Raw genomic sequence first — 52,352 nt, forward strand, 5'->3', positions numbered from 1 at the left:
GGTTTCAGGAAGGAAGACTTTACTACGGTGACCAAAGACACTTTGCTCGCTTTGTTCAAACGCAAGACTTTGCACTATGATGAGCTCATCAGGCTTATAGGTTTTTTGGAGTTAAAGCAAGTGAAGAGTGATTTGCGTGCATTGTCGCAGGAAGGTACGGCGGCTAAAAAGGATCGATGGTCTGCGTTGTTGGCACTTGCACGTATGGACGATGCCTATGCTATTGAAAGTGTCATGACACGTGTAAAGAGATTGCCGGTAAATGATGCGGTAGTATATGAAATATTTCCAGACCTGGTATATACCCGCCAGCGTGCTGTATTTGATCTGTTGATTGATGCATTGAACAATGATGCCAAAAATTGTGAGTCAGCCAATGCAGAGTATGATGCCAAAATTCCTTGTGCTTATCGTGTTATGGAAATGCTTGCGATGGCGGTGGCTAATTATCCACTGACGCGCGATGCAAGTGGTGATATCAACACAAAAGACTACAAGGCAGCATTGGAAACTGTGCGTGAGTGGTTCAAAAGAAATAAAGAATATACAATCGTAAAGAGTAATTATTGAAGGCAGCGTGAGGTTGTAATGTGACTATAGGAAGTTAGGTAAATAGTATCAATATGTACGTAATGGAAGTTAAGCGTTTGAAGAAGTATTTTTTGCTCCTGGCTGTTCTTACTGTGGGCATAGCTGCGTGGGGTCACCCTGCTGACAGTCTGTTGGTGAATAAAAAGGATTCGGTGTTCACCTTCCGTTCTGCTACAGCGGAGGCATACTCGTTTGATGAGCCTGCTGATATACTGGAAGAAGGCATGTCGCCTGCATCTGCTTCGAATGATTCTGTTCAGCGCTATATTGATCTGGCTCGCTCGTTATTCGCCAAGATTCGCGAGACACAGAACTTCATTACCAATATTGATCAGGCCAGTAAAGTAGAATTACCGGTAGGTATATCAAAAAGTATTGGTGGAGTAAATTATGATATAGCGATCAACGCTATACGACTGAAACCTGCTTATGCAGAGCTGGATGTGTTCCTTCAGTTCGAAGTGCCGCAGAACAACCAGGTGCTCACGTTTATGGCACGCGGTATAAAATTCTCAAAGAATGCCGGTATAGTAGGTGATGCCAAACTGGAGTTGCTTGGCGACTACGCTATAAACTTCAATGGCGATAAAGTGCAGCTTATATTGAAAGGTACGTCTTCCGGTCAAGGCACGTATGCGGTGATGGACTGTGATGGCTTCAGAGAATTATCGTTAGATGCAGAAGTAAAGTTCTCACGTGATATGATTCGCCCGGAGAATGCGAATGGGAGTGTCGGAAGCGGAAATGTACAGACAAGTTTCAAAACGGTTCTCAGTGGATGGAACGATCTGGTGGTGCAAATCGATCTTCCTCCCTTTCAGGTAACAGGTTTGAATGGTGTAGGCTTTAGTGTGCGTGATGCTGTTTTTGATTTCAGTGATTTGCGCAATGCACCAGCAGTAGTTTTTCCTGCAGGGTATCAATCAACACAATTTTTACCAGACAATCCCAACCTGTGGCGCGGCTTCTATCTGCGTCAGCTTACCGTTAGTCTTCCTCCGGAATTGCAGAAGAAAGGTGCTACTACCCGCACGAGCTTCTCGGCTGAAAATGTATTGATCGATAACATGGGTATCACCGGTAAATTTACCGGCACCAATCTTATTCCGCTGAATCAAGGTGATATGAATGGCTGGGCATTCTCGCTTGACTCATTATCAATTGATCTTCGTGCCAATCAAATTGTACAGGCAGGTTTTTCCGGTGGGCTTGTTATACCTATCGGTAAAGAAGATCAGCCGTTTGATTACTCCGCGCTCATCAGCACAGGCGGTAATTACCTCTTCAATGTTTCACCTGCCAGCAACATGACGTTCCCGTTGTGGGGCGCTGGCAAAGTACAGATATACGATGCTTCCTATCTCGAAATAAAAATACAGGATGGCAAATTTTTGCCGAAGGCTAACCTGCACGGGCAGATGAGTATTGCTGCCAGGCTTAGTGAAGGCGGACAGGGTGTGGAACTTGCAAACATCACATTCGAGAACCTGGAGATACAATCGGTAAAACCCTATATCAAAGTAGGAAACTTCAGCTTCGGATCAGAAGCCCTGCAACAGAAGATGGCCGGATTCCCGATCAGCATCAATGATATAGGGTTAAGGAGTATATCGGATACCGAAGTAGGTTTGGATTTTAAATTAAAACTGAACCTGGTAGGAGAGAGTGCCGGATCATTTGCAGCAGACGCTGGTCTTACGCTGGTGGGCAATATGGAAACCGGTAAAGGGCTACAGCACTGGAAGTATAAAGAGATACTGGTGAATGAGATTGGCGTAGACATCGATGGTGGTGCCTTCAAGATTAACGGCCGATTGAAGTTTTACCGCAATGACGTTATGTACGGCGATGGCTTCAACGGTTCTGTGAAGGCAGAGTTTACACCCGGCATAAAAGTTACAGCAAATGCTATTTTCGGTAACGTAACAGGTATGCGTTACTGGTATGCTGATGCGATGGTAAACTTCCCATCAGGTATACCCATCTTTACCGGTGTAGGTATATATGGCTTTGGTGGTGGTGCATACTACGCAATGAAGATGGACAACCAGGGCGTGGGTAGTGATCTGGGAAGAACTTCCTCAGGGGTGGTATATGTGCCAGACTCAAAAGCAGGCTTGGGTCTGAAGGCAATTGTGAGCATCGGCTCGTATCCAAAGCCGGAAGCGTTCAATGCCGATGTAACATTTGAAATATCATTCTTCAGGAGTGGTGGAGTACGATATATAGCATTAGGCGGAAACGGATACCTTATTACACCAGGTCTTGATCTTAACCTCGACAAGATGAAGGGTGCTGCCAATAAAATGGTGGGTGCTGTGAAGAAACTGGAAGGCCAGATGTCAGATGCGACTATGGGACTTGTGAAGAGTGGTGGTAGCGACAATTCTATGACTGAGATCTTTGGCGAGATTGGCGATAAAGCCGGACAGAAAGGACAGATCTCTGCGAAAGTGATGATCGACTATGACTTCGAGAACAGTGTATTGCATGGAACCTTCGAGGTATTTGTAAATGTAGCTGGAGGCTTGATCAAAGGTGTTGGTCCGAATGGAAGAGCCGGGTGGTCAGTACTACACTTTGCGCCACACGAATGGTATGTATATGTAGGTACACCATCCGATCGGGTGGGTATAAGTTTGGGTGTTGGTTCGATTCGTGCAAGTGCAACCAGCTACTTCATGGTAGGATCGAAGATATTGGAAAGCCCACCACCACCGGAAGAAGTAACACGCATCTTAGGCGGTGGTGATTATGACTATATGAAAGATCTCAACGCGCTTGGTACGGGCGGTGGCTTTGGTTTCGGAGCAGCGTTGAGTATTAACACCGGCAATCTTTCATTCCTGATGTTTTATGCGAAGTTTGAAGCTGGCCTTGGCTTCGACATTATGCTGAAAGATTATGGCGATGTGAAGTGTAAAGGAAGAAGCGGAACACTCGGTATCAACGGATGGTATGCCAACGGACAGGCATACGCTTACTTTGATGGCGATGTAGGTATACGCGTAAAAGTATTTGGCTTCAAGCGGAATATCAGTATTCTGAGTATAGGAGCAGCGGTGTTGTTACAAGCCCAGCTTCCGAATCCGATATGGTTGCAGGGTACTGTCGGAGGTCATTTCAGCGTGTTGGGTGGTCTTGTAAGCGGCCAGTGTAAATTCCAGGTAACGTTGGGTGATAAGTGTGAAATTGAGCGTGAAGGAAGTGTAGTAGAAGATCTGAAAGTAATCGCCCAGATAACACCTGACAATGGTGTAAAAGATATAGATGTATTCAATGCACCACAGGCGGTATTCAATTTTGCAGTAGGTAAATCATTCAACCTCGTGGATATCGATGAGCAGCCTAAATCATTCCGGGTTAAACTCGAATACTTTGGTATCAAAGATGGTACGCGTGAAATTCCCGGTTCGGTTGAATGGAATGAAAGCCTGGATGTGGCAGCATTCAATTCATTCGAAACACTTCCGCCTCAGAAGGAATTAAAATCATCTGTGCAAGTGAGCTTTGAAGAATTTGCAAGTGGTATATGGAAACCTGTTATCGTGGATGGTAAGAAAGTAGTTCATTCCATGGAGACCAGCTTTACTACGGGAACGGCACCTGATTATATACCACTTAACAACGTAGCCTATAGCTATCCGCAAATAAACCAGGTAAACTTCTATAGTAAGGAGTACGACAAAGCCTATATCAAATTGAAGAAAGACCAACCTTATCTCTTTAACCTTGACAACAAGTGGAAACAGAAAGGTCGCTTCATTGCCAATGGAACAACAACGCTGGTTGATATCCAATATCAGTCGGGGGAAGTAATCTTCGAAGTTCCGAAGTCGCTTGAGAACGGAGCGGTATATTCATTGGAATTGGTAAACATGCCTGCCAATACCAATACATCGGTTGATAAGAACGTTTCGGATAATGTTTCGAAAGTAGGTGGTGACCAAAGTGTGGATATGGAAATGAAAGGTAAGAAAGCAGAAGGAACGCTGGATATATTGCAGGAGAAGACTTTCTTCCAGACGCATTTCAGAACAAGTCAGTATGCAACGTTCGCACAGAAGATAAACGGACTTCAATACTCCCCTGCGTGGAGGCGACAAATTCGTAACTATGTTCATGAGCTCGGTGTAACGGTAAACGCGAACGAACTCTTCAGCCAGTCAGAGATATATGGCGACAATGGAGCTAAAGCGCTGGTACACTTTGAATCTATTCTGTCGAACAATCCATATTACGACAATCAGATCAACCCACTCATCTACGAAGGATATCCATTGGAAGGTATAGGTACGATTTCATGGCGTACTCCCGAAGATGCGGGCGTACCTCCTGTTAAAGATGTGTCGTACATCCGCCAGTATCCATCGAACATCGTGATGACTGATAGCGATGTGCAGGCGAATACATTTAGTTTCAGCACAAATGAAGGAGCTCTTGTCTATAATGCCGCTCATTATATGGAATATGATTTCCGCGATATCCAAAGCCGCATGGTGAATAAGTATATAAATACAGGTGTTGCCAGCGACCGTGTGAAGACGTTGTTGTTGGCTCCTTTCCCCGTTATTGCGGATGGAACGTATTCTGTAAAAGTGAAGTACGTATTGCCGGGTAAGGATATAGTTACTTCCGAGCAGGTGATCCAGATGACAAATACTATTAAACCGTAATGTGTAAAGGAATGACGCTTCGTATATACTATATTTTGTTGTGGATGCTTTTGCTTGCCGGAACTCACTCCGTGCTGGCGCAGCAGCAACGCGGCCGCATCTATGCCATTGCCAAACCTGCGAAGGATAAGATACAGTTGCGCTGGGGACCGGATAACGAGGTAGCCTGGCAATACCTGGTAAAGAATGGAATTACTATTGAACGTATTACTGTAGCCCGAAACGGAGCTGTGTTGCCCGTGCCTGAGCGGAATCAGCTCACTTCGCAGCCACTGAAGCCATGGCCTGCATCGGCATGGCAGCCTCGTGTTGAAAATGATGACTACTTTGCGATAGGAGCTCAATCTTTATATGGCGATGATTTTTCAATCACCAATACCAAAGGAAAAAGCAGTGTTGTAGAAATGATGAATATGTCGAAGCAGCAGGAGCTTCGCTTTTCCTTCCTGTTGTTTGTGGCCGATCAATCTTTTGAAGTTGCAAAAGCAGCAGCGCTGGGATATGAAGACGGAGCGGTGCGACCGGGTGAACGTTACTTATATCGTATATACCCGAGCAAGGCGTTGCCTATAAAAATTGATACAGCCATTGTATATGTGGGCACTGATGATAAATACGAGCTCCCACAACCGTTGGATCTCAAAGCTACCTTTGGCGATAAGGTGGTAAACCTGAGCTGGAACCGAATCAGCCACGAGCGAATTTATAACAGCTATATCGTTGAGAGATCAGAGGACGAAGGCAAGACCTTTAATCCAATAAACAAACTTCCCTTCGTGATGACAGCTCCGGAACGTGCACAAGCCTCTCCATATATGTATCGTGCCGATTCGCTTAAAGAGAATAGCAAGCGCTATACATATAGGGTAAGAGGTATAGATGCATTTGGAGAGAAAGGGCCTCCTTCCGAAATAGTGTCAGGTATGGGTAAAGGTAAAACCAGTTTACAAGTACAGATTAATCGCTCGCAGGTCATTAATAATCAGCAAGTGCATTTGGAATGGGAGGTAGAGCCCCGAGAAAAGATTTCTGAGGTTACCCGGTTCAAGCTCTTCCGCTCCAATTCGGTGACCGGGAAGTATGATGTAGTGAAAGATAACATTGCACCCGGTAGTTTAAATTATACAGACGCTACTCCTCGCCCCACCAATTATTACATGGTATCAGCGTTCACCAACGATGGTCAGGCGGTCAGTTCATTCCCGATACTGGTGCAGTTGGAAGATAGTATACCACCGTCAGCACCGCTGGGACTTGTTGGTGTTGTCGATACAGCGGGTATAGTAAAGCTGCAATGGCGTGCCAATACAGAAGACGATCTCGTGGGATATAGAGTATATCGCTCACTTTACAAATCGTCAGAATATTCACAGGTTACGCATACTTTTTTGAAAGGAGTCGACTATCAGGATACAATCAATATACGATCGCTTGATAAGAATGTATACTACAAGATCACAGCACTCGATACACGATACAATGAATCAAAATTCTCTACGATATTGGAATTAAACAAGCCAGACAGAGTTGCGCCTGTACCACCTGTGTTTACAAATATTATTAACGGTAACGGGAATGTAAAACTGGAATGGAAACGGAGCAGCAGCAATGATGTGAAAGAACAAGTGCTCTACAGAAAAGACGGAGCCGGAAGCTGGCAGACCATCAAAACATTTCCAGTCGATTCAATACTATATATCGATAAGAATGTGCAGCCGTCTACGCAATATCAATATAGAATTATAGCCATAGACGGAGCCGGTAACAAATCGATAGCATCAAAAGAAATTACAATACGTACATCGGCTGAAACAGATCACCTTCCGGTGAGTACATTAACCGCTACGCCCGATCGGGCCGGTAAGAAGATAGCCGTGGGTTGGGAGTATCCTTCATGGAATAACATTCAGAAGTTTTATGTGTATAGAAGTTCGGCCGGTGAGCCGTTGGCACTCTATAAATCATTGCCGGCAACCAGCCGTGGGTTTCATGATGAGCAGGTAAAGATGGCGACATCCTATCAATATCGGGTTAAGGTGATTTTTAAAGACGGGACCGAAACTCCCTTCAGTAAAGAAGTTGGTGTAAGCTTTTAAATTATTCAGGTATGAATATGAAAAAAATACTGGTTGTACTCATTGGTTTGTTGAGTTTGTTTGCTGCGGATGTACAAGGCCAGACAGTTACAAAGTATAGAGTAAGAGTCTGGTTTGCTCGGAATAATTCAACCCTTTGGTGCTATACCCTTACCATGACAGGGATGGTCGTGAAAGTTGGTAATACAACTTTTAATATACCAGACGGTGTTAACTCAAATAATTCTTTTGAAGTAGGCCAGATTTCAGGACCCCTGCCGGATTTTGTGTCGCTTAACTTTTCCGGCAAATATACCTGTTCGGGAAGTTCAAGTGGAACGAAAACATATACTGTTAATCTCGCACTCACCAATTCGGTAGGTTGCGGAGGACATTATAGTTATAACACAGGTGTAAATGCTGGGCATGGTATAGATTTCTATGTTTACCTGGAGCCGGTTGAAGTCGCTCCCATATCTATAGTGTCGGCACCGAGTTGTATGGATGGTACCATGACGGTGAATGTTTCGCCTATGATTGCATACGAAGACTATTATATTCAGGCTGGGATATTGGACCCTTCCACAGGAACGGTATCAAATATTAAGACCATTAAAGATGTTTATGCTACCGGAGGCGCTGCGTATCCTGGAGGTACGGTAACATTTGATATGAAGACCGGATTCGGCGCCAGTTATCCAACATACGAGAATAAGCAGATTGTGTATCGGGCGGAAGTATATTCTACTCCATGTGGAGGCGGGACATTATATACTCCGTGGGCAGGGCCCTACTTCTTATATCCATCATCACCAACATTGAATGGATCAATCTCCTCTACAGCTCCATATTGTGCAGCGAAGCCAGCCACCGGAACATTAACAATTCCAACGGTTACGGGTTCGGCTTCTTCGTATGTATATAGTGTGACTAAACTTGTTCCCAGGGATGTGAGTGGAGGAATAGATTGTCCAGCTTCTGTACGTATAACTTATAATGGAACGGAATATTGTCCAGGTACTGCTACCTATAATCAAACGGCTTCCGGTACAGCTGCAGTTACCTTTGGTAGTCTGACGTCTGGTATATACCAGATTAAAGTAGAAAACCAGGGAGTAACCAATCCCTGTACGCAGGCAGTTGTTTACGAAATTGGTGCACCCGGTTCATTTACGGCAAGTGCTTCTCCGAACGCGCCGAATGCCAGCGGCTATAATATAGTCTGCTATGGTGGAAGCAACGGTCAGATCTCGTTCTCGGTTTCGGGCGGTACTGCTCCGTATACCTATAGCATCAACGGTGTTAGTAAGACGCCCGACATCAGTTCACCTCCTACATTTACCAACCTTACTGCCAATACCTATACCTTAAAAGTTACGGATACAAATGGCTGTGATACAGATGCTGGTATAGCGGATGTTGTGCTCTCGCAAACTCCGGCTGCAGAAGCACTTTCTGCCGATTTTGTAACCTTGAAAGATCCAACCTGCTATACGGGTAACAATGGATATGTTACACTGCAGGTAAATTATGGAGCGCCTCCTTTCAGCTATACATTGAACGGCACCGCCGCAACAGCAACCGGAGCAGATCGTTCTCCATCGATCAGTTCGCTCAGCCCGGATGTAGCCTATACCATTGTTGTTACCGATGCAAACAGCTGTACAAAGCAACTCGCTCCGTTTACGCTCACACGACCAGCCGATCTGTCATTTACCAGCGTAGATAAAGTTGACCTGATCTGCAACGGCCTGCCCACCGGTTCACTAAAGGTTGTGGGGGCCGTCGGCGGAACCGCTCCGCTTGAGTATTCTATTAACGGAGGAACCTCATACCAGGCTGATCCCGAGTTTACCGGCTTATCAGCAAACTCGTATGTGGTGAAGATTCGTGATAAGAACTTGTGCGTGAAAGATGTTTCGACTGAAACCATCAATCAACCTGCCGCTATAACATTTACTACCATCAGCAATTCACCGCAGAGCTGTGTGGAGATATCCGATGGTGTGATTAGTCTTGCGCCTTCTACGGGGGGAACAGGAGCACGAACCTATTCGATAGACGACAATGCCTATAAAGCAGAAGCGAACCCGGTCCAGTTCTCCGGTCTTGCTTCCGGTAACTATACGCTGTATACGAAAGACGCCAATGGCTGTAAAGTAACAAAGTCGTATTTCCTGCCGGCACGTCCTGCTATATCTGCGTCTTTTGCCGTGTCGCATCCGATCAGTTGTAACGGCGATAACGATGGCGCTCTGAACCTCACCCCTGGTGGCGGTACAGGTCCCTATACATTCAAGTGGTCTACGAACGAAACGACAGAGGATATTGCGGGCCTGGTTGATAATTTGTATACCGTGGCAATTAAAGATACCAAGGGTTGCATGAAGAGTTTTGATTATGATCTTCAGCAACCGGCAGTGCTTACGCTGCAACCTGTGGTGATGAGCTATTATGGATTTGGTGTATCGTGTAAGGGTTCAACAGATGGTTCTATTGATCTTACCGTACAGGGAGGAACCGGCCCTTTTACCTATGCATGGTCTACTGCCAGCACACAGGAAGATATAGCCAATCTTGCACCCGGTAATTACGATGTGCATGTTACCGATGCACACGGCTGCCAGGCATCTTCGCTGAAGATAGCGGTAACAGAACCGGCTCAGGTTGTGCAGGCGCTTGGCAACTTTAAAAATATATCGTGCTTTGGTGGCTCTAACGGTGAGTTGCAAAGTGTTGCTGCCGGTGGTGCTGGTTACTATCTATATTCATTGGACGGAAGCACTTGGCAGAACGAAGATCAGTTTACAGGTTTGAAAGCAAAAGCTTATACACTTTATATGCGCGATGGCAACGGCTGCGCAGGCAACACGGTAAATCATACTCTGACAGAGCCTCCATTGCTTGTATTGTCGTTGGATAAGAAGGTGGATACATCGTGCGGGGCAGCCAATGGTAGTGCCGAAGTTGTTGCTACCGGTGGTGCGGGCAGTTATCAGTATAGCTGGTTGGATGCTACGAACACAACGATTGGAACAGGCAGTACGATCGCAGCATTAGCGAGTGGCGACTATAAAGCTATAACACAAGACAGTAACGGCTGTACTACCAACATAACCGTAATCATTAACGACTCAGACGGTCCGAAGATCACGCAACAACTTCTCAAAGGATTAACTTGTTTTGAGAGCAACGATGGTGAAATCAGTATATCGGTAAGCCAGGGGCTTCCTCCGTATACTATAAATTGGGATACACACGCTGCTACCACCGACATTACTAACGTAACGGGTGGCGAGCATTGGGTGGAAGTGTTTGATTCAAAAGGTTGTCGTGGCAAGCAAACCTTCCAGGTAGATTTTCCGCCAGCGCTGGCGTTGGATTATACCAATACCATTCCGTTGTGTACGGGCAATACCGATGGAGGTATAGCGATTATTGCTTCGGGTGGTAATCCAGGGGGGTATACTTATTTGTGGTCAACCGGAAGTACCGGTACATCGTTGAGCAATATAAAAGCAGGTACATATCAGATCACAATAAAAGACACGAAGAACTGTACATTGGTACAGGATATTGTATTGCCCGATCCTCCATTGTTTACGGTAGATGCTGGTGGCGACCGCACGATCTGTGTAGGCCAGAAGTTGAAAGTAAAAGCACAGGAGGATAATGCTGCGTACTTGTGGACATCGGATGCAGGATATTCAAGTACCGACCGTGAGGTTATACTAACAATACCAGCGAAATATACTTTGAAAGTAGTAAGCCACAATGGTTGTGAAGCCGCAGACAGTTTTGTGTTGTCAACTTCGAATGATCTGTTGAAGGCAGACTTCCTGATGGCAGCAGAAGCACATGCGGGAGACACCGTGATACTGATTGATGTAAGCTGGCCTGTTCCGGAGGCAATCGACTGGTCATTGCCACCGGCAGCAAAAATAGTTACACAAGATGATGTGTATGCCGAAGTGATTTTCGAAAGTCCGGGTGACTATCAGGTTATACTGAATACACACCTGGGCGAGTGTATCGATAACTATACGAAGAGCATCACTATCCTGGAAGGAACATCAACCGGCGGACGGCAGGAAGCCCGCCTGGTGCAGCGGTTCGATATATATCCCAATCCCAACGCAGGATCGTTTACCGTGCAGGTAGAATTCTCTGAGTCTGTAAACGGCCGGTTGAGACTGATCAGTACTTCGGGTAAAAGAGTTTTGCAGGAGACATTAACCGATCAATCAACGTATACCCTACAGACGGCCTTGCAATACATTCCGGCAGGTATTTACTTCCTGATATTGGAGGCTGAGAACGAAACGCTCTACAAACGCATTTTGATCGAATAACAAGCTGTATTAATACTTAAAGAACTGCATGCTTCAACCGGAGGATGCAGTTTTTATTTATGTGGGTAGTAGATTTTGTGTGTTACTCCGTTTTCATAAAAAATTTGCAAGATTTGCAGAGAAACAACACTGGGATGCAATCCAATCTATGAAAATAACGACTATCATGAAGAAAATCATTTTGGGCAGCGTGCTTCTGATCAGCATGCTATGTCTGGTAAACGCTGCCGCGGCACAAGGCAACATCCATCAGCAATCTACTACTTATCAATGGCCAACAGACCCCATGGTGAAAGAGAAATTGGAAACCTGGCGTGATCAGAAATTTGGTATGATCATTCACTGGGGGCTTTATGCTGTGCCCGGAATAATCGAGTCGTGGGCATTGTGTTCCGAAGATTGGATTGAGCGCGACAGCACCATGGCTTATGATGATTTTAAAAAATGGTATTGGGGATTAAGCAAGCAATTCAATCCAACGCAATTCAATCCCGAGCAGTGGGCACAGGCCGCGAAAGATGCCGGCATGCGTTACCTGGTGTTCACCACCAAACATCATGATGGGTTCAATATGTTCGATACGAAGCAGACCGACTTCAAGATTACGAACGGACCGTTTGCTTCCAATCCTCGCGCAAACGTGGCGAAGTATATATTCGAAGCATTCCGCAAGCAAAACATGATGATTGGTGCCTACTACTCAAAACCCGATTGGCACACAGAATACTATTGGTGGCCGAAGTATGCCACAGCTGACCGGAATGTAAATTATGATATTCGTAAAAATCCATGGCGATGGAATAAATTCAAGGAGTTCACGTATAATCAGATTAGCGAGCTTACACACGACTATGGCAAGATTGATATACTCTGGCTCGATGGCGGATGGGTGCGTCCGCTGGAAACGGTAACAGACGAAGTGCGTGCGTGGGGAGCCGCTATACCCGCTTGGAGCCAGGACATTGATATGCCACGCATTGCTTCGATGGCACGAAGCGCCCAGCCCGGCCTACTCATCGTAGATCGTACCGTGCACGGGCCCTATGAAAATTATCAGACACCTGAGCAAAGTATACCAAAAGAAAAACTTGATAATCCATGGGAGAGTTGCATTACGCTGGGGGGTGCCTGGGGTTACGTTCCAAACGACAGATTTAAATCCAGTGCGCGTGTAATTCATACGTTGATCGAAGTAGTAGCAAAGGGAGGAAGCCTCTTGCTTGGCGTTGGGCCTACACCGGAAGGAACATTTACACAAGAGCAGATCGATCGTCTCAAGTCAGTAGGACAGTGGCTGCAGCAGAATGGTGCTGCGATCTATAGCACCCGTCCAGCCGATAACTATTACGATCAGGCAAGCGATACGTATTTTACAACCGGTAAGAACAAGGAAATATATGCGCTGGTGCGATTGAAAGAAGGTGCTTCTATACCCGCCACCGTTTCATGGTCGGGCAACGTTCCGGCAAAAGGTACTACCATGAAATTGCTCAGCACCGGCACCACGGTGAAGTGGAAGAAGGAAGGCGATAAGGTTATAGTACAGCTGCCGGCATCGTTCATAAAGAAATACCAGGCATACCCTGCGTTGGCTTTTTCATTTCAGCCATAAGCAAGGCGTCTCCGGACAGGAAATCAATTGAAGCCCTCTTCACCGAGGGCTTTTTTTGTAACTTATCAGTAGGGGAGATGTATGTAACCCGGGAAAAAACCGACACATTCAGCCTCATGGCCGCATAAATTTTTGAGGCGCTGTTTTGTCTTTACCTTGCTGCCGTTTTTATGCAGCATACGTTATCGAGCTGATACGAGGTCACGGCATTTGAACAAAGATCATCACATGACCAAAGGCAGGAACATTGGTATACACATCACCGGGTGGGCGCTCTTTCTTCTACTGCCCCTTCTCTTCAGTCCCGGGCCGGTATTCTCTCCGCAGGGAATTGCTCACTTTATGCAGCGCGAACTGATTGCCTGCATCGTGTTGATCGGCTATTTCTACCTCAATTCAGTGTTGGTTACCGAGCTGTACTTCAAGCGCAGGTATGTGCTATATTTTTCATTGATATTGGTGTGTTTTCTCATTGCTACGCTGGTGCCTTTCCTGGCGATTCCCGGACATCCGCAGGCTCCTGTTGATCCTGATTTTCCGCGCCCGAAAGGAGAGGAGAGTTCTATCCTGATGGAGTTTGGTCATAATTTTTTCAGGTTCGCAGTTGTCACGTTTGTGTCGCTTACTTTGAAAATAAGCAATCGCTGGAAACAGGCGGAGCAGGCAAAGCTCAATGCAGAACTGTCGTATCTCAAAGCACAGATCAATCCTCATTTTCTTTTCAATACCTTGAATAGCATTTACTCACTCGCCATTCAGAAATCTGATCATACACCTTCTGCCGTGGTGAAACTTTCATTGATGATGCGCTATGTGGTAAGTGAATCCAGCCGCGATTTTGTACCACTTGAAAAAGAACTTAGCTATATTCGTAACTATATAGAGTTACAGCAACTGCGATTTGGCGATGACATGCAGCTTTTATTTCTTATGGATGGGCCTACGCAGGCAAAACGAATTGCACCGCTGATCCTGATACCCTTTGTAGAGAATGCATTCAAGCACGGTATAAATGCCGAAGAAATTTCCAGGATAAAAGTCTCGATCGAGATTGATGAACACGAATTGCGGCTCGAAGTATATAATAAAAAAGTAGCGGCACGAAAAGATGAGGAGAGGAGCGGACTCGGCATCGAAAACACCCGTAACCGGCTACTGCTGCTATATCCAGACAGGCATATACTCAGTATTACCGATACCAAAGAGGATTTTACTGTTCTATTGACGATACGACTAAAATGATAAAAGCCATAGCCATTGATGATGAAACGCTAGCTTTGCGGGTGATCGAAAATTTTTGCGAGCAGGTGGATTTTATTACACTTGATAAAACGTTCAACAAGCCGAACGAGGCGTTGAAGTATATCAGTAAATTTCCGGTAGACCTGTTATTCCTGGATATCAACATGCCATCGCTTACCGGTATTGAATTATATAAAGAGATAAAGCAAAATACCCTGGTGATCTTTACCACTGCCTACACCGAATATGCCGTGGAAGGATTTAACCTGAGTGCCATCGACTATCTGCTTAAACCTTTTACATTCGAACGCTTTTTGCAGGCTGTAACCAAAGCAGATGAATATCATACACACATTCACCAGAAAGTAAAACCGGAGCAGCAGTATCTTTTTATTCGTGCTGATTATAGCCTGATCAAGATCAACATGGCTGATATCCTGTTCGTGGAAGGTCTTGACGATTACCTGCGCATTCATTTGCAAAATCAAAAACCTGTTGTAGCACGCATGACGCTGAAAGTGATGCTTGAGAAACTTCCCTCGCAGGCTTTCATTCGCGTGCACCGCTCTTATATCGTTGCTTTCAGTCGCATTGAAAACATTCGTAACAAGATTATTACCGTAGCTGGAGAAGAAATTCCCGTGGGCACCAGTTATGAGGAGGCGTTCTTCAAAGCACTGGAAAGCCGATAAGTGGTTTTAAGCCTGGCCTGTTTATATGCATTTGTCTTTTCAGGATGCTATTGTTCCTGAAAAGACACGTTCATGCTCTGTACAGGTATTTTTATACCGTTCCCGTATTCTCCTCTGTATTCTTATTGCGGCTTGCAGCTTCTTGCGTTGCTTGTAACTCCTCAAGATTCTGCCGTAGCTCTTCTTCAACGGCACGCATCTCTTCGGTTTGTCGCTGAGAAGTGGTGAGCAGTTCGCGCATTTTCTCGGTGGTACGTACACTTTGCAAGGCCGATGCTACAAATTCACCTGCCTTCTCCAGAAACGAAATGTGGTGATCTTCAAATTTTTCGAGGCTGGCCAATTCGATGATTGCTTCTATTTTGCCATTATACTTCATCGGCACGATTGCCAGACAACCCGGAGTTGCTTCTCCCATACCCGATGTTATATAAGTATAGCCTTGCGGCAGCTTTGTAAGCAATGTAGTTTCGCCTTCCAGATACGCCTGGCCGATAAGTCCGACACCAATTTCGATTCTGCGCTCAACGAATTTCTTTCGATCAAAGGCATACGCAGCGGCAAGTTCCAGAAACGAACCTGTTTCCTCTTCCCGCAACACAAATAAGCCACCTTGTTGCGCGCCCAGGTATCGTGTGAGAAACCGGATTACTTCATTAGACAGTGAAGTTAATTCTCCCTGGTGATTGCGCACTGTTTCAGAGAACGTGGTAAGCCCTTCGTTAGTCCATAACCTGCGCTCTTCGTCACGTTTCATCTGCTTCAGCTGTTCACGCATGTAGGTGAGCCGTCCGGCAAGGCTCGTTTCATTTAGTGCTACATTGCTGGCATTCAGTCCTGCCCATTCAGCAGTATATTTGCCGTTCGCAATATTTTCAATGAACTCACTGGCCTGTTGAAGGTTTTCGATAGAGTTTTCGATCACTTCCTCAGGATCATCAATTGCAATCGTTGTTCCGGAATTAAAAATATACTTTCGGTTGTTCTGCATTAATTTTGCAAGCAACGAAAGGCGTTGACGGTCGTCATGTTGTATTTTGTATATTACATAGCCCATTGTGGGCAGACCAATTAGCAGGATAATGGCCTGCAGATATAAATTATTGTTTATGGCCGATTGATACTCTTTATTTGCCTGTACTATTATTTCATTTTCATGACTTATAATCTTGGCACTTACATCCACCCATTGGTTATATAAGGTCAGCCCCCTGTCTTCCTTGAGCATTTTTTTGAATAACTGGGTGCTATCCTGATCAGCCACTTTTTTCATTTGCAGGATAAAGTCTATATATTGATGATACGATTCACGTAAATTTTCAAGCGAGTCGACCTTGTATTGTTGACTGTCCAGCGAGATTTTGATTTCATCAAATCTTTCATCTACTGACTTTATAACACTGGTGGCGGGATTGAATAAATTTTCATCCTTGGTGATACCGTACCCCCGTATACTCATGTCAAGATTATGCAGCAGATCGTTGATTAACTGGCCAACCAGGTAATTGACTTGCTGTGCTTTGAGTTTGATCTGGTTATTCTTTACCATAATATTTTTATTATGGTAAATGAGTGCTGCATTAACGATAAGCAACAACGATACAATCGATATTATAACAATAATGCTTTTCTTTCTGGCAAATGATAACAGTTTCATGAGTATTCAATCAGTTGTACATTTCAAAAAAAATATAAGTTTGTGAAGCTTTCGTATCAGTGATGTCAGACATTACGCTGAATCGGAATATATACCGAAGTTTGAGTATATAAGACACGACCAGTAACGATGCAAAGATATATGCACGGATGTTCTTTTAAATAAGTATAAATGCTGCCACCTGTTTCCGTATTTCTACGGAGTAAAATACCTTAGGTGGGGGTAAAAAGCCCTTTTTAATGCAAATGCAATCGTTCCTGTTCCTGTATGTTTCTGAAAACCAACGGCTACGTTTTTTTTGCTACTGCATTTTTGAAGCCTTATTAAACGCAAAAGTGGTTAAGAATCATTTAAATATGATTCATCAAGCTACCGAAGTTTGCGGCTCGCGCGTTAATTATAGACATCCATTCAAGGGACACTTGCTGTCCACGGATAACCATTGGCGATCAACTGATAACAGATAACCTAATAACGGATATCCGATAATGTGTAGCTCCGGACTACCACTCTACATGCCGTAGAATGCGCTATGGACTAGCTGTTCGCTGTAAGTATATACATGATTAAATATCAGGAAAGTTTAAGATAGTATTTAAGAGCGTTTTAAGCTTTAGCAGGCAACTTTGTGGCAGGTAGTACAGGATTACAGGTGTAATTGTATAGCTATAAATCGCTTAATGTGAAAAAAGTACTGATAGTTGAAGAAAGTGAAAAATTATTTCATAGCCTTTCCACAGTATTGAGAAAAGAAGGGTTGGATTCAGATCATGCTTACGATGGAAATACTGCTTTAAAATGCTTCGAACAAAACCCGTATGATGTTATACTCCTTGATATTAACATTCCGGGAATGAATGGTCTGGATTTCTGCAAGGCCATTCGAAAAGTTAACCATCATATTCCGGTTATAGTCATTACAAATTTCGGTGATATAGATACCAAGATGGAAGCATATTCAATCGGTGTAGATGACTATATAACCAAACCATTTTTTGTGCCGGAGCTGCTCGCCAAAATCAAGGTTTTTATAAAAAGGATAGAGCAACCGGTTAGCCCGTTACCACTGCATCAGACAAAAGATATTATGCTTGATCCCAACCGGAAAATTGCTATTCGCGAGGGACACGCCATTCAACTGATGCCGAAAGAATATAACCTGTTGGAGTACATGGTGAAAAATGTGAATCGCATTATTTCAAAGAATGAATTTGTAAAAAATCTTTGGGCGGAACACAATTCCATTACACCGGAAACGATAGAAGTCTACATTAATCTGTTACGAAACAAGATTGATAAAGGATATGAAAAGAAGCTCATCTTTACAAAGCCAGGATTTGGATACTATATAAACGACTCCCCCAATTAATCAGTAAATAATAAGGTTTATTTAAGCCCTAATTAAGTAGCGTTAAAGATCAGTATGATTTCTTTGCACCTGAATTTGAAACAGATCTTTGGAATATTAATCATGTTACGGAACTACAGCCAATCATGAGCATACTATAGATGCCAGTCAGAGCCGCGGTCGTGCAATATTATTGGGGGACAATAAAAGCGTCTGCGGTTTTGATGGTATCTATAGTATCTATTTTAAATAGTGCTTTTCAAAAGTTAATTCATACAGTATATAAAATCTCCTTATTCAATAAGCTCCTAAAAGCGCTTCTGTAATAATCTTGAAAATACTTTTATTATAACACACGTGATAACGAATTTTAATCTGATCGGCTATTCCTGTCGGAATTTGATTACTACTCCCCTTATTTCTCATTATACAGGCTATAACGGGCACCGTTTGGATTTGCCTGGAATGTTTTGTTAGCCTTTTTCATTATACACGGTTACATACGAGAAAAAATTTTAGAATATGCGGATATCGATAACGCGCACGAAAGCTATTTTAATTTTCCTTGCTTTGACAGGATTTTGCAGTAGTGCAGAGCTGAAGGCGCAAGATACTCTTCGGTTAAATATATCTCAGATTGAGGAGGTATTTCTGAATAAAAATCTTTCGCTGCTGGCACAACGCTACAACGTAGATGCTGCCCGAGCCCATGTTATTCAAAGTAAACTCTATAATAATCCCAATGTTCAGTTTACGGGAAATATATACAATCCCCAGGAGAACAAAAGATTTGATATGAGTAACAAAACGGGAGAATATATTGTAGATGTTCAACAATTGATTCTTCTGGCGGGTAAAAGAAATAAACAAATCAAACTATCTGAAACAGGCGCATTGCTTGAAGAGGATATGTTTTTCGACTTGCTTAGAACGTTGCGATTTTCTCTTCGGAGCGATTTTTACCAATTGTATTTCCTTCAGAATAGTTTCCAGACCTATAAGATTCAAATCGCTCAGCTGGAAACCCTTAATGCAGCGTTTCAGGAGCTTCTCTCCAAAGGGAGAATTTCAATGAAAGACGCTATGCGCGTAAAATCTTTGCTCTACACATTGAAAGCTGAGCAGGCTGCACTTCAAAATAATATGAACGACATTAATGCCGAGCTGCAGTTGATCATTCAGAATAATGGTTCTTATATCATTCCCCAAATTGATAGTTCGCAACTTAACTTTGATCCCGGAAAGTATACATTACCCAATCTGCTGGATACTGCTTATGCAAATCGGTCTGATCTTCGGTTCGCTCAAAATACATTAAAATACAATCAACAAAACTATGCTTTGCAAAAGGCATTGGCTGTTCCTGACCTTACTGCCGGAGCGGAGTTTGATAAGCGAGGTAATTTTGTGGAGAACGCCAGCTTTTTCCGATTGGCGATGGATCTTCCATTCTTTAACCGCAATCAGGGAAATATTAAAGCGGCAAAAATTTCAATGGAACGCGCCAGCATAATGCTGCAGGAGCGAAATGTAATTATCGAAAACGAAGTTCTGAAAGCTTATGTGAAAATTTTAAATACCGATAAGACGCTCAAGTCTTTCGATCCTTCTTTTAAAGACAACCTGCAGAAACTACTTATATCAATAACGGAGAATTTTCAACGGAAGAATATCAGCCTGCTGGAGTTTACTGATTTCTACGAAAGCTATAAGGAAAATATACTCTTGTTTAATCAGCTTCAGAACGACCGGATGCAGGCCCTTGAGGCGCTTCAGTTTTCTATTGGTAAGAGCATATTCTAAAGTCATTTATAAAGATTATGAAACATATATTAATATACAGTTCAATTGCATTCATGGCCATTTTCAGTGCAGCGTGTTCAAAGCATGCACCGGCAGAGGAGCATAAAACAGCGGTGCTATCCGATAGCATTGTCAAAAATGTGCAGACAGTACCTGTGGTATTAGATGAAGAATTTGACTTCGTTAAGCTCAACGGTAAGATTGTGCCCGATGAAACAAGATTGTCGAAAGTGTTTTCACTGGTCAGTGGAAAAACAGAATCTGTTTTTGTGGAGCTCGGTGACTACGTTAGAAAAGGACAGACGCTTACGGTTTTGAAAAGTACTGAAGTAGCTTCCATTTCAAATGACTTGTCTATCGCTAAATCGAGTTTGCTGATAGCAAAGAAAAATATGGAAACGACAAAAGACCTCTATGAAGGGAATCTGTCAACCGAACAGGAATATTTGAATGCCAAGGTTAATTATGAAAAGGCTGTATCCGAATTAAACAAAGTTGAGCAGGTAGCGGCTATTACCGGTGGTCAAAGTTCAAGCTATACGATAACGGCTCCTATAAATGGCTATGTGATAGAGAAGAACATCACGAACAACTCGGAAGTACGCCTCGATAATAGCAATGACCTTTTTGTTATAGCAGACCTGTCTAAAGTCTGGATCATTGCGAATGTGTATGAAGCGGATATGAATAAAATTCATATAGGTGATTCGGCACGCGTGTGTACGCTTGTAAATCCCGATCATGCATATTTAGGACGCATCGATAAAATATACAATGTGCTGGATCCTGAAACGCGAACCATGAAGGTTCGCATAAGTATGGATAACCCCAACAATGAATTAAAGCCGGAGATGTTTGCCACGATTACGATCAATGGTAAATCTGAAGGCAAGGCCCTTGCTATACCATCGCATGCGGTTGTTATGGACAACAGCAAAAACTACGTGGTGGTGAAAAAGAATACAGCGCTTAAAATTCAGGAGATAAATCTAACGAGACGCGTAGGCGATAAAGCCTATATAACTGGCCTTGATCCCGGAGAGCAGGTGGTTGTTGAATCGCAGGTTTTCCTTTATCAGGCTTTAAGAACAAATTAGTAATTCACCATGTCTAAATTCATTAAGCAAGTAATAGCGTTCTCGCTTAAAAATAGATTATTTGTTATACTGGCAACGCTGGTCTTGATTGTTTGGGGAATTATAGCGTTCAAAAATATTCCCATCGAAGCATTCCCCGATGTTACCAATACACAGATCATCATTATAACCCAATGGCCGGGACGGAGCGCAGAAGAGGTTGAAAAGTATATATCTATACCGGTAGAAGTCGCGCTTAATCCCGTGCAGAAGAAAACGTCTGTTCGATCAACAACGGTATTTGGTTTGTCGGTTGTTAAAGTAATTTTTGAAGATGGCGTAGATGATGCTTTTGCCCGGCAGCAAGTGAACAACATGCTGCGTGGCGTTGAGTTGCCGGAGAATGCTGAGCCAGACGTTCAGCCACCGTATGGACCGACCGGCGAGATTTTTCGCTATACCTTATCAAGCCCTTCCAAAACGGTAAAAGAGCTGAAGACCATTCAGGATTGGGTGATTCAGCGGAAGCTGCTCGGTGTACCTGGTGTAGCAGATGTTGTGAGCTTTGGCGGAGAAGTAAAGACGTATGAGATAAAGGTAAATCCGCAGAAGCTGGCTTCATTTGATATTACGCCGCTGGATGTTTATAACGCCGCATCGAAAAGTAATATAAATGTGGGCGGAGATGTTATTGTAGACAACTCGCAGGCATTTGTAGTGCGCGGTATCGGGTTGCTTAATAATGTTGAAGAGATAAAGAATATCATTGTTACCAATATCAATGGTACTCCCATTCTGGTGAAAGATGTTGCGCAGGTTGAAATCTCCAGCCTTGCCCGGTTGGGCCAGGTGGCACGCGACAATGAGAATGATGTAGTGGAAGGTATCATTGTAATGAGGAAGGCTGAAAACCCGAGTGATGTGATCAGCCGTGTTCAGGAGAAAATAGATTATCTCAATGAAAAGGTTTTGCCTCAGGATGTAAAGATCAAAACGTTCTATAACAGAAACGATCTGATCACCTTTGCAACACACACCGTACTCCATAACATGATGGAGGGTATAATATTCGTAACGGTGATTGTATTTCTTTTTATGGCTGATTGGCGAACAACCGTAACAGTAGCCATTGTAATTCCGCTGGCATTGCTTTTTGCTTTTATTTGCCTTACGCTAAAGGGAATGAGCGCCAATTTGCTCTCCATGGGCGCTATCGATTTTGGAATTATCATCGATGGTGCCGTGGTAATGGTGGAAGGTATATTTGTGAGCCTCGATCATGCATCGCATCGTATAGGAATGGATCGGTTTAATAAGCTGTCGAAGCTCGGTATAATAAAGAATACCGGTGGTGAGCTGGGCAAAGCGATTTTCTTTTCGAAGCTTATTATTATAGCGGCACTATTGCCAATATTCGCTTTCCAGAAAGTGGAAGGCAAAATGTTCTCTCCTCTGGCATGGACGCTGGGATTTGCATTGCTTGGCGCATTGATATTGACACTGACACTGGTTCCCTTGCTTACAAGTTTGTTGCTTAAGAAGAATGTAAAGGAGAAGCATAACGTATTTGTAGAGTATCTCACAGCAGGTATAATGCGCATGTTTGCCTGGACTTATCATCATAAGAGGCAGACAATATTATTTGCTGTAGCGATTGTTGCCTGCGGGTTGTTCTCCTTTAAGTTTTTAGGAACGGAGTTTCTTCCCGAGCTTGATGAAGGCGCTATTTATATCCGGGCTACATGTCCTTTAAGTATATCGCTTGAAGAATCGCGTGATCTGGCAAACAAAATGCGAGGCATCATTCGCGGCTTTTCAGAGGTGAGGCAGGTAATGTCGCAAACCGGAAGGCCCAACGATGGTACCGATGCCACCGGGTTCTACAACATAGAATTTCACGTAGATATATATCCCAAGAGTGAGTGGAAGAGCGGAATAACAAAAGAAGAACTCATCGACCAGATTCAACGGAAGCTCTCCATATTTCCAGGTGTTAACCTGAATTTTTCACAACCTATTATGGATAATGTGGAAGAAGCCGTGTCGGGTGTTAAGGGATCGCTTGCCGTAAAAGTATATGGTGATACAATACAGTATATTGAGAAAAAAGCGAATGAGATATATGAAGTGATGAAAGATATAGAGGGTGTAGATGATCTGGGAGTAATCCGGAATTATGGACAACCTGAATTGCGTATTGATCTGGATGCCGGAAAAATGGCATTGTATGGCGTGACTACCGCAGATGCTAACGCAATAATTGAAATGGCGATTGGTGGTAAAGCTATATCGCAGATATACGAGGGGGAGAAGAAATTTCAACTGCGACTGCGATATGAGGAATCGTACAGGAAAAATGCAGAAGACATCAGCAACCTGCTGGTACCAACGCTGAGAGGCTCAAAAGTACCAATCAAAAATATAGCGCGCATAGAAAAGCTTACTGGCCCGAGCCTCATTTTCAGAGACGAGAACAGACGGTATTGCGCTGTTAAGTTTTCGGTAAGAGGCAGAGATATGGGGAGCACCGTAGCGGAAGCCCAGAAGAAAGTTCAGAAGGCTGTAACGTTATCGAAAGGATCGGAACTTCAGTGGGCTGGAGATTTTGAAAATCAGCAAAGGGCAACCCACCGTTTGCAACAAGTGGTACCGATAAGCTTGCTGCTGATTTTTCTGATACTGTTTATTATGTTCGGCAATGTGAAAGATGCAGGAATAGTATTGATCAATGTTCCCTTCGCCATAATAGGAGGCATCGCGGCATTGCTGATTACGGGAACAAATTTCAGTATATCTGCCGGTATAGGTTTTATCGCTTTGTTTGGTATCTGTATTCAAAACGGAGTGATACTGATCTCAGTCTTCAAAAACAATTTGCATCAGATCAAGCGAAGCGAATTTACACATCACTCTCTGGAGAACTCGATAACCGAAGGTGTTAAAACCCGTGTGCGCCCGGTAGTGATGACAGCCCTGATGGCCGCTATCGGATTGCTGCCAGCAGCACTTTCCAACGGTATAGGATCAGAAACATCCAAGCCCCTCGCGATTGTGGTTATCGGTGGTTTAATCACAGCCACAATATTGACCTTACTGGTCTTTCCTCTTTTCTTCTACTTATCGTACAGAAAATTGGCAGCCAATCTCTCGTAGTAGTTAACCGTTTATTGGTGACAGGTTAACCGTTACAAGTTAATCGTCATAGAAAGTGTCAGATGGAAACGTCTGGCACTTTTTTTATGAATCCTCCCTGCGCTTCATCATTCGTTAATCGATATTCCTTGCTCAATATATTTCAGAGTAGTTATCTTCTTAACTTCTTATCCCTTACTTCTGGTTTCTGCTTTTATTAACGAATAAAACGATTAACGACCAGCAGTGTGCGCGTGTGCTTCCTGATCAAATGAAAATTCTCCTACCAGAGATAGTAAAAAATTATAGGCCGAGCGTATAATGCTGCTTATACTTCGTTTCTTTTGCATACAGATTTTGGTTAAGACCGTAAACACTATGAAGAAACTCATCTATGCGCTCGCTGCATTTACCGTATTGTCGTGCGCGAAAAAAGAAGTTACACCACCTCAGGCTGTAATGCCTGTGCCGAGTGAAGCCCAACTGGCGTGGCATGAAATGGAGCAAAATGCTTTCGTGCATTTTACAACCAACACATTTACCGATAAAGAATGGGGTTATGGAGATGAGCAGCCTTCGGTATTCAATCCTACTGAGCTCAATACCGATCAATGGATTTCAACATTAAAGGATGCAGGTTTCAAAGGCGTTATCCTTACCTGTAAGCATCACGATGGTTTCTGCCTGTGGCCGTCACAGTATACGGAGCATTCGGTGAAGAACAGCCCTTATAAAGGTGATATTGTAAAGCAGGTCTCTGAGTCGTGCAAAAAGCACGGACTAAAGTTCGGTATCTATTTGTCTCCGTGGGATAGAAATCGTGCGGACTATGGGTCACCGGCCTATATTGAATATTATCGCAACCAGTTAAAAGAATTATTCCATTCTTACGGACCTGTGTTTGAAATGTGGTTTGATGGCGCCAATGGAGGCGATGGTTACTATGGAGGTGCAAATGAAAAGAGAAAGATAAACGGAGCTACTTACTATGATTGGCCTGCTACCTTGAACATGGTGCGCGAAATGGAGCCAAATGTAATTTTCTTCAGTGATGCCGGACCCGGTGTGCGTTGGGTTGGTAACGAGCGCGGTATAGCAGGGGAGACGAACTGGAACTCTATTACACCCGATACACTCTATGCAGGTAAAGCCGGCATTGAAAATCTGCTCGGTACAGGAAGCGAGAACGGAACACATTGGATTCCGGCGGAAGTAGATGTATCTATTCGCCCGGGATGGTTCTATCATGCTAAGGAAGATTCATTGGTAAAAACGCCACAGCAGTTGTTTGATATATATATGACATCCGTTGGTCGCGGTTCTACGCTGCTGCTCAATGTGCCGCCGGATAAACGTGGCTTGATTCATGAGAATGATGTGCAGGCATTGAAAGGCTGGCGTGACCTTTTGAATGAAACATTCAAAACGAATCTGGCTGCAAAAGCGAAAGCAACGGCTACATCATATCGCGGTGAAGCCGATGCCTATGCTGCTACGAATGTAACCGATGGCAATAAAGATACATATTGGGCAACCGATGACAATGTTACTACCGGAAGCGTAGAGATTACATTCGATAAAGTACACCTGGTAAACTACATGGTGCTGCAAGAGTATATCAAACTTGGGCAACGTGTAAAGACCTTTACAGTGGAAGCATGGAAGGACAACGCCTGGCAAAAAGTAGCCGATGCTACAACCATTGGCCATAAGCGAATTTTAAAAATCGATCCGATTGAGACAGATAAAGTAAGGGTAAACATTACTGCATCGAAAGCTTGTCCTTTAATTTCAGCAATCGAGGTATATTAACTGGTGATTTCGGACAACAAAACGATACCGTTCTGGATTTTAAATTATTTCCCATATCCGATATCTATCGGGAACAGAATTACGCAGAAAAAGACACACGCTAATCTTACTCACACGTCTGGCAGCTAATAGCCAGCAGCTAGAGCCTATTTAAATGTATCGAACCAAGAATGAAAAACTATACACGACAAACATCCATCCTCCTTGCATTAACGATCGCATTCGCTTGTAAACAGCAACCTGCCAAACAGGAAACGGTACAAACAAAGCAGGACAGCATCATTATGGTATCGGATGATTTTGTGTTCGGAGATAATCGGCCATTTCCGCAATGTCATGCATCAACGTTGGTGCGTGCTGATGACGGTACTTTTCTGGTGGCGTGGTTTGGTGGCACACACGAGAAGCATGATGATGTAGGTATATGGTTATCGAAAGGTAAGCCCGGTCGCTGGTCAGTGCCCATAGAAGTGGCAAAGCTTCGCGAGGAGCCGCATTGGAATCCCGTGTTACAAAAGACATCAGCAGGATCCATTATACTATATTTCAAAGTGGGCAAACCCATTGACGTGTGGGAGACCTGGTATATAGTTTCGGGCGATAACGGAGCAACCTGGTCGCAGGCAAAGGAACTTGTTCGGGGCGATAAAGGTGGCCGCGGACCTGTGCGTAATAAAGTGCTGGCACTTTCCAATGGAACATGGCTGGCACCTGCTTCCAACGAATTGAAAGGCGTGTGGAATGCTTTTGTTGATCGCAGTGAAGATGAAGGTAAAACATGGCAGGCAACACCGTATCTCACGTTAAATCGCGATTCTGTTCCGGGTGAAGGTATAATACAGCCAACGTTGTGGGAGTCGGCTCCCGGTAAAGTTCACATGTTGCTGCGCAGTTCGGCCGGTGTGATCTGTCGAAGTGACTCGGAAGATTATGGAAAGACTTGGTCGCCAGTATATAAAACAAATTTACCCAATCCCAACAGTGGCATCGATCTCACCAGGCTGGACGATGGCAAGCTGGTGTTGATCTTCAATCGCGATGGCAAAAACTGGGGTGCAAGGCGACCGGTTTCAATGGCTATATCAGATGATAACGGTAAAACATGGCCGGTAGTGAAAGATATTGAAGTGGGTGAGGAAGGTGATGAGTTTTCGTATCCGGCCATCATTCACTTCCACGATACCGTTGCATTAACCTATACCTGGAAGCGCCAGCGCATTGCTTTCAAAATGGCAAGGATTGAATGATTTATTTCCCACAGAACTCACGGATTTACACAGACAATCCATTTTAAAGTTTCTGTGATATTCTGTGAGTTCCATGAGAGATTTTTATTTTTTAACAGAGAAAGCCCGGTCTTCAGGAGCAATACCCCAGGTAGTACCGGGTTTGCTGCCCATCTCCATAATTAGCTCGCCTCCGTTCATGATATCGCTGTAGGATATATAAGTTTTTGTATATGGCTTTCCGTTCAGCGTAAGTTGCTGAATATATATATTCTGCGGTGTGTTGTTCTTTACCTCGATGGTAAACTTCTTATCATTTGGCAACTGGATTATTGCGCTGTTGATGGACGGGCTACCAAATATATACATCCCGTTAGCCGGATTCACCGGGTAGAATCCCATAGCAGAAAACACATACCAGGCAGACATCTGTCCAACATCTTCATTGCCGCACAAACCATCGGGTTTGTCGGTATATAAACTGTCGAGTATATATCTTACTTTCTCCGCCGTTTTCCAGGGCTGGCCTGCGTATGCATACAGATAGGGTATATGATGGCTTGGCTCGTTGCCGTGTGCATATTGCCCAATCAATCCTGTAATATCATTGGAAGCCTCGTTACCCATATTGCCTTTCACTATAAAAAGTGAATCGAGTTTTTTCAGGAAGGCACCTTCACCGCCCATCAGTTTTATCAGACCTTCTACATCGTGTGGCACCAGCCAGGTATATTGCCACGCGTTACCTTCACTGAAATCATCCTTCATGTGTCGTGCTACAAACGGACTGAACGGTGTTCGCCATTCAGTATCGGAAACACGTCCTCGCATAAAGTGTATCGTGGTGTCGAAGTAATGGCGATAGTTCAATGCACGTTTGCTAAAGAATTCATAATCCTCCCGGTTGCCCAATGCTAACGCCAGTTGAGCAGCGCACCAGTCGTCAATAGAATATTCAAGTCCTTTGGCCACAGTTTCCGTTTCGGCATCAGCGGGTATATATCCTTGTTCGCGTACATACTTCAGTCCTCTTTCATCGCGCATTACCGATGCCTTCATGGCCTGCAGTACTTTGGCACCATCAAATCCACGAAAGCCTTTCAGGTATGCATCTGCCATTACCGGGAAAGCGCTGTTGCCAGGCATGGTGTTCGTTTCATTACCCATCAGGTGCCAGATTGGAAGTTTGCCTTGCTGCTCATGTATCTTCAGCATGGTGTTTATCATATCATTCACGCGCTCCGGTTGAAGAAGGGTAAAGAGCGAATGTGCCGAGCGATAGGTATCCCAAAGTGAAAAGGTTGTAAGATTGGTGAACGTTGTATCGTGATATACTTGTTTGTCAGTTCCACGATAATCGCCATTGTGATCATTAAAGATAGAAGGAGCGATCATGGTATGATAAAGCGCAGTGTAGAACTTTCTCAGCTGTTTTTCATCTGCCGTTTTTATCTGCACTTTGTTCAATGCTTTATTCCACGCAGCATCGGCTTCTTGTGCTGTTTTATCAAAATTCCAGTGTGGTATTTCGGCTGCTATATTTTGAAGTGCATTCGCAGTGCTTACGGGTGAGATGCCTACTTTTACCAACACTATATTTCCGGAAGCTGGTGTAAGATGCGCCACGCCTTTTACTCTTATGCCGGTGGCTTTATTGCCGGCTATTGCTATGGTGTCGTTAAAGAAATTTATCTGGGCAACCGGCTTGTTGAATTGTATAGCAAAGAACAAGCGCTGGTCTGCAGCCCACCCTTTTGAGTATCGGTAACCAATCAGCGTGCTGTCGTTCAATTTCTCCAGCGATGTTTCGGTAGAGAGATCCCATCCTATACCTTCTTTCAGATCAATCACTATACTTTTGTCTTGTGTTTCCGGGAAAGTATAGCGGTGAAACCCAGCACGTTCAGACGTTGTAAGCTCCACGTTAATGTTATAGCGTTTCAGTTTTACACTGTAGTATCCTGGTTTTACTTTTTCATCCTGGTGTGAGAAGAGTGATGCATAGCCACGTTCCAATGATTTAACAGTTCCTTTGGTAATTTTTGCAGGGCCTGTTACCGGCATCATCAGAACATCACCAAGCTCGCCAATGCCTGTGCCACTAAGATGCGTATGTGAAAAGCCGATGATAACAGAGTCGGAGTAGTGATAGCCTGAACACCAGTCCCAACCTTCGGAGAGTTGTGTTGGTCCTAACTGTACGGCACCAAACGGAACATTGGCTCCCACAAACACATGACCATGAAAGCCACTCCCTATATAAGGATCTACGTATTGCGTAAGGTTGGCAGTAACCGGTGTTTGTTGTTCCGTGTCTTTTTCTTTGCACGCTGTTACCAACATGAACAGAGCATATGCGCACACAAACATGAAATTTATATTCTTTTTCATGAGAGCATCAATTTATAATGTGAGCGCAAGTATATCCAATAGTAGGGAATGTGTACGCACACAGAAGATATTTTTTTAAGCTGTGTGCCTGGGATGCCGGCTCTCGGAAAGGGGATGGATACTCTCGGATGCGTACGTTAATATGCAAAGGTCTGCGGGAGAAATACGCTGGTCTCCCGCAGACATTATGAGTTAGATAAATCGTTTACAACTTGAACAGTAACTGCGATGTAAAGTTTGTTCCGAGCTGGTTGAACTGGGAACCATCATATGTTGTAATGCCATACCGGCCATTGAAGGTAAGCGCATTCTTTTGCAGGCGCAGTGCATCGGCATCATTCAACGTAGCCTGACCATTGCTGTTCAATGCTACCAGCTTCCATTTCGGATATACATCGAATATATTTTGTGCGGTTATGGAAAGGCTGATCTTGTCTGTAAAAGCATACGTTACACCGATATCGGTAAGTACATTCGGAGTGAACTGAACGCGGAGTGCATCTTTATCGAACAAGTCGGCATTGCTGAAACGTGTAGGACCGAACAACGTATTGTTGATGTTGACGCTGAACTTGTTTGTTACCAGATCAAGACCTAATATATATTTATACTTCGGGCGGCTGGTGAGCATTAATGCTTCCTCTGTTTTGGTGAAAATCTTTCCACCGGCAGCCGCAATGGGTTGTGGTGTGTTTACATCACCGATCAGCTTGTTTTGAAGGGTGTTGTTTCCGGCAAGGTTGATATTGGCTTTAAGACCCGATGTAATGGCCAGATTCCGGTAGCTTGCCACGATATCTATACCTTTTGTCCGCGTATGTACACCATTAACAAAGAAGCTGATACCAGTAGAATTTGCAGACGCCAGCAGGGCATCCAGCGCATCGTTGGTTCCTTTACTGATGGTAGCACTGTATACAATCCGGTTACGAATATCAATGTCGTAATAATCAACCGACATAGAGAAGTTGCTTACGGGATTTATACCGATACCTACTGTATAGTTTTTGGATGTTTCGGCTTTCAGTTTCGGTACTCCCAGTATGGCAGCTTCACGGCTCAGGTTGTTGGCCAATCCTTTAATAACAATATCGCCACCCTCAAATGAAGCCTGGTTGAGTTGCAGATTGATCTGGTGCAACGTGGGTGCTCTGAAGCCTGTAGAGTAGGAGCCGCGAATCGTCAATTTGTCATCAAACAATTTGTAACGGCTGCTGGCTTTCCATACGAAAGCATTTCCAAAATCGCTGTATCGCTCTGTGCGTGCTGTTCCGCTGATCAGGAACTTGTCGGTTATATCCCAGGTAGCATCGGCATAGAATCCGATGTTCGAGCGGTTGGCCTTGATCGCGTTTCGACTGGAGAAACCGGGGAAGGAGTTAGCACCCTCGCCTGAATAAGAAGCCGTATCACCTGCAATGAGCTGGTAATTCTCTGATCGGAATTCGCTTCCTAATGCAACATAGAACCGCTCGGTTATTTCCTTTGAAAAGTCTGCATTGCCTACGATATGGTTGAATCCGAAACCACCCGGCTTGAAAGATATAGGGCTGTTTGCTCCCAGCGATTGATTTACTGTATTGTTTACCGTAAACAGCATTTTGTTACCACCTACTGTAAGGCTTACATCATGACTCCAGCCAGATTCGGTTTTGCCTTTCACTCCCAGCGTTCCGTTGTAATCGTTCAAGTCGCCTTCAAACGTAGGATGGTACCCTATATATTCAGTACCGGCAGCATGCAACAAACCGAAATCTTGCTTCCAGTAAGGCGTGCGATAGTTAGCGAAGCTCAACGACTTTCGGTATACATATGCCGCGTTGGCGTATAGTTCGATATTATCAGTTATTGGTATACCTGTATTTATGAGAAATTTGGCGGCTGTATTATCTGGCTGACCATTTATATTTTTGGCATCGGGATATCGCGCCAGGAAATTGGCAATGTTTTGTGTAGTGGCTTCGGTGCCATCGCCAAAACCTACTACGGGGCTGGCTTCGCCTGCCAGATCTATTTTGCCCGAGCGGTTGGTACGATTCTGATGGAGAAATGAAATGTTGTAATTAATAAATCCCTTATCGCCAAAGTTAGCACCGCTATTGAAGTTAAGACCGTAATTGGCTCCATCGCCACGTGTGGTTACACCAGAAGTAACACTCAGTTCAGTGGCTTCATAGCGATCTTTCAGAATAACGTTCATAACCCCTGCAATAGCGTCTGATCCATACTGAGCCGATGCACCATCACGTAATATCTCCACACGTTTGATTGCACTGGTAGGAATGGCAGAAAGGTCAGCACCGGTTTCTCCGCGGCCGGGAGAAGTCTGGGTATATACCAGTGAGCTCAGGTTTTTACGTTTACCGTTTATGAGGATCAGCGTGCGGCTTGGCCCCATGTTGCGTATCTCGTATGGATCGAGTAACGATGTAGCATCATTCACCGGTGTGTTCACCGTATTGAAAGAAGGCACCCGGTACTGCAATGCCTTGTCGAAAGAGATTTGACCCGTGGAGTTTAGTTCTTTGATAGACAAATTATCGATGGGCAGTGGTGTATCGGTAATGGTTCGCTGCGAGGTTCGGCTACCTACCGTAATAACGATTTCGTCCAATTGTTTGGCGTCTTCTTCCATTACTACCTGGAGGTCATCAGACGCTGGTATTGGCACCTCTTGGGTTAAAAATCCTATGAAGGAGAATACCAGGTGCGTGGCTTGTGGCGGAACCTCGATGCTGAAGCTGCCTGTTTTATCGCTGAATACGCCAATGGAAGTATTCTTCACAACAATATTCACACCGGGCAGTTTTTCGCCGGTGGCGTCTTTTACAACACCGGATATCTTCCGTTTTGTCTCCTGAGCAAGTGCATCGAAGGAAATGACGAAGGTTAGTAAAAGGATAGTCAGGCATATTTTTCTTACTGAAAAGGCAATAAGAAATCTGTCCGCTGGTTTTGCAGATGCATTCATAACAAATAAAGATTTAAGTGAGAATTATACTAACAGCATGCGCTGGCGGGCGTGGTTGATTTACTGTAGCTTACTTCCTGGAGTAAAGCTTTTAATAAAATGGTGCTTACGTAGAATTTTTCATAGGCTATACATAGGTTTAGTTCTTGGATTAGGTTATGGTCTGTTGTATATATAACGTTTGCAAATAAAAAAGGCATGCTTTATTGAGGCATGCCTTCGTTTCTAAGTTTAAACAGTTTGTGTTTTATCGCTAAAATGTCTGCCGGTAATTTATTGTGAAAAATCATATATAAAACGTTAGCGGTTTTAATTTTTACCTTTCCCTCAAGCTTAAAAAAGCGATCGTGCAACAAATTGATAATTTTATAGCTATAAATATATATGAAAATTAATTACATGATCCATATATACTGTATATATAGGTTAAATTTCAACCCGCAGCGATACGATACAAAAGAAGAAATGTTGTACCGGTTATTTTCAGGTGTAGTAGATGTTGTTGTTTTAATACTATATATTGGGGTATTAATTTTAATACAAAACAAACCATATAGAGGTAATGAACTGGTAGTCCATGAATTTATGGGGTAGTAAAACCCTGTCCATGTTCTGCTTGGTAAATTCCACGCCATGAACACACGCACATAAATTTTCGGGGGAATGTATAAAAAGACGGTGTCTGCTGGTTTTTCGAGAAGTATCCCGGTTATTCCAAAGATTATTTGGTGACGGAAATAAATGTGTCGGTCATATTTTATTTTTAGCTTTAAAATGTCGATTTTGTATAACTGTTTCCGCACACGGAAATATGTATGCCTGAGAATGAAGTGATATCCAGACCTGAACCTCAAACCTCAACGCTATGGAAGCAGCTCACCCTTTGGAAAATTACCGGCCAGCAACGGCTGATGGCCGTTCAATCTCCATGAATGACTATATTCTTTGGAAAGAGTTCAAGTCGGGCAATATCGCTGCCTATGCCACTATTTACCGTAAGTATTTTTTTGCGCTCTATAATTATGGCAGGAAACTTAGCTCGGATCAGGAACTGATCAAAGATTGTATTCAGGAGTTGTTTGTGAAAATCTGGAACAACCGCGAGAATCTGAACGAAACGACATCCATTAAATATTATCTCTTCACTTCACTCAAACGAAAATTACTCGATGTATTGAAGTCGCCGCACATGCGACTGAAAACGGAAGACGATGTTATGAGCTTTGATCAGGAAGATGTTGCCTTGCTTGAAGAAGAGGTGGCACACTGGCAGAAAGAAAAAATAGAAAAAGCGCTTAGTACGTTGTCGGGCCATCAGCAAAAGCTGCTTCACATGAAGTTCTACAAAGAACTATCAAATAAAGAAATATCAGATGAGTTAGGCATTACCATTCAATCTGTTTACAATGCAGTGTTCAAGGCTCTCCGGTCGCTGCGCAGGCAGATGCAATAATCGTGTTGTTTATCGCACCATTTCTCACGCTATAGCAGCAAGAAGCTGTTATAGCATCTAAATAAATATTTAGTTACCGGATTAGAATTATACCCTTCATCCGTTTATGAACAGAGCTACGTCACAGTTATTGGTAACGTCTGTGTTCGTAGTTGGGTTTGGGAGTCCTCTTTGCCCTTCTGTAATGGGAAGGGCTGGAGGATTCAAAAGCTTGAAGCTATGAAGAGAGCTTTACACACCAAGTTGCTGGTAACAATTGTCTCCATCTGTATTTTCCCGGTTGCCGGGGCACAAAATCTGTATGAACTCAATAGCGGCTGGAAATGTAAAAATATTAGCGAGGTAAAAGCCGAAGGAACAGCATTATCCCTTCCATCATACCCAACGACAGACTGGATGCCTGCGCGCGTACCGGGAACAGTACTCACCACATTACTGGATAATAAGCAGGTACCCGATCCTTTTTATGGCCTCAACAACGAAAAGATACCCGATATATATACTACAGGCGCTGCCCGATATACCTATTGGTTTGTAAAAGATTTTAAAGAAAAAGCGTTAACAGATGAGCAGGTCTGGTTGCACTTGCGCGGTGTAAATTATCGTTGTGAAATATACCTGAACGGGAAGAAGCTGAACGCTGCAACCCATGCCGGTATGTTTCTGCGGCAGGTATATAATATTTCGCACTACCTTGCTGCCGATGGTAATAACCGGTTGGCTGTAATTGTATATCCACCCGATCCTGCCGGCAATCCCAATGGTGGACAAGGTGGTGATGGCACTATTGCCCGCAACATTTCGCATCAATATGTAGCAGGATGGGACTGGATACAACCTATACGCGATCGCAACACAGGTATATGGGATAAAGTATATATCGAAAAAACACATGCCATCCGGTTGGCAAACCCGCATATTGTTACCCGGGTTTCGGGCAAGCGATATCCGGAAGGCGAACAGGCTCCTGCAATTATCAAAGCTTCTGTGGAGCTGGTAAATCCAACCTCAACGAGTATAACCGGTGTAGTACAATATATGCTGGATGGGAATAAAGTATCAAAGAAGATTACTATTCCGCCATCGGCCACAATAACCGCAATATTTCCGGATTATACATTTAAGGACCCAAAGCTGTGGTGGCCCAATGGTTATGGCGATCAGTATATATATACTTTGAAGCTCCAGTTTCTGACCGATGGCAAAAGCCTGTCTGATGATGAGAATGTTTTTGTCGGCGTTCGGGAAATACAAACACCGTGGAATGAAAACACCCGGAGCCGGCAGATCATGGTAAATGGCCAGCCGATTTTTATTAAAGGTGGAAACTGGATTATATCTGACGCTATGCTTCGTTTTACTGATGCGCGCTATGATGCAGAAGTACGATTTCACCGCGATATGAATCTAAACCTCATTCGCGTGTGGGGCGGTGCGTTGATCGAACGACCGGAGTTTTACCAGGCTTGCGATAAATATGGACTACTGGTGATGCAGGATTTCTGGATGTCGGGCGATTGCAATGGCCGCTGGGTTGATCCGAAGAAAAAAGAAGACCAGTGGACACGCAGGAGATATCCGGATGATCATGCGCTGTTTCTCATCTCGGCAGAGGATCAGATCAAGATGATCCGTAACCACGCATCCTTGGGAATATGGTGTGGCGGGAACGAGATCACGCCACCGGAAGATATACTTACGCCACTACGCGATGATATACTTCCTGTACTGGATGGCACACGCTGGTTTGTAGAGTATTCGAACTCCGATAGCATGTCGTTCAATGCCTTTGGTGGCAATGGCGATGGGCCGTACGGTATACAACCGATCGAATATTTTTGGGAACATCGAACCTTCCCGTTCAACTCAGAGATCGGTTCTGTCGGCACGGGTGATTATGAATCACTCACGCGATTTATACCGCAAGATCACCTGGTAGCACCAAGCTATCCTGACAAGGTTGATCCGGTGTGGGAGTATCATAAATATATCGGCTATAATCAATATATAGCGCCCTATGGCGAGCCGAAAGATTTGAAAGACTTTGCTGCTAAAGCACAGTTTGTAAACTACGACCAGTACAGGGCACTCATGGAAGGATACAGCGCGCACATGTGGGAATGGTATACCGGGGCGATTATCTGGAAGACGCAAAACCCGTGGACAGCGCTGCGAGGGCAGATGTACGACTATTATCTCGACCCCAACGCATGCCTGTATGGATTAAAACATGGAAGTGAACCACTTCACATAATGTATAACCCAACCGATGGAATGGTGATGGTGGCAAATCATACGGTGCATGCATATCGTGATCTAATGTTAGTTATCAAAACATACGACATGAATGGAAAAGACAGCTTACTATCGCAGGTTTTTGTAGGCGTAGAGCCTACAACCTCCAAGAAATTCCTCGCGCTGAAGAGCATCGTGTCTGCGCTCCGTAAAGAAAAAGGTGTGTTCCTGTCGCTGCAGCTGCTCGACCTGAACAAACAGATACTAAGTGAAAATTTTTACTGGCTGCCCGATGCCAATGGTATTTATACCGGGCTCAACCAGATGAAGACGGCCCAGATACAGGCAGAAGCCAAGTGGCTTAGCGAAGGAAAAATAGAATTGAAATTGTCTAACTTCTCAAGCGGTCCCGTAGCGTTCTTCAACCGCATATCACTGATCGATTCTAAAACACGAAAACGTCTGTTACCTACATTCTACAGCGACAATTATATATCGTTGACACCAGGCGCACAAAAAACGATATACCTGGAATACCGTTCGGAAGGCGAGAAAATTATACCGCTTGTTTCGATCAGCGGGTGGAATGTGGGAGAATTTTTTGAGGAAATTAAATAAAGTGTTTAGGTGTTGAGTATTGAAGTGTTGGAGTATTGAGGTGTTGAAGTTGAATCCATCGGATTACTGGTTTCCGGATGCTTTAGGAATAGAAAAATTTATCAATAGATTCTCTTAACGATACTCATACATTTGGTTGATGCTAATCATGCGTCAGAAGACTTTCTGACAGGATACTATATGCTGATGGGATACTAAAATTCTTTCTTCGTACTCCACACTGCTTCAGCATGCGATAAGTTGTTTTTATAGGCTGGTAGTATAATTTTAAATTCAGTTCCGATGTATAGTGTACTTTCTACAGCAACCAGGCCGTTTAGTTTTTGCAAGGCTTTTTGCACCAGGTGCAGGCCGAGGCCGCTGCCCACAGAGCGATCGCTATAGCGGGTATAGGGATTAAAGATTGATTCCTGGTATTTCGGATCTATGCCAATGCCATTGTCGCGGAAGTATATCTCCACAAAATCCTGCGTGCGATAGGTGCGGATCGCTATCTCCGGGTTCGTGCGGTTGTTAAAGATGCAGGCGTTTTCCAGAATGTTGATAAAGACTATATCCAACAATTTGAGATTGGCACTTACAATCACATTGTTCTCAATCTCGGTGGTAAAGGTTATAAACGGATACAGTCCTTTAAATTGCTCCACAAGTGTTCCAATATACTCCCGGATGTTTACCGACTGAATGCCCTCCAGCTTATCGAGCTCATATGCCATGTGTATCTTCGAGAGCATCTTGTCCATATCGCGTGCCGTGTTGTCTATTTTTTGCTGAATGGCTTTGCGTTCATTTTCGTCATGGGTGAGACCGGCCAGTTGCCCGAGGCCAATAATGCTAAGGATCGGTCTGCGCACATCGTGCGAGGCTCGGTACAGGTATGTGTCGAGTTCGCTGTTAAGCCGCACGAGCTCAGCAGTGCGTGTCTTTACTTTGTTTTCCAGGTCGCTGTTCAGCGCACTGATCTTTCGGTAATTTCTGCGGATAATATATAACAGTATACACAACAGTACGAGCACTACTACAAATGATGTAATAAATATGCGACTGGTGTTGAGCTCGCTTTTCTTTAATTCATTTTCTGTGCGCAATAAGCTAAGTTGTTTTTCAAACTGCATTTGTCGTTGCAAGCGTATGAGTTGCAAGCGTTGCGGACTTTGTACGGAGTCGCGAAGTGATATATATTTTTCGAACGTGATGTGTGCAGAGTCATACTGCTTGGTAAATTTAAACCAGGCATGCAGACTTTTAAAGTAATCGATCCAGATAGCAGGTCTTCTTTCCTGTTGCATTAGCTTCCAGGCACTGTCGTAGTATATCTTGGCCTTAGCATATTCTTTTTTCCTGGTATATATGTCAGCAAGGCCTGTGAGTGATCTTCCGGCAGCTGCTTTTTCGCTGTGCTCCAGGCATACTCTTAGTTCCTGTTCGTACTTGGCCTGGGCGGAATCCAGGTTACCATGCACATAGTCCACGCGTGCCATACTTCCCCGGACCAGTCCTTCCCATATCTTGCTGTGAATATTTCGCGTCAGGGGTAAGGCCTGTGCATAGTTCATGGCGGCACTGTCGGCCTTATTCAAATTCATATACGACATGCCCAGCGTATTAAACGCATTGATCACACACACGCTGTCTTCACGCCGCAGGTTCACAGCTTTTTTATATAGTTCTACAGCGCGTTGGGCATTTTCAATTGCCAATTCATAATTGCCGGTGTTGAATTGCAGGTTGGCAATGGCAAGGCGCTTTGAGGCGTCTTCATCGGGAAGCTTCAGCTCATCAAATATATCGGCTGCCAGATATGCATCATATGCTGCCAGTTGCAGGTTGAAATGATTGGTGTTTATAAAGCTGCGCAAGGTGAGGAGCTCCGCACGCTCATACAGAAAATCGTAGTCTTCTGTTTCCGGCAATATAGCGTTGATGACTTTCATTGCTTCTTCACCCAGCCCACTTTCCGATAACGAGTGTGCTTCACCAAAGTATAGCCATATTTTTTTGGCTCGGTCTGATGCAGATACATTTTTAAGCGCTTGATGGACCTGAATGCGTGTACAAAGCACAATAGAATCCTTAGACGAACCGTAGCAGAATTTGAGAGAGTCGTTCAGAAACGTGAATATAGCTTTCTTCTGATTGATAGAAACCGTGTAATCGGAATCTACACAGGCAGTGAGACTGCAGACGATAATAAGCGTACAAGTGAATCTAAGCCAGTGCATGATGCCGCGGATGGATATTATAATGTACAATAAAATTTAAAAAACAACCAATAAACGAGACGGTTTTACCGGAATAGATTAACACGCCTGTATGATAACTTATCGTATAAATGGAAGAATTGTAACCGCATGTTGGTGTGGAATTAGCTGACTTTGTTCAAATTACATGCAACATTTTGCGACAGCGGGTTAAATAAAGAAGCCAGGGCTGTATAACCCTGGCTTGCCATGTTGTGATAATTATTTTGTGTTATCAGATGCCGTATTTTTCCATTCGCCGGTATAGCGATGCACGGGTAAGTCCGAGTTCATCGGCCGCCTTGGAGATATTTCCGTTGTGCATGTTCAATGCTTTTACAATGGCGCTCTTCTCTACCTCATCCAGGTTCAGGGTGTTGTTGGTTGTATTGGATGATACCGTGCGGCTTAACAGGAAGTCGCTTTCCTGTAATGTAGCAGAGTCGGTCATGATTACTGCGCGTTCAATGCCATGCTGCAGCTCCCGTATGTTGCCGGGCCATGCATAGCGTTTCAGCTTGTCGAGAGCTTCAGGAGTAATAGCAGTTACATGCTTGTGATATTTTTTTGCGTAGTAGTTCAGGTAATGTTGTGCCAGCAATGGAATATCTTCCACGCGGTCGCACAACGGAGGCACGTGCAACTCTACGGTGTTAATGCGGTATAGCAAGTCTTGTCTGAATGTACCTTCCTGCACCATCTTGTGCAGCGGCATGTTGGTGGCGCATATCAGGCGTATATTTACCGGTATAGGTTGGTTAGCACCAACGCGCGTTACCTGTCGCGACTGCAAGGCACTGAGTAATTTACTTTGAAGACTCATGCTCAGATTGCCGATCTCATCGAGGAAGAGTGTTCCGTTGTTGGCAAGTTCAAATCTTCCGGGGCGATCTTCCCGCGCATCGGTAAACGCGCCTTTCTTATGGCCGAAGAGCTCACTCTCAAAAAGCGTTTCTGTAATGGCGCCCATATCTACCGATACAAAGCTGTTGTCTTTGCGCAGTGAGCGCTGGTGTATGGCGCGTGCTATCAGTTCTTTACCGGTTCCGTTCTCGCCCAATATCAATACATTGGCATCCGTCTTGGCGACCTTATCGATCAGCGTAAATACTTCCTGTATCGCTTTGCTTTGCCCGATGATCTCCCCGAAAGGTCTGCTGATCTGTTCTTCGAGCATTTCCTTCGCCTTCTTCAGCTTATCTACTTCGTTGTACGACTGCTTCAGGCGTATGGCTGTAGATATAGTGGCTACAAGCTTTTCGTTTTGCCACGGCTTCAGAATGAAGTCTGTGGCACCTGCTTTCAGCGCACGTACAGCCATCTCTACATCGCCGAATGCGGTGATAAGAATTACCACGGCAGAAGGATCATGACCGAGTATCTGTTCCAGCCAATAGAAGCCTTCTTTGCCACTCGTAATGTCTTTGCTGAAATTCATGTCCAGCAGAATAACATCGTAGGTGTCGTTATGTAAGAGGAAAGGAATTTTCTTGGGATTCTTTTCAATGATTACATGATGACCTTGCTTCTTCAATAACATCTTTGCTGCGAGGAGGACATCCTCATCGTCATCGATCATCAGAATTTTGCCGCCTTCCGGATTCACAATAGGTATAGAATTTAGGTGAAACGCTTTTGAATAGAAATTTTATGCCAAGTGGAAAATATGCCTTTTTACTGTGTTTATGCAACAGCTCATGTTCTTGGATGTACAAAGATGTTCAAAACTGAACAGTTTGAAAAGCCTTTATCAGATTTATGGCCAGGTTCGTTATTCACGCGGTGCATACAGAATATCAATGGATTTGTGTTTAATCAGGAACATTCGCTCATCGGTGAGTAGCCCTATGGTGGCGGCTGATGGCAGTTTCTGTTCGCGTGCTTCAGTTGTGAACAGATCAAAGAACTTCAGGCGGTCGTTGTCGAGGTAATAGAGTTCTTCGCCCAGGAAGTTAAAGTATTGTATATGCTTTACCGGTAATGTTTTTACAAGCTTGCCTACGCTGTTAAAAATCAATATCCCTTCCGTTGTATCCAGCAAAAAGACGAAGCCCTGATAAGAGCGGAGGAAAGTGCAGGCGCTTTTTTTACGATCGGGTTTAGCAGGCAGTAATTCTTCTACCATTACAGAGCCTGCCTGCGTGTTGATCTTTTTAAGACTCCAGTCAGCCGCATCCAGTATCCATACATCGTGGTCACCAGCCATGCAGGCAAGCCATGGATCTACCGCTGCAGCCGAATCGATTGTAAAAGTCTGCATGATTTGCAGCGAGGGACCCATCAGATCATATTGACGTTCGGAGCGGAAGAAGGCAAACAACCGACTACCATCGCGTGGATCAAAAAGTGTAGGTGAAGGTTTGTTACTGTATACACTCAGTAATTTTCCATCCGCATCAAATTTCTGTAACTGTCCTTGCGCGGTAAGTATATAAAGCTCACCGGGCCGGTCTACCCAGGCAGATACAATGGTATCGCTTACTTCCAGTGTCTTTACTTTCTTCTGCGCCAATACCACCGTGTGCAGGCTAATCAGCAGCAGCAACGTAAAGCAAAGGGTATAGCGTTTATGCATAGGTCGGTTCATCACATTTCAAAGGTTTTAAGCGCTACTGTTTTGCCATCGTATACGGCGTAGGTATTGAAATTTACCCACTCACCTGTATTGATATACCGGCTGCTCTCGCCTATAGGAAGATCGAGCGGTAAATGACGATGACCAAATATATAGTAGTCATAATGGTTTTGCTTTTCGAGCTCATTGCAATATACCCACAGAAATTCACCTTCGTTGCCCTGGTAATTTTCTTCCCGCTTCATATTGCTGATGCGACTGTTCTTCGACCAGTAATTGGCAATGCCTATGCCGAGGTTGGGATGGATGCGGGCAAACAACCATTGGCAAAAACGGCTGTTGAAGAACTTCTTTAAAAACTTATAGAAGTGATCACCCGGCCCCAATCCATCGCCGTGGCCGATCAATAATTTTTGCGTACCCACTTCCAATACAAGGGGTTCGCGGTATATTGGAATGTTCAACTCTTTTGGAAAGTAATCGAACATCCACATATCATGGTTTCCGGTAAAGAATGCAATGGGTATACCGGCATCGCGCAGCTCTGCGAGTTTTCCCAACAGGCGTATATATCCTTTCGGAATGGCATGTTTATACTCGAACCAGAAATCAAAAATATCGCCCAGCAGATAAATGGTGTGTGCTTCGTCTTTAACAGAATCCAGCCAGGCAACGATTCGCTTTTCGCGGGCAAGGCTTGTTTCATAATCAGGCACACCCAGGTGAAAATCGGAAGCGAAGAATATCTTTTTGTTGTTCAGAGCTGAGATTTTTTCGAGCATAATGTTGATGGCAAGCCATTCTTCACGCAAAGTTCCTGCCTTGTTTAGCAGAACATTTGAATACAGTTTTACATGAAGCCATGACCGCGAAAATGGTGTAATGATCCTTATTAATCGATATGCAATAAAACGTTATTTCAGGTAAATACCATCTCCTTCGGGAAGTGGGATTTGCCTGGAAATAAAAAACTCAGGCACCTGGGTACCTGAGTTCAAAAATAAGTTTATTCTTCTGGTAATTAAACCGCGCTTCCGGTAAGCTCGTCCGGTTTGTCGCCTTCCAGGGTAGGAGTGGGGTCAACACCGGGTTGCTCACTCTCTTGCTGTTTCTTCTCATATTTACCCTGACCGTTTGTGAATTGCTGGTACGTTGTCAGCTTTTCAAACGGACGTTTACCGATCAGGCGTTCGAGATCGGCCTGGAACAGTATCTCTTTTTCAAGCAGCTCCTTGGCAATTACATCAAGGTATTGACGATGCTGCATCAATAGTGACTTGGTGCGTTCGTATGCTTCGTCGATGATGCGCTTCACTTCCTTATCGATCTTCTCAGAGGTTGCTTCTGAGTATGGTTTCTGGAACGAGTAGTCATTCGCTTTTGAATCGTAGAACGACATGTTACCGATCTCTTTGTTCATACCGTAGATCGTTACGATGCTGTACGCCATCTTGGTGATGCGTTCCAGGTCGCTCAACGCTCCGGTCGATATTTTACCAAACACGATATCTTCAGCAGCGCGTCCTCCGAAAGCCATGCACATCTCATCCAGCATCTGCTCAGTTTGATAGAGGAACTGTTCTTTCGGTAAATATTGTGCGTAACCCAGTGCTGCTACACCACGCGGTACGATGCTAACTTTAACCAATGGATCGGCATGTTCCAGGAACCAGCCTGCTACTGCGTGGCCTGCTTCGTGGAAGGCAACGATCTTTTTCTCTTCCGGAGAAATGATCTTGTTCTTCTTTTCAAGACCACCAATCACGCGGTCTATCGCGTCCTGGAAGTCTTGCATATCCACAGCCTTCTTATCTCTGCGGGCAGCAATCAGGGCAGCTTCGTTACAGACGTTGGCGATCTCAGCACCGGCAAAGCCTGGTGTTTGTGCAGAAAGCTTTTTAGCATCAACACTCGGATCGAGCTTAATAGGCTTCAGGTGTACTTTGAAGATCGCTTCACGACCTACAATATCCGGCTTATCAATGCTGATCTGGCGATCGAAACGGCCTGGACGCAACAGCGCTGAATCCAATACATCCGGGCGGTTTGTAGCGGCCAGAATGATTACACCAGAGTCGGTAGCAAAGCCATCCATCTCCACGAGCAGTGAGTTCAATGTATTTTCACGCTCATCGTTGGCACCGGGTAACTGACCACGGCCGCGTGAACGACCAATCGCATCAATCTCATCGATAAACACGATACAAGGAGCTTTTTCTTTTGCTTGTTTAAAGAGGTCGCGAACACGGGCAGCACCCACACCCACAAACATCTCTACGAAGTCAGAACCTGACAGTGAAAAGAATGGAACACCGGCTTCACCGGCTACTGCTTTTGCAAGCAAGGTTTTACCGGTTCCCGGAGGGCCTACCAGCAACGCACCTTTTGGTATTTTACCACCCAGTTTGGTGAACTTGCCCGGGTTCTTCAGGAAGTCTACAATCTCTTTTACCTCTTCTTTGGCTTCATCCAGTCCGGCTACATTGTCGAAGGTGATCTTTACTTTATTCTCTGCATCGAAGAGTGCAGCTTTCGATTTACCGATATTAAAAATCTGTCCGCCGGGGCCACCGCCACCCGTCATTCTGCGCATCAGCATCCAGAATCCAAACAGCAGCAGGAAGAGAAGTCCCCACTGGAACAACTGGCTTACGTAATCACCGCGATCTTCAGATTTATACTCTGGCTTTTGTCCATCGGGAAGTTTATCCTTGAAGGTGCGAAACTCCTGGTCAAAATTACCGGCATCTACCACGCGTAAAATAAAGTGCGGGCCTGAGTTGTTGTTGCCCAGTGGTCCGGAAGTAATATCCTGCTTGTATTTGGCGTTCTGAAGAGCGCTTTGTGTTAGAGTAACTTCTACAAACTTCTGATTCTGCACCAAAGTAACTTTGCGTACATCACCGCTTTTCACCATCTGCTTGAACTCGTCATAGTCAACTTCTTTCAGACTATTGGCAGAATTGAAGTACATCACACCAAAGATCACGGCTATCGTTGCGATAATTACCCAGATCTGGTAATTACCCTTCGGTGGTTTGGTGGGCAATAGCGGTTTATTATTTTCTTTCTTGTCAGCCATTATCTAATTTATTGAATCAATTTTTTAAAAATATCAAATCATTAACGAGTTAAAAAGCATTTAGTTCAGTCGCCTTCGATTTCGGTGATCTCGGCATCGCCCCAAAGACGTTCGAGGGCATAGAATTCCCGGCGGTCTTTTCTAAAAACATGTGCGACTACATCGGTATAGTCGAGGAGCATCCACTCTTTATTGTTTTTTCCTTCAACGTGCCAGGGATTTTCTTTCAGGGCTTTAAAGACTTCTGCATCGATGGAGTCGGCAATTGCATCCAGTTGTTTATCGGAGTTACCGGAGCAAACTATAAAGAAGTCGGCCACTGCATTTTTAACTTTTCGAAGATCCATTACAACGATGTCCGATGCTTTTTTTTCCTGCATGCCTTTCACAATCACTTCACTCAGCTTTTCTGAATTGGCTCCCTTCCTTTTTTTTGCCATTAAACTATATTCGTTTTTAGATTAACCCTCAAAATTAATCAAAATACCTTGTATAAAATCCCTGCCAATACCCTTTTCATAGGGAAGAACCTTGTTTTTGTGCCGGAATGTCATTCCACCAACACGCTTGCCCTGCAACTATGCCAGCAACCATCCACACCGGAAGGTACTTTAGTAATTACCAATAATCAAACGGCAGGTCGTGGGCAACGTGGAAATTCGTGGGAAGCAGCACCCGGAAGTAATCTTACCTTCTCGCTAATTCTCAAGCCCGGCTTCTTGCTTGTCAAAGATCAGTTCTTCCTTAACATCATAACAGCACTGGCTGTTCACGATTACCTGGTAATAAAAAAAATTACCAATAGTCACATCAAATGGCCAAACGATATTATAGCAGCCGGAAGAAAAGTGTGCGGCATCCTGATCGAGAATCAATTACAGGGAAACAGATTCTCTAATTCCATTGCTGGTATGGGTATAAACGTAAACCAGGAGCAGTTTGGTGTAAGCACCGCTACTTCGCTGCACCAGATTACCGGCAGCCGGTATGTTTTGGAAGATGAACTCCAGGTGTTGCTGCCATGTATAGAAGCGCGCTATATGCAGCTGCGACAAAATCAACTGGAGAAACTTCGCCAAGACTATCTGAAGGTTTTGTATTGGAAAGACGAGCAACATCTTTTTGAAGCACAGGAAAAAAACTTTATAGGCACCATTACCGGGCTGGATGAAAGCGGCAAACTGCAGGTGCAGCGTGACGATGGTGCCGTACAGGTATTTGATCTGAAGGAAATCCGGTACGTGCAATAATGCAGGTGAAAATTATTCAAGCATCTTTGCACCCATGAATATTTTTACCGAAGAAAGCCGCATTATCATTACCTGTAACAAACGACTCGCACCTTACCTGGAACAGGAAGTGGAGGAGCTTGGCTACTCTACAGAGCGCACATTTCAAACAGGTGTGGAGCTGAAAGGAACTGCGGCAGATTGTATTCGCCTGAACCTGAACCTGCGCTGTGCAAGCCAGGTACATTATTCCATCAAAACTTTTCGCGCCAGGCATCCGGAAGAATTATACCGAGTGCTGATCACCATTCCCTGGGAAAAGATACTCGATAGTAACGGGTATATTTCCGTAACCAGCAATGTAGACCAGTTCACAGTAAACAATGACATGTTTGTGAATGTAAAAGTAAAGGATGCTATAGCAGATCGCTTTCGAAGAGAGGTTGGTATACGTCCTGATTCCGGGCCTGATCTTACCGGTGCGGTGATTCATTTGTTCTGGAAAGATGATCATGCCGAAGTATTTATCGATACATCAGGAGAGACACTCGCCAAGCATGGTTATCGGAAAATTCCGGGCAAGGCACCGATGCTTGAAGCGTTGACATCGGCTACGATCATGGCAACAAAGTGGGATCGTCAGTCACCGTTCATTAACCCGATGTGTGGTTCCGGTACGGTAGCGATCGAGGCCGTATTGATTGCCACCAACAGGCGCCCCGGATTATATCGCAGCAACTATGCTTTTATGCACGTAAAAAATTACGATGCTTCCCTATACGAGAAGGAAAAACGTATGTTGGAAGAACAGATAAAAGATATACCGGATTTACTGATAGAGGCTACCGACATTAGTGAAGATGCTGTTAACATTTCAAAGGTCAATGCAGGTGTAGCCGGCGTTGAACGGTTCATCCGGTTTAGTAAGTGCGACTTCGCGCTTACTGCGGTTCCCGAAGGAAAAAGTGGTGTGATATATTTCAACCCTGAGTATGGCGAGCGTTTGGGAGAAGTACAGTCGCTCGAAGAAACGTATTCCCGTATCGGCGATTTTTTAAAGCAGAAATGCAAAGGATATACAGGTTACATTTTTACCGGTAATCTCAATCTGGCCAAGAAGATCGGACTCCGGGCAAGCAGAAGAGTTGAGTTTTATAATGCCAAACTTGATTGCCGCTTGCTGGAATATGAACTCTATGCCGGCAGTAAAGAGAAAGACCGGAAATAAATAACGATTCCATAAAACAGAACCTTCCGCTGATCACAGGAAGGTTTTTTATTTTCAACATCGCGCCTAAATTGGAGCGCAATCTGTATACTATGATTTCGGTTCACAACCTTTCATTTCATTATACTGCCGGCAATGCTATCCGGTTCCCGGATTTTACAGTGGCAAAAGGTGAGCATTGTTTGCTGCTGGGTGAATCTGGCAGTGGTAAAACAACACTGCTGCATTTGCTCGGAGGTTTGCTGCGCCATTACACAGGTTCTGTGCAGGTAGACCATACAGAGCTGTCGCAATTATCGGAAACATCGCTCGATCGTTTTCGCGGGCAACATATAGGTTTTATTTTTCAACGCAATCATCTGATACCGGCATTAACCGTTGAGAAAAATCTGATGATGGCACCGTACCTCGCCGGCATCAGGATTAACGAAGAAAGAATTACCGAAGTACTATCCGGTTTAGGACTTACGGAAAAACGAAAGAGCAGCGTAACACAACTTAGTCACGGCCAGGCACAACGCGTAGCCATTGCGCGTGCCGTGTTGAACAAGCCTTCGATCATCTTTGCCGATGAACCGACCTCTGCGTTAGACGATAAGAACTGCGACCGCGTCATTCATTTGTTAATGGATGTAGCTTCACAAAATCAATCAACGTTACTGGTAGCCACGCACGACCAGCGCCTCAAAGAAAAGATATCCAAACAAATCCGGTTAACATCAGGTAACTAACAATACGATCATCATGTCAATTTTTATACTTGTTTGGAATTACCTGAAAGCAAGGCCGCTCAATACAGCCATCAACATCATGTTGCTGTCGCTGGGCATTGCTGTTATTACCATACTCTTGCTGTTCAATAGACAGCTCGAACAAAAAATTACCGATAATGCACGGGGTATAGATCTTGTGGTAGGAGCCAAAGGCAGTCCGCTGCAGCTTATTCTCTGCAATATCTTTCACATCGATTTTCCTACGGGTAACATCAAGCTGAAAGAAGCCGAGCGTTTTGCCAAACATCGCCTGGTAAAGCGCGCTATACCCCTGGCGCTGGGCGATAGTTATCAATCCTACAGAATCATCGGTACATCGCATGCCTATGCTGAACTTTACAAAGCAGCACTGGCACAAGGCGATTGGTGGAGCAAAACACTGGACGTTACCATTGGTGCCAACGTGGCGGAACTCACGCACTTAAAAATAGGCGATACATTTGCGAGTGCGCACGGTCTTGCCGATGGAGGTCATACACACAACGATCATCAATATATCGTAAAGGGAGTGATGAAGCGTACCAACAGTGTGTTGGATAATTTAATCTTAACAAATGTAGAAAGCGTGTGGGAGATGCACGAAGAACATGGCGAAGAAGAACACGAGGAGCATGAAACATCAGCACCTGCAACAGGTTTTATACCTTCACCGCTGGTGTCTTCTGTAGCGAAAGGAGATTCGGTAAAAGAAATTACCTCCATGCTTATACAATACCGATCGCCTATGGGAGCGATTCAGTTACCGAGACTGGTAAATTCACAAAGCAGTTTGCAGGCTGCTTCGCCTGCATTTGAAACGGCACGATTGTTTTCGATTATGGGCATAGGAGTAGATATACTCATGGGCTTTGCGTATGTGCTGATTGTGATTTCCGGGCTCAGCATTTTTATAGCTCTCTATAATTCACTGAAAGAACGGCGCTATGACCTGGCCATTATGCGCTCGATGGGAGCTTCCCGTACCAAGCTGTTTGTTTCCATTTTACTGGAAGGGAGTGTGCTTACATTATTCGGAAGTATACTTGGGCTTGTAATGGGGCATGGCGTGCTGGTGCTGCTCTCCGGATTGGTGGAAGAAACACGAAAGGCGGGTATAGATGGTTTTGTGTTCTATAACCAGGAGTGGATAATTTTGGGTGGAAGTTTGTTGTTAGGAATGATATCGGCAGTAATACCGGCTATACAAGCGTATCGCACCGACATTTCGAAAGTACTGGCAGGAAATTAGCAGATAACGGATGTTTTTAGATAGTAGCCGTAAAGCATGAAAAAATATAGTATGAAAAAAGGTAGTTTATTAATAGCCATGGTTTTGTGCGCAGCAAGTATACTGGCACAAGGCAAAGTTGATATGTGGGAAAACTTTGCCAAAACCAAGTTTGAACCTAAATACTACGAGAAGCTGGGAGAGTATCTTTTCTATCCAACATTTCCACCCGATATCAAAGCGCTGGAAGGTAAGGAGATTACCATACAGGGTTTCTATGTTCCGTTCGCTCCGGAAGATGGCACCTATATTATCATTTCCAAATACCCGATGAGTCAGTGTTTCTTCTGTGGAGGCGGTGGCCCCGAGTCAATAGCGGAAGTGAATTTTGCGAAAGATCCCCGGAAATTTCAGGTGGATGATCTGATCACTGTTAAAGGAAAACTGAAGTTAAACGCTGAAAATATGGATCACGTTAACTTCATTCTTACCGATGCTGTATTGGTGAGTAAGTAGACTGATGGTCAGCTATATGTAAGATACTATACAACACATGGTTCTTTTTTAGTAGATTTCCCTTATGAAAGAACCACAAGTTGTAGAAAGAGATCATACCATCGTTGTCTCCGAAAGTATAGGAGAAGTATCGGCCAGCATATTGGAACCACCTTCCATGAAAGCAATGATGCTGCTGGCTCATGGTGCAGGGGCTGGCATGACACACGTCTTTATGCTAAAGCTTGCTCATGCACTGGCTAAATTATCCATTGGCACTATCCGGTATAATTTTCCCTATATCGAGCAGGGAAAGAAAAGACCCGATTCACCTGCCGTTGCACACAAAACCATCGAGCAGGTTATTCACTATGCAGGATCGACCTATAAACAATATCCGTTGCTGGTGAGTGGCAAATCGTTTGGCGGTCGCATGACGTCACAACTCCTTGCTAAAAAATCATTTGATGCAATACGCGGCATTGTGTTCTACGGATTTCCGTTGCATCCCGCAGGCGATCCTTCTATTGAGCGCGCTGAACATCTGCAACACATCACGTTGCCCATGCTGTTTCTGCAAGGCTCGCGCGATGCGCTGGCAGAGTGGGAGCTGATCAATAGTGTATGTTCAAAATTGCCCACCGCTAAACTCGTGCGCTTCGAAGGTGCCGACCATTCCTTTAAAGCCGGTAAGAAAGATGTGGTAGCCGAGCTGGCCGAAGCAACTGATGCCTGGTTCCGGGAGCTGTAATGCTGTCTGGTTAAGCGCTTCAGCCTGTTTTTAATCAAAGATCATAAATGCAATGTTGTTGCATTTATGATTTAAGATTCTATATTTGCAACTATGTTGCATCTATGAAGTACCCGATAATAATAGGACTCATGCTTTCTGCAGGGTGGTGGCATGGGCCGGGCGATCCTGCGGATGGATGGGATGTGTTTGCGAAAGTAAAGTTTACCGAAAAACTTAGTAAGGAAGACAATACCTACTATCTCTATCCTTTCTTCGACAGCCGGATTCGTGCATACGAAGGGAAGGTGTTTGAATTGAGAGGACATTATCTGCCAATGGACTTTAATGATCCGCGCGTGGTGATAGTTTCCAAATTTCCATCGTCCACCTGCTTTTTCTGTGGAGGTGCCGGTCCTGCTTCGGTAGCCGAAGTATATCTCAAAACAAAACCTCCAAAGCTCAAGGCCGATCAGATCGTTACCATAAAAGGTATACTATATCTCAACGATAAAGACATCGAGCACATGAATTTCATACTGAAAGATGCTACGCTGATCAAATAACCTGATATTCCTCTTCAAACAGATATAGTCCATAATTATGATCAATCTTCTAAAACGCAAAGGCAAACACAGATTGCCGGTTACCGTATTGTCCGGATTTTTAGGTGCCGGTAAAACTACACTGTTGAATCACGTGCTGAACAACCGGCAGGGATTGAAGGTAGCCGTTATTGTAAACGATATGAGTGAAGTAAACATTGATGCGCGCCTGGTTGCCAACAGCGTACAACTGTCACGTACGGAAGAGAAGCTGGTAGAGCTGAGCAACGGTTGTATTTGTTGTACGCTGCGCGATGATCTGATCCGCGAAATACAAAAGCTGGTGAAGCAAAGATCGCTTTGATTATCTGCTGGTAGAAAGCACCGGTATATCAGAGCCTGTTCCCGTAGCGCAAACATTCAGCTTTTATACAGGTGAAGCATTGTATGATCTTTCTGCGATTACCCGGCTTGATACCATGGTAACGGTGATAGATGCCTTTAACTTCTTTCGCGATTTCGGCAGTGCCGATACGTTGCTAAAGCGCAATCTCACAGCAGATACAGAAGACCAGCGCACCGTTGTAAACCTGCTCACAGAGCAGATCGAGTTTGCCAATGTAATGGTGCTGAACAAAACAGACCTGGTTTCAGAACATGAAGTGAAGTTGCTGGAAGGCATGCTAACCCGGTTAAATCCGGAAGCCCGCATCATCCGGTCGAAGTTTGGTGTGGTTGATCCGCATGCGATACTGAATACGCAGGCTTTCAATTACGAAAAAGCTTCGCAGGCAGCCGGGTGGATTCGTGAGCTGAACAACGAGCATCTACCTGAAACAGAAACGTACGGCATCAGCTCGTTTGTCTTTCGCGACCATCGTCCGTTTCATCCTGAGCGATTTTGGAATTTTGTACAGATGGAATTTCCGGGAAACGTAGTGCGCAGCAAAGGTATATTCTGGCTTGCATCACGCCCTGATTATGCGTTGATCTGGAGCCAGGCCGGAGGATCATCGCAGGCAGAAGTATATGGCAAATGGTGGGCATCCATACCGGAAGAAAAACGGCTTCGAAATCCGGCATTCGTACAGGATTATGAAAGCATTCAAAAGAAATGGAATGCCACCTGGGGTGATCGCCTCAATGAATTGGTAATCATCGGTATACACCTTGACAAGAAAATAGTTACACATGACTTGAATTGTTGTTTATTGTCGGAAGACGAGATCAGGCAGTTTCAGGCGGGTATATCTTTCCACGATCCGTGGCCTGTATAAGCGGCATAA

Annotated in this window: 31 protein-coding genes and 1 pseudogene; 23 read left to right on the top strand and 9 right to left on the bottom strand. The window is 44.3% G+C overall.

Annotated features, from left to right (window positions below; all coding sequences use genetic code 11):
• The 7 genes from V7Q33_RS09505 to V7Q33_RS09535 form a co-directional block, all read left to right on the top strand.
• Positions 1 to 570, top strand: a 570-nt coding sequence (locus V7Q33_RS09505; RefSeq protein ID WP_333819702.1) for a hypothetical protein, incomplete at its 5' end; no start/stop codon positions are given.
• A 77-nt stretch (positions 571 to 647) separates the two neighbouring features.
• Positions 648 to 5,267, top strand: a complete 4,620-nt coding sequence (locus V7Q33_RS09510) for a hypothetical protein (protein WP_333819703.1) — start codon at positions 648 to 650, stop codon at positions 5,265 to 5,267.
• Positions 5,267 to 7,363: a hypothetical protein gene (locus tag V7Q33_RS09515; protein WP_333819704.1), complete on the top strand. Its 2,097-nt coding sequence runs from the start codon at positions 5,267 to 5,269 to the stop codon at positions 7,361 to 7,363. The genes V7Q33_RS09510 and V7Q33_RS09515 overlap by 1 nt, the downstream gene beginning before the upstream one ends.
• 11 nt (positions 7,364 to 7,374) lie before the next feature.
• Positions 7,375 to 11,694 (top strand): T9SS type A sorting domain-containing protein, encoded by a 4,320-nt coding sequence (locus V7Q33_RS09520; RefSeq protein ID WP_333819705.1) that lies wholly within the window; start codon positions 7,375 to 7,377, stop codon positions 11,692 to 11,694.
• 166 nt (positions 11,695 to 11,860) lie between these two features.
• Positions 11,861 to 13,306, top strand: coding sequence for an alpha-L-fucosidase (locus V7Q33_RS09525; protein ID WP_333819706.1), 1,446 nt, complete (start codon positions 11,861 to 11,863; stop codon positions 13,304 to 13,306).
• Positions 13,307 to 13,534: 228 nt separating this feature from the next.
• Positions 13,535 to 14,548, top strand: coding sequence for a sensor histidine kinase (locus V7Q33_RS09530; protein WP_331980942.1), 1,014 nt, complete (start codon positions 13,535 to 13,537; stop codon positions 14,546 to 14,548).
• Entirely contained in the window at positions 14,545 to 15,240 is a 696-nt protein-coding gene (locus V7Q33_RS09535; protein ID WP_331980944.1) for a LytR/AlgR family response regulator transcription factor, read from the top strand. Before V7Q33_RS09530 ends, V7Q33_RS09535 begins: the two co-directional genes overlap by 4 nt.
• A gap of 91 nt (positions 15,241 to 15,331) precedes the next feature.
• Here V7Q33_RS09535 and V7Q33_RS09540 read toward each other — a convergent pair whose 3' ends face one another.
• A complete protein-coding gene (locus V7Q33_RS09540; RefSeq protein ID WP_331980946.1) occupies positions 15,332 to 16,897 on the bottom strand; it encodes a GAF domain-containing protein in 1,566 nt (521 codons plus the stop codon).
• A gap of 682 nt (positions 16,898 to 17,579) precedes the next feature.
• Between V7Q33_RS09540 and V7Q33_RS09545 the strand changes: the two genes are divergently transcribed.
• The 6 genes from V7Q33_RS09545 (at position 17,580) to V7Q33_RS09570 (ending at position 27,315) form a co-directional block, all read left to right on the top strand.
• Complete coding sequence (locus V7Q33_RS09545; RefSeq protein WP_331977626.1) at positions 17,580 to 18,266, top strand: response regulator transcription factor; 687 nt, start codon at positions 17,580 to 17,582, stop codon at positions 18,264 to 18,266.
• A 501-nt stretch (positions 18,267 to 18,767) separates the two neighbouring features.
• Positions 18,768 to 20,048, top strand: coding sequence for a TolC family protein (locus V7Q33_RS09550; RefSeq protein ID WP_331977628.1), 1,281 nt, complete (start codon positions 18,768 to 18,770; stop codon positions 20,046 to 20,048).
• Between the two features lie 53 nt (positions 20,049 to 20,101).
• Positions 20,102 to 21,145 carry an efflux RND transporter periplasmic adaptor subunit gene (locus V7Q33_RS09555; RefSeq protein WP_333819707.1) on the top strand — a complete coding sequence of 348 codons (1,044 nt, stop codon included), beginning with the start codon at positions 20,102 to 20,104 and terminating at the stop codon, positions 21,143 to 21,145.
• 9 nt (positions 21,146 to 21,154) lie between these two features.
• A complete protein-coding gene (locus V7Q33_RS09560; protein ID WP_331977631.1) occupies positions 21,155 to 24,277 on the top strand; it encodes an efflux RND transporter permease subunit in 3,123 nt (1,040 codons plus the stop codon).
• Positions 24,278 to 24,634: 357 nt separating this feature from the next.
• A complete protein-coding gene (locus V7Q33_RS09565; RefSeq protein ID WP_333819708.1) occupies positions 24,635 to 26,068 on the top strand; it encodes an alpha-L-fucosidase in 1,434 nt (477 codons plus the stop codon).
• Positions 26,069 to 26,238: 170 nt separating this feature from the next.
• A complete protein-coding gene (locus V7Q33_RS09570) occupies positions 26,239 to 27,315 on the top strand; it encodes a sialidase family protein (RefSeq protein ID WP_333819709.1) in 1,077 nt (358 codons plus the stop codon).
• Between the two features lie 84 nt (positions 27,316 to 27,399).
• Here the strand turns inward: V7Q33_RS09570 and V7Q33_RS09575 are convergent, their stop codons facing one another.
• Complete coding sequence (locus V7Q33_RS09575; protein WP_333819710.1) at positions 27,400 to 29,685, bottom strand: GH92 family glycosyl hydrolase; 2,286 nt, start codon at positions 29,683 to 29,685, stop codon at positions 27,400 to 27,402.
• A gap of 205 nt (positions 29,686 to 29,890) precedes the next feature.
• Entirely contained in the window at positions 29,891 to 32,656 is a 2,766-nt protein-coding gene (locus tag V7Q33_RS09580) for a TonB-dependent receptor (protein ID WP_331977639.1), read from the bottom strand.
• A gap of 865 nt (positions 32,657 to 33,521) precedes the next feature.
• Between V7Q33_RS09580 and V7Q33_RS09585 the strand changes: the two genes are divergently transcribed.
• Both V7Q33_RS09585 and V7Q33_RS09590 read left to right on the top strand, forming a co-directional pair.
• Positions 33,522 to 34,109, top strand: coding sequence for an RNA polymerase sigma factor (locus tag V7Q33_RS09585; protein WP_331977641.1), 588 nt, complete (start codon positions 33,522 to 33,524; stop codon positions 34,107 to 34,109).
• Between the two features lie 219 nt (positions 34,110 to 34,328).
• On the top strand, positions 34,329 to 36,962 hold the full coding sequence (locus V7Q33_RS09590) for a glycoside hydrolase family 2 protein (protein WP_333819711.1): 2,634 nt from the start codon (positions 34,329 to 34,331) through the stop codon (positions 36,960 to 36,962).
• Positions 36,963 to 37,156: 194 nt separating this feature from the next.
• On the opposite strand, the gene V7Q33_RS09595 is transcribed toward V7Q33_RS09590, so the two are convergent.
• From V7Q33_RS09595 to rsfS, 6 genes are all read right to left on the bottom strand, one after another.
• Positions 37,157 to 39,184: a sensor histidine kinase gene (locus V7Q33_RS09595; protein ID WP_331977645.1), complete on the bottom strand. Its 2,028-nt coding sequence runs from the start codon at positions 39,182 to 39,184 to the stop codon at positions 37,157 to 37,159.
• Between the two features lie 253 nt (positions 39,185 to 39,437).
• Positions 39,438 to 40,811 (bottom strand): sigma-54-dependent transcriptional regulator, encoded by a 1,374-nt coding sequence (locus tag V7Q33_RS09600; protein WP_414693437.1) that lies wholly within the window; start codon positions 40,809 to 40,811, stop codon positions 39,438 to 39,440.
• A gap of 162 nt (positions 40,812 to 40,973) precedes the next feature.
• Positions 40,974 to 41,789 carry a hypothetical protein gene (locus V7Q33_RS09605; protein WP_331977647.1) on the bottom strand — a complete coding sequence of 272 codons (816 nt, stop codon included), beginning with the start codon at positions 41,787 to 41,789 and terminating at the stop codon, positions 40,974 to 40,976.
• The gene (locus V7Q33_RS09610; RefSeq protein WP_333819730.1) at positions 41,789 to 42,559 is read right to left on the bottom strand and encodes a UDP-2,3-diacylglucosamine diphosphatase; all 771 of its coding nucleotides are present in this window, start codon (positions 42,557 to 42,559) and stop codon (positions 41,789 to 41,791) included. The genes V7Q33_RS09605 and V7Q33_RS09610 overlap by 1 nt, the downstream gene beginning before the upstream one ends.
• A 239-nt stretch (positions 42,560 to 42,798) precedes the next feature.
• Positions 42,799 to 44,859 carry an ATP-dependent zinc metalloprotease FtsH gene (gene ftsH / locus V7Q33_RS09615; RefSeq protein WP_331977649.1) on the bottom strand — a complete coding sequence of 687 codons (2,061 nt, stop codon included), beginning with the start codon at positions 44,857 to 44,859 and terminating at the stop codon, positions 42,799 to 42,801.
• A gap of 65 nt (positions 44,860 to 44,924) precedes the next feature.
• On the bottom strand, positions 44,925 to 45,299 hold the full coding sequence (gene rsfS, locus V7Q33_RS09620; RefSeq protein WP_331977651.1) for a ribosome silencing factor: 375 nt from the start codon (positions 45,297 to 45,299) through the stop codon (positions 44,925 to 44,927).
• A gap of 48 nt (positions 45,300 to 45,347) precedes the next feature.
• On the opposite strand from rsfS, the gene V7Q33_RS09625 reads away from it, so the two are divergent.
• From V7Q33_RS09625 to V7Q33_RS09660, 8 genes and pseudogenes are all read left to right on the top strand, one after another.
• Positions 45,348 to 46,109, top strand: coding sequence for a biotin--[acetyl-CoA-carboxylase] ligase (locus V7Q33_RS09625; protein ID WP_331977653.1), 762 nt, complete (start codon positions 45,348 to 45,350; stop codon positions 46,107 to 46,109).
• Between the two features lie 34 nt (positions 46,110 to 46,143).
• Positions 46,144 to 47,316, top strand: a complete 1,173-nt coding sequence (locus V7Q33_RS09630; protein WP_331977655.1) for a THUMP domain-containing class I SAM-dependent RNA methyltransferase — start codon at positions 46,144 to 46,146, stop codon at positions 47,314 to 47,316.
• Positions 47,317 to 47,408: 92 nt separating this feature from the next.
• Positions 47,409 to 48,047: an ABC transporter ATP-binding protein gene (locus V7Q33_RS09635; protein ID WP_333819712.1), complete on the top strand. Its 639-nt coding sequence runs from the start codon at positions 47,409 to 47,411 to the stop codon at positions 48,045 to 48,047.
• A gap of 13 nt (positions 48,048 to 48,060) precedes the next feature.
• On the top strand, positions 48,061 to 49,317 hold the full coding sequence (locus V7Q33_RS09640; protein WP_333819713.1) for an ABC transporter permease: 1,257 nt from the start codon (positions 48,061 to 48,063) through the stop codon (positions 49,315 to 49,317).
• Between the two features lie 51 nt (positions 49,318 to 49,368).
• On the top strand, positions 49,369 to 49,812 hold the full coding sequence (locus V7Q33_RS09645) for a hypothetical protein (protein WP_331977661.1): 444 nt from the start codon (positions 49,369 to 49,371) through the stop codon (positions 49,810 to 49,812).
• A gap of 64 nt (positions 49,813 to 49,876) precedes the next feature.
• Complete coding sequence (locus V7Q33_RS09650) at positions 49,877 to 50,542, top strand: alpha/beta hydrolase family protein (RefSeq protein ID WP_331977663.1); 666 nt, start codon at positions 49,877 to 49,879, stop codon at positions 50,540 to 50,542.
• 104 nt (positions 50,543 to 50,646) lie between these two features.
• The gene (locus V7Q33_RS09655; protein WP_331977665.1) at positions 50,647 to 51,087 is read left to right on the top strand and encodes a hypothetical protein; all 441 of its coding nucleotides are present in this window, start codon (positions 50,647 to 50,649) and stop codon (positions 51,085 to 51,087) included.
• Between the two features lie 37 nt (positions 51,088 to 51,124).
• Positions 51,125 to 52,343: pseudogene (locus tag V7Q33_RS09660) on the top strand (GTP-binding protein).
• The last annotated feature ends 9 nt before the right edge of the window (positions 52,344 to 52,352 follow it).

This window comes from Ohtaekwangia sp., from assembly GCF_036786105.1.
GTDB lineage: Bacteria > Bacteroidota > Bacteroidia > Cytophagales > Cyclobacteriaceae > Ohtaekwangia.

Coding starts and splice junctions, on each gene's coding strand:
- V7Q33_RS09515 (WP_333819704.1), top strand. CDS start 5,267: ATGTGTAAAGGAATGACGCTTCGTATATACTATATTTTGTTGTGGATG.
- V7Q33_RS09520 (WP_333819705.1), top strand. CDS start 7,375: ATGAATATGAAAAAAATACTGGTTGTACTCATTGGTTTGTTGAGTTTG.
- V7Q33_RS09525 (WP_333819706.1), top strand. CDS start 11,861: ATGAAGAAAATCATTTTGGGCAGCGTGCTTCTGATCAGCATGCTATGT.
- V7Q33_RS09530 (WP_331980942.1), top strand. CDS start 13,535: ATGACCAAAGGCAGGAACATTGGTATACACATCACCGGGTGGGCGCTC.
- V7Q33_RS09535 (WP_331980944.1), top strand. CDS start 14,545: ATGATAAAAGCCATAGCCATTGATGATGAAACGCTAGCTTTGCGGGTG.
- V7Q33_RS09540 (WP_331980946.1), bottom strand. CDS start 16,897: ATGAAACTGTTATCATTTGCCAGAAAGAAAAGCATTATTGTTATAATA.
- V7Q33_RS09550 (WP_331977628.1), top strand. CDS start 18,768: ATGCGGATATCGATAACGCGCACGAAAGCTATTTTAATTTTCCTTGCT.
- V7Q33_RS09555 (WP_333819707.1), top strand. CDS start 20,102: ATGGCCATTTTCAGTGCAGCGTGTTCAAAGCATGCACCGGCAGAGGAG.
- V7Q33_RS09560 (WP_331977631.1), top strand. CDS start 21,155: ATGTCTAAATTCATTAAGCAAGTAATAGCGTTCTCGCTTAAAAATAGA.
- V7Q33_RS09565 (WP_333819708.1), top strand. CDS start 24,635: ATGAAGAAACTCATCTATGCGCTCGCTGCATTTACCGTATTGTCGTGC.
- V7Q33_RS09570 (WP_333819709.1), top strand. CDS start 26,239: ATGAAAAACTATACACGACAAACATCCATCCTCCTTGCATTAACGATC.
- V7Q33_RS09575 (WP_333819710.1), bottom strand. CDS start 29,685: ATGAAAAAGAATATAAATTTCATGTTTGTGTGCGCATATGCTCTGTTC.
- V7Q33_RS09580 (WP_331977639.1), bottom strand. CDS start 32,656: ATGAATGCATCTGCAAAACCAGCGGACAGATTTCTTATTGCCTTTTCA.
- V7Q33_RS09585 (WP_331977641.1), top strand. CDS start 33,522: ATGGAAGCAGCTCACCCTTTGGAAAATTACCGGCCAGCAACGGCTGAT.
- V7Q33_RS09590 (WP_333819711.1), top strand. CDS start 34,329: ATGAAGAGAGCTTTACACACCAAGTTGCTGGTAACAATTGTCTCCATC.
- V7Q33_RS09595 (WP_331977645.1), bottom strand. CDS start 39,184: ATGCACTGGCTTAGATTCACTTGTACGCTTATTATCGTCTGCAGTCTC.
- V7Q33_RS09605 (WP_331977647.1), bottom strand. CDS start 41,789: ATGAACCGACCTATGCATAAACGCTATACCCTTTGCTTTACGTTGCTG.
- V7Q33_RS09610 (WP_333819730.1), bottom strand. CDS start 42,559: ATGCTCGAAAAAATCTCAGCTCTGAACAACAAAAAGATATTCTTCGCT.
- ftsH (WP_331977649.1), bottom strand. CDS start 44,859: ATGGCTGACAAGAAAGAAAATAATAAACCGCTATTGCCCACCAAACCA.
- rsfS (WP_331977651.1), bottom strand. CDS start 45,299: ATGGCAAAAAAAAGGAAGGGAGCCAATTCAGAAAAGCTGAGTGAAGTG.
- V7Q33_RS09630 (WP_331977655.1), top strand. CDS start 46,144: ATGAATATTTTTACCGAAGAAAGCCGCATTATCATTACCTGTAACAAA.
- V7Q33_RS09635 (WP_333819712.1), top strand. CDS start 47,409: ATGATTTCGGTTCACAACCTTTCATTTCATTATACTGCCGGCAATGCT.
- V7Q33_RS09640 (WP_333819713.1), top strand. CDS start 48,061: ATGTCAATTTTTATACTTGTTTGGAATTACCTGAAAGCAAGGCCGCTC.
- V7Q33_RS09645 (WP_331977661.1), top strand. CDS start 49,369: ATGAAAAAAGGTAGTTTATTAATAGCCATGGTTTTGTGCGCAGCAAGT.
- V7Q33_RS09650 (WP_331977663.1), top strand. CDS start 49,877: ATGAAAGAACCACAAGTTGTAGAAAGAGATCATACCATCGTTGTCTCC.
- V7Q33_RS09655 (WP_331977665.1), top strand. CDS start 50,647: ATGAAGTACCCGATAATAATAGGACTCATGCTTTCTGCAGGGTGGTGG.